The organism is Pseudomonas sp. MM213 (assembly GCF_020423045.1).
GTDB lineage: Bacteria > Pseudomonadota > Gammaproteobacteria > Pseudomonadales > Pseudomonadaceae > Aquipseudomonas > Aquipseudomonas migulae.
In genome coordinates this window covers 4866343-4922851 of sequence record NZ_CP081943.1, presented here as the reverse complement: position 1 = coordinate 4922851, position 56509 = coordinate 4866343, and the positions used below count along the sequence as shown (strand labels likewise).

Sequence of the window (56509 nt, the reverse complement as noted above, 5' to 3'; positions counted from 1 at the left end):
TCATGTACCTGATGGACACCACCGGCAAGACCCTCGCGGCGTCCAACTGGGACAAACACGACAGCTTCGTCGGCCGGAATTTTTCGTTTCGCCCCTACTTCAGCGAAGCCATGGCCGGGCGTCTCGGGCGGTTTTTCGGGCTGGGCACCACCTCGGCCAAACGCGGTTACTTCTTTGCGGCGGCCGTGCGCGACGGTGAAAAAATCCTCGGCGTGCTGGTGGTCAAGGTCGACCTGGACCACACCGAAAGCCTTTGGGGTAAAACCCCGGAACAACTGCTGGTCACCGACCACAACGGCGTAGTTATCCTCACCTCGCGGGCAGAATGGCGATTCCGCGCGACCCGGCCACTGGGCGAGGGCGAGCGCGAGGCAATCACTGCGATTCAACCCTATCCGACCCGCGACCCGAAACCGTTGAATCTCAATCCTGACGCCTGGCTGACCCAGACCCGGCAAATCGACGAAACCGGCTGGAGCGTCAGCATTCTTGCGCCGCGCACTTTGATCGATCGCCCGGTGCGCACGGTGGTCGCCATCGGCGGCGCGACGCTGTTGGTGTTAATGCTGCTGCTCGGCCTGATGATGCAACGGCGCCGTCACTACCTCGAACGGATCGCCTTCGAAGCCAAGGCCCGGCGCGAACTGGAAGGCCGGGTCGCTGAACGAACCAGCGACCTCGAAGGCCTCAACCGCCGACTGAAACAGGAAGTGCTGGAGCGCGAGCACGCCCAGCAGGAACTGGTACGCGCCCAGGATGACCTGGTGCAAGCCGGCAAGCTGTCGGCGCTCGGGACCATGTCGGCAAGCATCAGCCATGAACTGAATCAACCGCTGGCCGCCATCCGCAGCTACGCGGAAAACGCTGAAGTGCTGCTCGATCATCAGCGCACCGACGATGCGCGCGGCAACCTCAAACTGATCAGCGAACTGACCGGCCGCATGGCTTCGATCATCGCGCACCTGCGCGCCTTTGCCCGGCGTGATCGTCACGCGCCGGAAAGCGTCGCGTTGCAACCGGCGCTCGACGACGCGCTGGCGCTGCTGGCCAAGCGTCGGCGGAGCATGGAAGTCGAGCTGATCCGCGATTTGCCCGCCGCCACGCTGTGGGTCGAGGCCGGGGAAACCCGTCTGCGCCAGGTGCTCGGCAACCTGCTGGCCAACGCACTGGACGCGCTGACGGAAAAAGGCCCGCCGCGTAAACTCTGGTTGAGTGCCCAATCCACCGCCGACGGCGTCAATCTGTACATTCGCGACAACGGCCCCGGCTTTTGCATGGAAGCCCTTGGCCGCGCCAGCGAGCCCTTCTACACCACCAAGACCCGCACGCAGGGGCTCGGTCTGGGGCTGGCGATTTGCGAGACCCTGATGCGCGCCTTCGGCGGTGAACTGTCGTTCGCCAACCACAAGGAAGGCGGCGCCCTGATTACCCTGAAACTGCGCGCAGGCGCACCTGGCGTGAGCCTGCAACCGTCCGAGGACCGAAGTGCATGACCATCGACAACCGCATCCAGGTCGTGCTGATCGACGATGATCCCCATCTGCGCCAGGCCCTGAGCCAGACGCTGGATCTGGCCGGCCTGAAAATCCTGCCGCTTGCCGAAGCCAAGGGCCTGGCCGGGCAACTGGAGCGCGACTGGCCGGGCGTGGTGGTCAGCGATATCCGCATGCCCGGCATGGACGGTCTGGAACTGCTGACTGAACTGCACGCCCAGGACCCGGAACTGCCGGTGCTGCTGATCACCGGTCACGGCGACGTGCCGCTGGCAGTGCAAGCCATGCGTGCCGGGGCTTATGACTTTCTGGAAAAACCCTTCGCCAGCGACGCCTTGCTCGACAGCGTGCGCCGCGCGCTGGCCCTGCGCCGACTGGTGCTGGACAACCGCAGCTTGCGTCTGGCCCTCAGCGACCGCAATGAACTGAGCACAAGACTGGTCGGGCAATCGGCACCAATGCTGCGTCTACGCGAGCAGATCGGCGCACTGGCGGCGACCAAGGCCGATGTGCTGATCCTCGGCGAAACCGGCGCCGGCAAAGAAGTCGTGGCGCGGGCGCTGCACGATTTGTCGAACCGGCGTAACGGCCCGTTCGTGGCGATCAACGCCGGGGCTCTGGCCGAATCCGTGGTGGAAAGCGAGTTGTTCGGTCACGAGCCGGGCGCGTTTACCGGTGCGCAGAAGCGCCGTATCGGCAAGTTCGAATTTGCCAGCGGCGGTACGGTTTTCCTCGATGAAATCGAAAGCATGAGCCTGGACGTGCAGGTGAAATTGCTGCGTTTGCTGCAAGAACGTGTGGTCGAGCGTCTGGGCGGTAATCAGTTGATCCCGCTGGACATCCGCATCATCGCCGCGACCAAGGAAGACCTGCGCCAGGCCGCCGATCAGGGCCGCTTCCGCGCCGACTTGTATTACCGCCTGAACGTCGCCCCGCTGCGCATTCCGCCGCTGCGCGAACGTGGTGAAGATGCGTTGATGCTGTTCCAGCACTTCGCCGATGAAGCCAGTGCTCGCCATGGCTTGCCGCCCCACGAACTGCAACCTGGGCAACGAGCGCTGCTGCTGCGTCACACCTGGCCGGGCAACGTGCGGGAACTGCAAAACGCCGCCGAACGTTTCGCCCTGGGCCTCGAACTGGCGCTGGACAACAACGCGCCGGATGGCACGGTGGGCACAACGGTTGAACCGGTCAGCGGCGGCTTGAGCGAGCAGGTGGAAAACTTCGAGAAAACGCTGATTGCCGCCGAACTGGCGCGCTCTCACAGCTCGGTGCGCAGCCTCGCCGAAGCCCTCGGCATTCCGCGCAAAACCTTGCACGACAAACTGCGCAAGCACGGCCTCAACTTCGCCGACAGCGGCGCCAGTAGCCACACCGACGAACTCGATTGAATCCGTCATCACTTCAAACAAGGGGCCCTGCATGAGCCGCGACAGTCGTCACCTGGAATCAGTCCTCCACCGCGACATTCCCCTGACGCAAGCCATGGGCATCAAAGTGCTCGACTGGCACGACCAGCAACTGCGCCTGCACTTGCCGCTGGAAGCCAACGTCAATCACAAGAGCACCATGTTCGGCGGCAGTCTGTACTGCGGCGCGGTACTGGCGGGTTGGGGCTGGCTGCATTTGCGTTTGCGCGAAGAAGGCATTGAAGACGGGCACATCGTGATTCACGAAGGGCAAATCAGCTATCCGCTGCCGGTGACCATGGACGCGACCGCGATTTGCCAGGCGCCGAGTGCGGCGGTGTGGAAGAAGTTTCTGGCGATGTATCAGCGTTATGGAAGAGCGCGGTTGACGCTGCATTCGCGGATTGTGAATGCAGGAAGTGAAGAGGATGCGGTAACCTTTACCGGGCAGTACGTCCTGCACCGGTAAGCCTCTGTAGGAGCCAGCTTGCTGTCGATCCAGACAACGCGGTGTATCAGAGACACCGCATCGCTGGCCAGCCAACGCTAAAGTTTTTCGTATGTAACAACCACATCCGAGATGCCATCTAAAGCACGTTGGTTATTCACTTTATACTCCCCGCTCCTACAGAAAACCGAATCAGAGCCACCCAGTTCAATCGTCACTCTGTAGCCGTAAGCTTCTTGTCGCATCGAACAATGAGTTTGATTGCTAAATGCCTGTCCGGTGGCCCGCGGCTGATGAGTGACTGACGTAACACCTAATAATTCTTGTTGGCCTGCTACTTCGATTAAAGGCCAAACGTTGATATCAAAATTTTCCGTCGAGGTGATCACCAAATCCTCATCACCATGATTGATTTGCCCGTTGACCTTCAACAATATCATACCTTCTGGAGGGGACTTGATCGTTACTGTCCCGGCAGAAACACTCCCCATACAAAATGAAAGCCCGACGAACAAAGCAACATATTTAATATTCATTCTAAAAGTTTCCCACTGCATCAATTACAAGACTGCCACATATAACTCAACAGAAAGAAATACATGCTGACAACCAAACGAAAAGTATCGTTTTTTCTTGCGCCAACCAATGCAAGTTGACAATTGAATACTAGCACCCCGCCAAAAATCTAAAACTTTTAAAACATTGCAACATATGAAAAAGCAGTAGCACTACAGCCCTGTTTACAGCCAACTGATTACTTTGAGCTCAACAATAATAACTGTTCCCGCCAAGACGCGTTGGCTGGCAACGCAATGAAATAGTTATTCCGTAAAGATTCCCGCGCGGGGTAGGTAAACGGCACGCCGCTCAACTCCAGCACTTCACCGCCCGCCCCTTCCAGCACACCCTGGGCCGCCGCCGTATCCCACTGCGAAGTCGGCGCCAGACGCGGGTAACAATCCGCCGCCCCTTCCGCCAACAAACAAAACTTCAGCGAACTGCCGATGTTGGCCAGTTGCAGCTCACCCAGGCTGTCGCTCAACCCGGCGAGCAAGCGCTCTTGCTCAGGGCTCGAATGCCGACGGCTGGCGACGACCGTGAAGGCCTCGCCCGGGGCGGGCACGGTGCGAACCTGAATCGGCAGCGGCTCGGCGTCCTTATCACCACGCCATGCGCCCAGACCGGCACCACCGACGTAGAAACGCCCATTGGTCGGCATCGACACAACGCCAAACACCACTCGCCCCTGCTCGATCAACGCAATGTTGACGGTGAACTCTTCGCTGCCGGAGATGAATTCCTTGGTGCCGTCCAACGGATCGACCAGCCACCAGCGCTGCCAGCCGGCACGCACGCTCTGCGGAATGTTGGCGTCTTCTTCAGACAACACCGGGATGCTCGGGTCCAGCGCGGTCAGCCCGGCCAGAATCAGATGATGAGCGGCCAGGTCGGCAGCGGTGACCGGTGAATCGTCGGCCTTGGCGGTCACGGTCGTACCGGTGCGCCAGAACGGCAGGATCGCGTCGCCAGCCTTCAATGCCAGTTCAATCACCGGCGCCATCAATGGATGAGGGAAAATCATGGCAGGAACACTCCGCGCTGGGTCAGCAAATCTCGGGTCAGGTACAGCGCCGCCAAGGCACGGCCCTCGGTGAATTTCGGGTTCTGGGCCAGGGCCGACAGCTCTCGCAGGTTGATCTTGTCCACGCGCATCGGTTCAGGCTCGTCGCCTTCAAGCCGCTCTTCGTACAGATCGGTGGCCAGCACCACCTGAATTTTCTGGCTCATGTAACCCGGCGACAAGGACAGCTCGGTGAGGTGTTCCAGTTGCCGCGCGCCATACCCGGCTTCTTCCTTGAGCTCACGCTCGGCCGCCGCCAGCACGTCTTCACCCGGCTCGATCAAGCCTTTGGGCAGCGACATCTCGTATTCATCGGTGCCGCCGCAATATTCCTCGACCAGCACCGCGTGGTCCGCATCGAGCATCGCCACGATCATCACCGCGCCATACCCGGCGCCTTTGCCGACCAGCCGCTCATAGGTGCGCTCCACGCCATTGGAAAAGCGCAACTTCAGCTCTTCGACGCAGAACAAGCGGCTGGTGGCGACGATCTCGCGGGCGAGGATGGTGGGTTTCTGGCGCATGAAAAGCTCCTTGGCGTGAACGCGTTACTATACCCGGCCTATCCTGATTGTTGACCTCGGATATCTCTTTTACCGCTGGAGAAGTTTTTTATGTCCCTGCTGCCCTGGCGAGACATCGACACCGTTCTGCTCGATATGGACGGCACGCTGCTGGACCTGCACTTCGACAACCATTTCTGGCTGGAACACTTGCCCCAACGTTACGCCGAATTGCACGGTGTGAGCCGGGCCATGGCCGAGATGGAATTGCAGCCGCTGTTTGAACGCCATGCCGGTCAGTTGCAGTGGTATTGCCTGGATTTCTGGAGCGCCGAACTGAAGCTGCCGGTGCGCGAGCTGAAACTTGAAACCGCACACCTGATCGCGTTGCGCCCGGACGCGGATACGTTTCTGGAGGCGATCAAGCAGGCCGGCAAGCGGGTGGTGATGATCACCAATGCACATCGGGATTCGCTGTCACTGAAACTGGAACGAATTGAACTGGCGCCGTATTTCGAGCGGTTGATCAGCTCGCATGATTACGGTTTTCCCAAAGAGAATCCGCAGTTCTGGCAGGCATTGCAGGCGGATATCGGGTTTGATCCGGCGCGCAGCCTGTTTATCGACGATACGTTGTCGATCCTGCGCAGTGCGCGGGATTTTGGGGTTGCGCATTTGTTGGCGGTGAAGGAGCCGGACAGCCGCAAGGGGCCGAAGGACACGGCGGAGTTTGCGGCGGTGGTTGATTATCGGGAGTTGATTGCGGGGCTTTAGACCGAGTCGCGCCTTTCGCGGGCAAGCCTCGCTCCTACAGGTTATCGCATCGTTCACGAACGACACCTAACCTGTAGGAGCGAGGCTTGCCCGCGAAGGCCATAACGCGGTCTTGAGCCTTACTCAGGAATCCGCAACGACTGCCCCGGATAAATCTTGTCTGGATGGGACAACAGCGGCTTGTTGGCCTCGAAAATCTTGTTGTATTTATTAGCATCGCCATACACGCGCAATGAAATCGCGCTGAGGGTGTCGCCCTTCACGACCGTGACAAATTTCGCGGCGACGACCGCAGGCCCGGTCACCGCAATCTGATCATCCACGCTACCGACGCCGGCGATATTGCCCACCGCCAGCAGGATTTTTTCTTTCTCTTCCTGGGTCGCCACCTCACCGGTCACCGTGACTTTGTCGCCATCGACCGTCGCCTGCACATTCGGATTGCCCAGGCCGACCTTGCTGATGTGTTCCTTCAACTGCTCGCTGGCATTGGCGTTACCCGGCGTCAGCAAATCGATAAGCTTTTCGCCTGCTTCCTTCACAAAGCTAAAAATACTCATGGTGCACTCTCCTTGGTTTTTGGTTCCAGACGCAAAAGCCTAGACCAAGGTTGCAACACCCGGCTCCTACCCGACCAATGACGCCGCTTGCCCCCAGGCGCTAGAATCCCGGCCTACCCGCGCCCTGGAGCGAAGATGGACATCAAGCAGCTGAAATTCCTCATCGCCCTCGACGAAACCCGGCATTTCGGTCAGGCCGCTGCACGTTGTCACGTCACTCAGCCGACCCTGTCCATGCGCTTGCGCAGCCTTGAAGAAGAACTCGAGTTACCGTTGGTCAACCGTGGCCAGCGCTTCGAAGGCTTCACCGCGCCGGGCGAACGGGTGCTGGCGTGGGCGCGCACGGTGCTCGCGGCCTACGACGGCTTGCAGGCCGAAGCCGCCGCCTGTCGCGGTAACCTGGTCGGTACGCTGCGTCTGGGCGTGGTGCCGTTGTCGAGTTTCGACCCGCTGCCGCTGCTGCAACGCTTGCACGGCGAACACCCGAACCTGCGCTTCGAACTCTCGGCGCTGAGCTCCGAGCAGATCCTCGAACAACTGGCGAACAATCGCCTGGATCTTGGCGTGTCGTACCTGGAGCGTCTGGACGCCGAACGTTTCGATTCCCTGGCGTTCAGCGAAACGCGCATGGGCCTGCTCTACGACCAGCGCTTCTTCACGTTCGGCGAGGCGCCGCTGAGCTGGGAGTCGCTGATCGAATTGCCGCTGGGCATGCTCACCAGCGGCATGCATTTCCGCCAGTCCATCGACCACAATTTCCACAGCCGCGGCCTTACTCCGCAGCCGTTGTTGCAAACCGATGCCGTGCATCAACTGTTACAAGCTGTTCATGGCGGGTTGTGTTGCGCCGTGATGCCGCTCGAAGGCGGCCTGGAAAACCTGACTGACCATCTGCGCCTGCAACCGATCGAAAACGCCCAGACCCTCGGCCGGCTGGGGCTGATCATGCGGCGCAGCGCACCGCGCTCGGCGTTGGCGGAGGCCTGTTTCGCGATCTATCAACAATCAATGACAAGCTCTTGATCGACGCCATCTATCGGCAGATCAGTAATAGCGATTAGACGCGACAACTTGTCGCGCATAGGCTTAAAGCTGACTAAACCGTCGGTGATGCCCCCATGAACGCCAAGCGTCCTGTTTGCGCGGCGCCAGCCCTCGAAACGCCCGCGCCCGCCGCCAGCCAAACGTACAGTTACAGCGATTTTCAATACACCGAATCGGCCAGCACCGCGCTCGCCGAGGAAGTTGCGTTGGCGATTGCCTATAACGGTATCAGTCAGGCAGTGATGCTGGTGACGCCGACGGACCTGGAAGACTTCATCGTCGGTTTCAGCCTCGGCAGCGGCATCATCGAAGACGCCTCCGACATTTATGACCTGCAACTGAGCGGTTCAGGGTCGGCGCAGTACGCGCAAGTGACCATCGCCAACCGCGCCTTCTGGAACCTCAAGCAGCAACGTCGGCAACTGGCCGGCACCAGCGGTTGCGGGCTCTGCGGCGTGGAAGCGGTCGAGCAGGCTCTGCCAGACCTCAAAGTGTTGCCCGGTGCGCCATTGCCGCCCGCCGAATGGCTCGACGGGTTGCGCCAGCGTATCGGCGCGTTCCAGCCACTCGGCCAGCATTGCGGTGCGGTGCATGCGGCGGTGTTCATGAACGCCAAGGGTGAATTGCTGCTGGGCCGCGAGGACATTGGCCGGCACAACGCGCTCGACAAGCTGATTGGCGGGCTGATCCGACAAAAGATCCCGACCACTGGAGGCCTGGCGATTGTCACCAGTCGTTGCAGCCTCGAATTGATCCAGAAAGTACTGCGCGCAGGCATCCAGACCCTGGTCAGCCTGTCGTCGCCCACGGGCCTTGCCGTGCAATGGGCCCGTCGTCACAACCTGAACCTTATCCATCTGCCACAGAAGAATGCGCCGCGGGTCTACAGCCCGGCTTTGGAGAATCAAGCGTGAGTCAACACCGTCAAGCCGACCAGAAACCTGTCCCCCGCTATAAGCCCTACAAGGGCCCAGCCGGTGGTTGGGGCGCACTGATCAGCGTCGCCCAGGCCTGGTTGACCAGCGACAACGCGCTGAAAAACCTGCGCATCATGCTCAAGACCAACCAGAACGGCGGCTTCGACTGCCCGGGTTGCGCCTGGGGCGATTCGCCGGAAAAGGGCATGGTGATGTTCTGCGAGAACGGCGCCAAAGCGGTGAACTGGGAAGCGACCAAACGGGCCGTCAACCCGGCATTCTTCGCCAAACACAGCGTCACCTCGCTGCTGGAACAAAGCGATTACTGGCTTGAATATCAGGGGCGCCTGACCGAGCCGATGCGCTACAACGCCGAAACCGATCGCTACCAACCGATCAGCTGGGATGACGCCTTCACCCTGATCGCCAAACATCTGCGCGGTTTGTCGAGCCCGGACCAAGCCGAGTTCTACACCTCGGGACGTGCCAGCAACGAAGCGGCGTTTCTCTATCAGTTGTTCGTGCGCGCCTATGGCACCAATAATTTCCCCGACTGTTCGAACATGTGCCACGAGGCCAGCGGTGTCGCGTTGGCGCAGAGCGTTGGCGTCGGTAAAGGCACCGTGACCTTCGACGACTTCGAACACGCCGACGCGATTTTCGTCTGGGGCCAGAACCCCGGCACCAACCACCCACGGATGCTCGAGCCGCTGCGTGAAGCCGTGAAGCGTGGCGCGCAAGTGGTGTGCATCAATCCGCTCAAAGAACGCGGCCTGGAACGTTTCCAGCACCCGCAACACCCGATCGAAATGCTCACCAACGGCGACAAACCGACCAACACCGCCTATTTCCGTCCGGCCTTGGGCGGCGACATGGCGGTTCTGCGCGGCATGGCGAAATTCCTGCTGCAATGGGAGCGCGACGCGCAGAAAGCCGGTGAGCCTGCCGTGTTCGACCACGACTTCCTCAATGAACACAGTGTCAACGTGCTGGAGTACCTGGGCACTGTCGACGATACGCCGTGGGAGCAAATCGTCGAGCAGTCCGGCCTGACGCTGGTGGAAATCGAGCAAGCGGCGCGCATGTATGCCAAAGGCAAGAACGTGATCATGTGCTGGGCGATGGGTATCACCCAACATCGCCATTCGGTCGCGACCATCCAGGAAATCGCCAACCTGATGCTACTGCGCGGCAACATTGGCCGGCCCGGCGCCGGCCTGTGCCCGGTGCGTGGCCACAGTAACGTGCAGGGCGACCGTACGATGGGCATCAACGAGCGTCCGCCGGTGGCGTTCCTCGACTCCCTGGAACGTCGCTTCCAGTTCAAGGTGCCGCGCGAAAACGGTCATAACGTGGTCGAGGCGATTCATGCCATGGCCGAAGGTCGTGCAAAAGTCTTCATCGCTCTGGGCGGTAACTTCGCCCAGGCCACTCCGGACAGCACGCGTACCTTCCAGGCTCTGAGCAACTGCGACCTGACCGTACAGATCAGCACCAAGCTCAACCGCAGCCATTTGGCTCACGGCAAGGAAGCACTGATCCTGCCGTGCCTGGGCCGCACCGACATCGATATCCAGACCGAAGGCCCGCAAGCGGTGACCGTGGAAGATTCGTTCAGCATGGTCCACGCCTCCAACGGCCAGTTGCAGGCGCTGTCGAACCAGATGCGCTCCGAGCCTGCGATCATCGCCGGTATCGCCGCCGCGACTCTGGGCAGCAAGCCGGTGGACTGGAACTGGCTGGTGGCCGATTACTCGCGCATCCGTGACCTGATTGCCGATACGATTCCGGGCTTCAAGGACTTCAACGAGAAGATCAAGAATCCGGGCGGCTTCTACCTCGGCAACAGTGCCGGTTCCCGTCGCTGGAACACCGCGTCGGGCCGGGCGAATTTCCGTGCGAACGTCCTGCCCAAGGACCTGGTGCACGAGCGCACGCGCTCCACAGGCGTGTTGCCGGACCTGATCATGCAGTCGATGCGTTCCCACGATCAGTACAACACCACCATTTATGGCCTCGACGACCGTTATCGCGGCGTGAAAGGTCAACGTGATGTGTTGTTTGTGAACGAGGCGGATATTATTCGCCTGGGGTTCAAACCGGGACAGAAGGCCGACATCGTTTCGATCTGGGACGATGGTCGTGAGCGTCGGGTGAAAGGCTTCACACTGCTGGCGTTTGATATTCCTGCGGGGCAGGCTGCAGCGTATTACCCGGAAGTGAATCCGCTGGTGCCGCTGGAGAGCACTGGGGATGGCAGCCATACGCCGACGTCGAAGTTTGTGGCGATCCGGTTGGAAGCGGCGAGTGAGATCGGGTTGATTTTGGCGAAGTCTGCTTAACTCGGCAGCAGGTCTGGCCTCTTCGCGGGCAAGCCTCGCTCCTACAGATCAGTAGTGATCTCACGGTCACGGCAAAACCTGTAGGAGCGAGGCTTGCCCGCGAAGGCATCCGACACGACTACACCTGTATCCGCACCACCCGATTACTTTCCAATCGCCCACAAAAAAGGCCGTTTTTTCACAAAAACGGCCATTCCGAAGTAACTAAAGACCGGCGAAAAACACTTAAGTTCCAGCTAAAAAACAGTAACTTATAGAAATGTGCTGAAGTCGTGTTACTCGTCGGATTTCGATTGTCAGCCTTACGACACAGCCTCAGGATCGCGCCGTCATCCCCTTGAGGTTCCTCAAATGAAGTTCTCCTCGATTCTCTTGTTGTCCCTTGGCCTGGTCAGTGGCTTCGCTTCTGCCGGAGGCACCACCGAAGCAGGTGTGGGCGGCGCATTGGGCGGGGTTTTGGGCTCGGTCGTCGGTCAATCGCTAGGCGGCAACACAGGTTCAACCATTGGCGCGGCCCTGGGCGGCGCGGGTGGTAGCGCAGTCGGCGCAGACAAACGCAGCCGTGGCGAAGCGGCCATTGGCGGTGCGTTGGGCGCAGCAGGCGGTAACGTGGTCGGCCGCAGCATGGGCGGCACCACCGGCAGCCTGATCGGCTCCGCAGCAGGCGGCGGCGCCGGTGGCGCGCTGGGTAACTACATGGGCAACAAAAGCGATGATGATGACGATGATCGTCGTTCCTATCGCGGTCATGGTGATCGTCGCTATTACCGGGATGACCATCCGGGTCGCGGCCATGCTTATGGCCACCGCAAGCACAAACATCGCTATCACGACTGAGGCTTGAATCGCCTCGTTTACCGGTAGATCAAAAAAATCGCAGCCCAAGGGCTGCGATTTTTTTTGCCCCTCAAACCACCAATCGCTCCAGCGCACCGCGCAACCCGGCAGGAATCGCCACGGGCTGATTCGACACCCGGTCCACAAACACATGCACGAAACGCCCCGCGGCGCAGGCTTCGTCTTCACCGGCCTTGAACACCGCCAATTCGTATTGCACCGAGCTGTTGCCCAACTTACCCACGCGCAAACCGATCTCGATCCGGTCGGGGAAAGCGATTGAAGCAAAATAATCGCAAGCCGAACTCACCACAAAACCCACGACTTCGCCGTCATGAATATCCAGGCCGCCGACTTCGATCAGGTAGGTGTTCACCGCCGTGTCGAAGAAGCTGTAGTAGGTGACGTTGTTGACGTGACCGTAGGCATCGTTGTCGTGCCAGCGCGTGGTGATGGGCTGGAAGTGCGGGTAGTCGGTGCGTTGGGGCATCAGCGTCGGTTCCTGAAGTTGGATGGCCAGTAGACCGTGTCGCTATCATCGCTGGCAAGCCAGCTCCTACAGGATAGCGAGGACCTTGTAGGAGCTGGCTTGCCAGCGATGGCGCCACCACGGTCAATACACCACTTACCGATCAGCAAACCCCTTGCCCACCACCGCCAACTCCCCAATCAACCGCGCCGGCTGCCAGTGGTCACCCTGTTTGGTTTCCAGCTGCAGTAGCCGCTGATGAATATCCACCAACCCCTGCTGATCCGCCCAGGCCATCGGCCCGCCCTTGTCCGCCGGAAAACCATAACCGTTGAGGTACACCAGATCGATGTCATGCGCCGACGCCGCAATCCCTTCCTGAAGAATCTTCGCGCCCTCGTTGACCAGTGCCAGCAAGCAACGCTCCAGAATCTCCTCAGGCCCGATCTCGCGACGCTGGAAACCCAATCCTTCGCTGACCTTCAGCACCAGCGCATCCACCTGCACATCGTGCTCAGCCTGGCGACTGCCCGCTTCGTAGTGGTAATAGCCGTTGCCACTCTTCTGCCCGAAACGGCCCAGTTCGCACAGACGGTTATCCACTTGAACCTGCGGCGCATCCTGCCCCTTGCCGGCCAGCTCCCGAGCCCGCCATTCGAGGTCGATACCAACCACGTCGTACATGCGGAACGGCCCCATGGCGAAACCGAACCCCTGCAACGCCGCATCCACCTGATAGGGGTAAGCGCCTTCAAGCAGCATCTTGCGTGCTTCCAGCACGTAGGTTTTGAGCATGCGGTTGCCAATGAAACCCTCGCAGTTGCCCGATACCACACTGACCTTGCCCATGCGCTTGCCCAGGTCCAGCGCGGCTTCCAGCACCGCCGGTGAAGTCTGTGCGCCACGAACGATTTCCAGCAGTTTCATGATGTGCGCCGGGCTGAAGAAGTGCAGGCCCAGGACTTGTTTCGGGCGGCGGGTGGCGGCAGCAATGGCGTCGATATCCAGCGCCGACGTGTTGCTGGCCAATATGGCTTCGGGCTTGAGCAGGCCATCCAGCTCGCGGAAGATTCTCTGCTTGAGCTCGAGGTTTTCGTAAACCGCCTCGATCACCAGATCGACCTCGCGGATCGCTGCGTAATCGGCAGCCGCCGTGACCCGTGCAATGCGCGCATCCGTTTCAGCCTGATCAATCCGTCCCTGCCGCACGTTGTGCGCGTAGGTCTCAGCCACGGTGGCCAGTGCCTGCTCAAGCATCTGCGGATTGTTATCGACCCACTGCACCGGCACCCCGGCATTGGCCAGGCACATGACAATGCCACGGCCCATGGTGCCCGCACCGATGACCGCAGCGCGCTGAATGTTGAACGGTGTCTGGCTCATAGTTGTTCTCTTATTGGCGATCCAAAGACAGACCCCACCATAGTCAGCCACCCGGCTTTTTTGAAATTTATTCCTGTGATGGGGGACATTCAGCGGATGGATGCACGTCCGCCAGACACTGACATCCCTGTAGGAGCAAGGCTTGCCCGCGAAGGCGTCCTCAAGGTCACCGCAATGGCTGATGGCCTCATCGCCAGCAAGCCGGCTCCTACACAGGTACGGTTCAGCCTGAGAGGTGTTGCTCGACCCAAGTCCGTACTTCGCCATACGGATACTCTTCCAGCGCCGCAAACCCCGGAATCGACCGAGCCTTGAGCTTGGTGAACAGCGGCACACTGATCCCGCACAGAAACCGTGTCACCCGCTCAGCGGGAGGAACGCTGCCGGTGTGCTGCTCGTGCCTGAGGATAAAACCACCACACAGCGCCTCGAAGTTTTTATCCACAAGCGCCGGCAACTCCGGCGGTGCGGGCAGCCGCGCCACATGCCCGTGACACACCGAACAATGCCCGCACTGCTGCGGCGAGTTTTCGTCACCGAAGTATTCGGCCAGGCGATTACCCAGGCAGTGGTCAGTGGCGAACAGATCGAGCATGGCGTGAATCCGCGCAATCTCGGTGCGTTCGTGCCGGGTGAAACAATCATGCAGTTCGGCACTCAGCGCCTGAATGTCGAACTCCGTTTGCAGCAGGCTGTAGACCTCGGTCATCTGCTTGCTTTCCAGCTCGACCCAACCCTTTTCCTGGAAGTAATCCAACGCCTTGACCACCCGATTGCGCTCGGCTTGATGCTGCTCGTACAGCGCATCGAAATTCACCGTCGCCCAGGTCCGCGCACGGCTGGAGGTCTGGATGATGGCCGCGACGAAATCCCTGCGCTCACCCTCGAAGCGGGCCAGCAAGTCCTCCGGCTCCAGCAAATACTTGAAGCGATATTCAGCGTAATAGGCGTAACGCGGGGCGATGATCCCGCGCAGCTCCAATTGCACCAGCAAGGTCTTGAGCGGCAACTGGCGAATGTTGCTCTGATCGGCCAACGGCCCTAGCAGAAACTCCCAATGCCCCTCGGGCACGGCGGCTTGCAATTCGTCGAGCACATGACGGATGCCTTCCAGCTCCGGCGTGTCGCCGTAGACGAAATTTTCCAGCACGTTGAGGCTGTCGCGGTTGGCCAGTACCAGGCAGTCCGATGGCTGCCCGTCACGCCCGGCGCGACCGATTTCCTGGCTGTAGTTTTCGATGGATTTGGGCAGGTCGAAATGCACCACGTTGCGGATGTCGCTCTTGTCGATGCCCATGCCGAAGGCGATGGTGGCGACGATGCAATTGGACTGGCCGCCCATGAATCGTTTCTGAATGGCTTCGCGTTGTTCGTGGGGTAAACCGGCGTGATAGGCCTCGGCCTGAATACCGTTGCGATTCAAGTGTTCGGCGATGTGTTCAGCGGTTTTCTGCAGCGTGACGTAGACGATGCTTGGCTGGTCCGGACGCTCGCTCATCCATTCGACCAAGCGTCGCCGTTTGTCCTGACCACGCACCGGTTCCACCAACAAGTTGAGGTTCGGCCGGTAGAAACCGGTGGTCACCACGTCTTCCGACGCAATGGCGAATTTCGCCTCCATGTCGGCGATCACTTTCGGGGTCGCGGTGGCGGTCAGCAACAGCGCTTGAGGAATGTTGAACTGACGCTGGTAATCCGGGAGTTTGAGGTAGTCGGGGCGGAAGTTATGGCCCCACTCCGAGATGCAATGCGCCTCGTCCACCACCAGCAGCGAGATGGGCACTTGCTGCAAGAAATTGCGGAAGCGCTCGTTCTTCAGGCGCTCCACGGAAATCATCAGAATCTTCAATTCGCCGGACTTGGCGCGAGCCATCACGTCACCAGCGTCATCGCGGCTTTGAGCCGAATCGATACTGCCTGCCGAAATGCCATGGCGCTGCAGAAACGCCAATTGATCCTGCATCAACGCGAGCAGCGGCGAGACCACCAGCGTCAGGTGCGGCAGCAACACCGCCGACATCTGGTAACACAGGGACTTGCCTGAACCCGTGGGGAAAATCGCCGCCGCCGAGCGCCCGGCCATCACCGCGCTGACCACCGCCTCCTGGCCGGGTCGAAACTGTGGATAACCGAAAACCTGTTCCAGGGTGTTGTGCATAAGCTGTCACTCCGTTGACCGCTGCGAAGCCCAAAGCCTAGCCGGTGATCGCAGCGAGTCGAGAAAAGGTCGGGGGCAAAAACGATACGGGATGATACAGCGGATGGCGCGGGGGGATGGCGGGGGTTGAGGAATATGGCGACCGGTAGATCGCCATCGCTGGCAAGCCAGCTCCTACAGTTGAGCTTCGGCGGACAGCGATTTTATAGGCGCACCTGCCCCTTGTAGGAGCTGGCTTGCCAGCGATGAGGCCTGCAGCCTCACCAAAAAATCATGATTGATCCCGTCAGGGCACCAACACCGCCACCCGCAGCTGCTCATTCAACATCTGCTCATGAAACACCTGGCTCTTGCTCGCCCACACCGCATGGGCCGGGCTGATTTCGCCGGTGAACGCCGCCGCCAACTGACGCAAATCAGCGACGCTTCGTACACGCGGGCAGAACGGTTCGCCGTCGCAGTTCTGACTGGCGTTGCGGTAGGTGGACAGCAACCTATCCCACAACCCGTCACGCACTTGTCGCACAGACTTGAGCTTCACTGCCTGCACGCCCAGACGCTGTTTCAGCCCCTGCTCGTCCAGCGATTCGCTGGCCAGCAACGCCTTGCCGAACATCAACACCTCCGCACGGGACGCGGTGTCCATGTTCGCCTGCGTGGTGAGGGCGTCCGGCCAACCGGTGCGGGCCATGTTGGCCAACATCATCGAACTGCCAGCGTCGGCCGCGCCCGTCAAACGACAAACACCCGCCCACAACAACAAAACCGAGGCCATACGTAGCCACTGCATACCTAATTCCCTTTAAGTGCCTAACCAGGCATTTTCGAAATGCCCTACAGATTCTGGCGCGCACCATACAGAGGTTTACTGCGTCGCGCCTGATAAACACGTAGGAAATTTCACCAGTAGGGGTTTCGATCAAAAAAACCTCGGGAAACGCGTAGGGCTAATGCCCGAAGACCAGTAAATCCCCTACACATTCTGTCGATTGCGGCTGTATTGCCGCAGCCCGCCGTCCCCTTCATAGTTTTCGGCGCGGCTGAAACAGTGTGTCGGCCTGCCCGACTTCCCAAAGGACTGCCCCCGATGCAAGACCGCTACCGCCCCCTCAAAAGCAGCTACAGCGACACCCCGGTCCTGGTCATCGACACCGAGGCCGACCCACACGAAATCCTCGACGCCGCCCGCCAACGCATCCACGCCGCCAGCGACCTGCTCGAAACCCTGTATTGCCTGTGCTTCAAACAGGCAGACGCAAGCGACATCCCCAACATCGTCAACGCCCTCTACCTGCTGACCCAGGACGGCAACGAACTCCTCGAAATCGCCCGCCAACGCCTCCCGAAACTCACTGCCGGCTAATGCCCACCACAATCCCCTGTAGGAGCGAGGCTTGCCCGCGAAGAACGATAACGCGGTGTACCTGACTAAAAACTTCAGCTGGAGATAAGTCCGTAGGCAACGCCCTATCAAAGCTTCATCCTGGTCCTACAACACAAGACACCTTGTCGCCTATCGTCAACCGGCAGCTCATATCTATAGTCGGACCGTCGCTGCCAATTCAGCGACTCAGGTTTGGTCACCTGAATTTGAGAGAAAACTTATGCATGCCCTTGTATGCTGCCGACTTCTTTTGTGTCGGCACGCTTTATGGCGGCTGTGTTTGGGACGCTTCTGCGTACCCGGGTTTTCTCTCCCTGGTTGACCAACCTGAACACAGTCCGCCACCCATCGTTTGGTCACGATAGTGGCGGGTCTTCAGCTACATAAAAGAGAAAATTCAAATGAATACCTGGAACCCGCTCACCGATCGCTACCGCCCACTCCAAACCAACCTCACCGATTCCCTACCCCTGATCATCGACACAGAAGCCAACCCGCAAGACATCCTCGAAGCCGCCCTCCAGCGCATCCGAGCCTCCAGCGAACTGCTCCGAACCCTGCACTGCCAAAGCTTCGAGCAAGGCGATCTAGAAGACATCCCCCACATCACCCACGCGCTCTACCTCCTGACCCAGGACGGCTGCGACCTGCTAAAAGTCGCCCAGCAACGAATGATGGACTGGAAAGCTCCTGTCTGACACCAAGTACCAACAGGCAAGCGGCGCCCTTGTGGGAGCTGGCTTGCCTGCGATGAACACGACGCATAATTCCGGCCCAGAACAGGCCAGCTAGCAGCACGGAAAATCGTAATGAGCGAATTAACCTTCAAACAAAAACAAGCACACTACGAAAAAGTCCGACGCTCAAACTACTTGGCGAGCCTACGTCTCGCAGGATTCGACACGTCACCAGCAGATCTCGACCAACCGCTTCCGACACGAGAAGAAGCACTCGCCAAATATCGGGAAGACAATCCGTCACAATCTGCTCATGCCCTTCCCACCAAACCTGACGACCAATAAGATCCGCCCAAGCCCAACCGGACGCCCCCGAATGAACCTCGCCTCCAACTTCCCCGACGACCAAACCATGCACCTGCTCATGCACCTGCTCATGCAGCTGCTGCACGAGGAACTCGGCCTGCCCGAACGCAAAACCATCAGCCTCACCACCTCGATCAACTTCGACCTGGGCTGCGACGGTGCCGATGCTCAAAACCTGATGGAAGCACTGGAAGAACAGTTCGCCATCGACCTCATCGATTACGACGCCTATCGCTACTTCCAACCCGAAGGCTACGATGTCTTCCTCAAACGCAGGGCCAAGGGGCGTGGCGACAAAGTCCCGCTTACCATCGGCATGCTCTACCAGGCCATCAAGGCCAGACGCTGGGACACTCAGACGCTGGAAGGCTTCTAACGTCCGCAGCACACACCTATAAGGACATAGCGTGGACGTACTGATGGGTTTACTCGCCGCCTTACTGTGGGGCGGCACGGATTTTCTGGTGGGTTTGAATGCCCGCGCAGTGGGCGTAAAACGCGCCGTGTATTTCGGTCAGGCGCTGGGTTTCAGCATCATGAGCCTGCTGTTGGTCGCCTTCCCCGCGTTCATCCTTAAGTCGATATCGGCGTCACTCACTGTCTGGCTGTTCGGCATTGTCGCCGCGGTGCTGACGGTGTCTGGTGCCCTCGCGTTGTCCAAAGCCTTTGCCCTCGGCAAAGCGTCCATCGTTGCGCCGCTGGTAACTTCTTATGGCGTTGTGACGACGTTGCTGTCCTGGGCCGGAGGTGAGCAGATCAGCCTGATTCAGCTGCTTTGCATTGCTCTGTGCGTGATCGGGGTGATTCTCTCCAGCATTCATTCCGACTCGAAAATCCCACACACCACTCAAGCCAGCAGCTCGATCGCCTACGCACTGTTGGCCGCCCTTTTCTATGGCACCAGTTTCTGGCTGCAAGGCCACTTTGTGCTTCCGGTCCTTGGTCCGGTGACGATGCTTTGGCTCGCTTATCTGGTTGGTCTGATCGTGCTGGTGGTTATCGTCCTGAGGATCGAGGACGGACTGAAAATTCCACCGTTGAAAAACTGCATGACGCTGACCGGCGCTAGCTTGATGAACCTGGGTGGGTTTTCTTCTTTCGCCTGGGGCGCGGTGGCAGGATCGGTTTCGGTGGTCACGGTGATCAGCACACTGTCCGGAGGAATCGCGGCGATTCTGGGGTACGTATTTTTCAAGGAAAGGCTGGCAAAGTTACAGGTGCTTGGCGTGGTTCTGGTGTTGGTGGGCGCGCTCGTTTTGCACCTGAAAACCTGAGCCGCCCCCACAAAAAAGGCACCTTACGGAATCCAATACCTGTAGGAGCCAGCTTGCTGGCGATGGTGGTTAACGATAACGCGTGCTGTCTGGATAAACGCGGCGCACTTGAGTTTATCGCCAGCAAGCTGGCTCCTACAGGTAATGCGTTACCCACAAAAAAGCCGCCCCAAAGGGCGGCTTTTTCATTACATCAAACCAACTCTTACAACTTCGGCCCAGCAGCCTTGATCGCGTCGCTCACTTCGAACTTCTTGAAGTTCTCAACGAACAACCCGGCCAGTGCTTTAGCCGCTTCATCGTAAGCAGCCTTGTCAGCCCAGGTGTTACGTGGGTTCAACAGGCCAGTTTCAACGCCCGGTACGGCCAGTGGCACGTCGAGGTTGATGGTGTCGAGGTGTTCGGTTTCAGCACCGATCAACGCGCCGCTCTGGATCGCTGCGATCACGCCGCGAGTGGTCGGGATGTTGAAGCGTTTGCCGACGCCGTAGCCGCCGCCGGTCCAGCCGGTGTTGACCAGGTAGACCTTGGAGCCGAAGCCGCGGATGCGTTTGATCAGCAGTTCTGCGTATTCGCCGGCCGGACGCGGGAAGAACGGTGCGCCGAAGCAGGTGGAGAAGGTTGACTTGATGCCGCTGCCGGAACCCATTTCGGTCGAGCCCACCAGTGCGGTGTAGCCGGACAGGAAGTGGTAGGCCGCTTGTTCTTCGCTGAGGATCGACACTGGTGGCAGTACGCCGGTCAGGTCGCAGGTCAGGAAGATCACAGCGTTTGGCTCGCCACCGAGGTTTTTCTCGGAACGCTTGGCAACGTGCTCCAGCGGGTACGCGGCGCGGCTGTTCTGGGTCAGGCTGACATCGGCGTAGTCGGCGTGCTTGGCGTCGTCGATCACGACGTTTTCCAGGACTGCGCCGTGCTTGATGGCTTTCCAGATGACCGGCTCGTTCTTCTCGGACAGGTCGATGCACTTGGCATAGCAACCGCCTTCGATGTTGAAGACAACGCCTTCGCCCCAGCCGTGTTCGTCGTCACCGATCAGGTAACGGCTTTCGTCAGCCGACAGGGTGGTTTTACCGGTGCCGGACAGGCCGAAGAACAGGGTCACGTCGCCCGCTTCGCCGATGTTGGCGGCGCAGTGCATCGGCAGTACGTCAGCGGCCGGCAGCAGGAAGTTCTGCACCGAGAACATGGCTTTCTTCATTTCACCGGCGTAACGCATGCCGGCGATCAGCACTTTCTTCTGTGCGAAGTTGATGATCACGCAACCGTCGGAGTTGGTGCCGTCACGCTCTGGCACGCACTCGAAGTTGGCAACGTTGAGCACTTGCCACTCAGCACGACCCGCCGGGTTGTACTGGGCCGGGTTGATGAACAGGCAACGACCGAACAGGTTCTGCCAGGCAGTCTGGGTGGTCATCTTCACGGCCAGGTAGTGATCTTCGGCCGCGCCTACATGCACGTGGGAAACGAAATGATCTTGCGCGTTGTTGAAGGCCTCGACGCGAGCCCACAGGGCATCGAACTTGTCGGCCGGGAACTTGCGGTTGATCGGGCCCCAGGCGATAGCGGCCTGGGTGGTCGGCTCTTCAACGATGAAACGATCGACTGGCGAGCGACCGGTACGGTGACCGGTGCGAACAACCAGCGCGCCGGTATCGGCAAGCTCGCCTTCACCGCGATTCAGGGCTTCTTTAACCAGATCATCAACACTCAGATCGGTGTACACGGCGTTATTGGCTTGCGTCATGAGGTTCCCCGTCGGCCAGTGGCCGAGTGCTCCAAACGTTTTGTAGTAGAAAGTCGTGCACTACTACCGCGAAAAAAGTGGGCCGGATTATGCCAGAAACGCCCAAAAAAAGTAGGGCCCTCCCGTCGTAACGGCGTTATTCCGGCACTTTCCAGTGAATTTACCTGCGCTGAACCGTTTTAGTGACGGGTATCTGACGGCGTGTCGACGCCCGCACCGGCGAATAATTGAACAATATCGGCGGCGTCGAACAGGTAACGTTCATTGCAGAACTGACAGTCGACCTCGATGTTGCCACCGTGTTCGACGACCAGGCTCTGCGCATCTTCCAGACCCAAACTGACCAGAGCATTGGCAGAACGTTCGCGCGAGCAGCTGCAACGGAAGCGCAATTTCTGCACATCGAACAGCCGGACCTGCTCTTCGTGGTAGAGACGATGGAGCACGGTTTCGTTGTCCAGACCGAGCAATTCATCGGCGGTCAGGGTACTGCCCAACGCGGTGATGTGCTGCCAGCTGGCGGCGCGTTCTTCTTCGTCTTTCAGGCGGTCGGCGGGCAGTTGCTGCAGCAACAGGCCGCGGGCGCGACGGCCATCGGCGTACAGCCAGAAACGCGTGCCCACCTGTTGCGACATCACGAAGTAGTTAGTGAAGCACTCCGACAGGGTTTCGCCATCCAGGTCCACGATACCCTGATAACGCTGGCCCACGGTCGGGTCGACGGTCAGCGCCAATACGCCGTTGGGCATCAGGTCGGCGAGGGTGGCGTCGGGGGCGATCTGGTCGGCCTCGTAACGGGCCAGACCACGGATATCACGTTCGCTGGAGCATTCGATCATCAGCAACGGGATCGGGCCGTCGGACCGCGCCTGAAGAATCAGCAGACCATCAAACTTCAAGGTGCCGACCAGCAACGATGCCGCGGCCATCAGTTCGCCAAGCAGTTGCGCGACCGGCTCCGGATACGGGTGTTTGGCAAGGACCTCGGCGTAGCTGCGCTCCAACGAAACCAGCTCGCCGCGGGTGTCGCTGTCATCGAAGATGAAGCGTTGGGTGTAGTCGGTATCCGGTAGATCGGTCATAGGTCTGGGTATCTGAAGTAAATGATAAAAGGTTACAAACGAAAAATTGCGCCTCTGCAGCACCGTTTTGGTGCGCACTGTTCAGCCATGGGAGGCATTTTATGAACAATCCGGTTTTGTTCCAAGCAAGGTGGGACGTCGCCGGTGGCGCTGTGCAATTTTGTGCCGCTGGTGCTGCTGGCCTTCTGGTTATGGCCTACAGGTCAGAGGCTGTGTGTGATTTTCGACGAGTGGCTTTCCATCCACTCGATTCGCCGCTGGCGATTCACCCGATATGGCTGCGCATTCGGGTAATTGCAAGTCTTCGACCGTTCGATGCGGTGGTCTGGGGGATACTGCTGGTCGGATAAGTGTGGTGCGTAGTGCCTGAATCCGGGGATGGCTGGCGAGTGCTGCGCACTCGATCGCGAGCAGGCTCGCTCCCACATTGAAATGCGTATCCCTTGTGGGGGCGGGCTTGCCCGCGAAGGCGTCAGCCCAGACAACGCAGAAGCAACAGCCTCACTCGTCGTTGCTGCTCCCACGAAATTTAAACAGATCCCGCCGCTGCTTCTTGCTTGGTTTGCCGTCGGTGCTCACGCCCAGCGAGCCCGCCTTGCGCATCGCCGCAGCCGCTTCGCGCTTGGCGATGCTGGCCTCGGTTTCGGCGTACAAGGTCTGAGCTTCCGGCGCACCACGGCGCACGATCGATAACGCCTGGACCACCACCGTACGCTCCTCGAACCCTGCGCGAATCTGAAACTCGTCGCCGATCCGCGGCTCTTTGCCCGGCTTGCAACGCTCACCCCGGCAATGCACCTTGCCACTTTCAATCGCCGCTTTCGCCAAGGCACGTGTTTTATAAAAACGCGCGGCCCACAACCACTTATCGAGACGGACCTTGTCGTCCTCTTCGCTTTTTTGTGCCATGGAATTTCCTCATTCTGAAATATTGGTGAACTGTACTACCGTTTCTGTCGTGCCAGGATTTCCACCGACCCGTACTACAATGCGCACGCCACACCTCGCTTGCAGGGGTGGAATTCCGGGCTGTAGATATCTGTCGCCTTTTAACCATTATTCTGCGTGAATACCGCGAATCCGGCCGCGTGCGGCCCCAGCGGTATCCACCGGTTGAGTACCTTTGAAGACATTTGACCATTTGACCGTTGTCGGTCTGCGCGAGTGGGTGGCGCTCCCGGGTTTGGGAGTTGCGGGCCTGCGGGCAAAAATCGACACCGGTGCCAGCACCTCCAGCCTGCATGCCACTGACATCGAGCCGTTCGAGCGCGACGGCGAACAGTGGGTGCGCTTCACCGCGCACCTGGGCACGGTAGTGCAGTTGCGACACCGACGCTGTGAAGCACCGCTGGTGACGATGAAATCCATCAAGAGCTCCAACGGCCAGGCGCAGAAGCGTTACGTGGTCAGCACCACCCTGGCCCTCGGTGATCGGGTCTGGCCCGTCGAGTTCACCCTCGCCTGCCGCAAGTCCATGCGTTATCGCCTGCTTCTCGGTTCCAAAGCCCTGATCGACGGCCAACTGGTGGTCAATCCGGGCATTAAGTATGTACAAGACAAGCCGGTGTTCCCGGTATCTACCTCCTCCACAGGTGTTGCATGAAGATCGCTGTGCTGTCGCGGAACCCGCGTCTGTATTCCACTCGTCGTCTGGTCGAAGCCGGTACCGAGCGTGGCCATGAAATGGTGGTGATCGACACCCTGCGCGCCTACATGAACATTGCCAGCCACAAACCGCAGATCCACTACCGCGGCAAGCCGCTGGAAGGTTTCGACGCGGTGATCCCCCGGATCGGTGCGTCGGTAACGTTCTATGGCTGCGCGGTACTGCGTCAATTTGAAATGATGGGGGTGTTCCCGCTTAACGAATCGGTGGCCATTGCCCGCTCGCGAGACAAACTGCGTTCGCTGCAATTGCTCTCGCGCCGTGGGATCGGTTTGCCGGTCACCGGGTTTGCCCACTCTCCGGATGACATTCCCGACCTGATCGACATGGTCAACGGCGCGCCGCTGGTGATCAAGGTGCTGGAAGGCACCCAGGGCATCGGCGTGGTGCTGTGCGAAACCGCAACGGCGGCGGAATCAGTGATCGAGGCGTTCATGGGCCTCAAGCAGAACATCATGGTTCAGGAATACATCAAGGAAGCCGGCGGTGCGGACATCCGCTGCTTCGTGGTCGGTGACAAGGTGATTGCGGCGATGAAGCGTCAGGCCAAGCCTGGGGAGTTTCGTTCCAACCTGCATCGCGGTGGCAGCGCCAGCCTGATCAAGATCACGCCGGAAGAACGCATGACTGCATTACGCGCTGCGAAGGTGATGGGACTGGCGGTGGCGGGTGTGGATATTCTGCGTTCGAATCACGGGCCGTTGGTGATGGAAGTGAATTCGTCGCCGGGACTGGAAGGGATTGAAACCACCACTGGGAAGAATGTGGCGGGGATCATCATTGAGCATCTTGAGAAGAATGGTGGGCCGAATATGACTCGGACCAAGGGTAAGGGCTGATCCTGAATATATGGCGGCAGTGATGCCGCCTTCGCGGGCAAGCCTCGCTCCTACATGGATTTGTGATCACTGTAGGAGCGAGCGGTGCGACGATTCGACTTGCCCGCGAAAGGGCCATCAGCCCCACTGAAGATCTCAGTTGTTAAACCGCATCCCGAGGCAGCATCAACCCCAACGGCAACCGCACCCGCGCTTCCAGCCCGCCACCAGTACGATTGCGCAGCTCAACATTCCCACCATGCATCGAAGCAATCCGCTTCACGATCGCCAACCCCAACCCGGTTCCTTTGCCACCGCGAGCACGATCCCCACGGGTAAACGGGTTGAAGATCGCCTCCAGCTCCGACGGATCAATCCCCGCCCCACGGTCCATGACGCTCAGCACCACATACGGGGCGCTGACATCCCCGGACACATAAGCCGCCACTTCAACACCGCTGCCAGCGTGATGCAGCGCATTGCCGATCAGGTTGTTCAGCAACCGTTTCATGGACACGCGACGCAGCGGAAACGGCTGAATCGGCTCCAGACGCAAGCGTACTCTCTCTTCATTCTGGTTAAACGGCGCGGCGACCTCGCGAACCAGATCGCTCAAGTCCACCTCTTCCACCGATTCATCACGGCCATCGCGGATGAACGCGAGGAACTGGTCGAGAATCGCGTCCATGTCCTCGATGTCGCGGACCATGTCGTCCGTCAGGTCGCTGTGGTCGCCCATCAATTCCAGTGACAAGCGCAAACGAGTCAGCGGTGTTCGCAGGTCATGGGACACCCCGGCCAGCATCAGCTCACGCTCGCGGCCAGCCTGTTCGACGTCTTCGGCCATCTGGTTGAACGCGCGATACACCTCGGTCATCTCGCTCGGCGTGTCGCTGATCGGCAGGCGCACGCTGCGGCCCTGGCCAAGTTGGCGGGCGGCATAGACCAGGCGCTTCAACGGTTGATTGAGCTGACTGACGAAGATCCACGCCGAGGCGGTGGACAGCAAACCAATGGCAAGGAACCAGCCGAGCACGTTCCAGATTTTCTGGCCACGCAAAGGATGCGGATACAGCGGCACTTTCAGCCAGCCATCGCCCAGGCTCGGCGCCCGGACCCACAGCGCTGGCGGCGAGTGCATGCGTAATCGCACCTCGGTGTCGGCACCGAGTTCGGCCTGCATCTGCCGCTGATAGATCTCGCTGTAAGGCCAGTGTTGCTCGCCTTCCGGCACGCCGGTGCCCACCACCCGGATCAGGGTCGCGGCTTCGGCAATCTTGTCGCGGTTGTTTTCATCGGCCGCCCAATAGGCGCGCAGCGTCAGGGCGACGCCGTGGCTGTATTGACGATCCACCAGCACGTCTTCGTTCATCAACAGATAAACCAGGGTCAGCGCCTTGGAAAACAGGACGACAATCAGCACCAGCCACAGGGTGCGGGAGAAGAAACTCTGGGGGAACCAAACCGGGGTTTTCATGAATAACCGCTAAACACTTGCAGGAGCGAGCGATGCTCGCATATTGCGGATCGCGAGTCTGCGGACAACAACATCCGCACGACCCGCTCCTACAAATCGCCGATCATTTGGTGGCGGCGCCATCCGGAACGAACACGTAGCCCACGCCCCAGACAGTCTGGATGTAACGCGGCTTGGACGGATCAGGCTCGATCATCCGGCGCAGACGGGAAATCTGCACGTCGATGGAACGCTCCAGGGCATCCCACTCGCGGCCACGGGCCAGGTTCATCAGCTTGTCGCGAGTCAGTGGCTGACGCGCGTTCATGACCAATGCCTTGAGCACCGCAAACTCACCGGTGGTGAGCATGTGCACTTCGTCACCGCGTTTCAGTTCGCGAGTGGCCAGGGACAGTTCGTAGTCACCGAAGGTCACGCTTTCGTCTTCGCTGCCCGGCGCACCCGGCACCGGCGCCGACTGACGACGCAGGACCGCTTTGACGCGAGCCATCAGCTCGTCCGGGTTGAACGGCTTGGCCAGGTAATCGTCGGCGCCCAGTTCCAGGCCCTTGATGCGGCTCAGCTCGTCGCCCTTGGCGGTGAGCATGATGATCGGAATCTGATTGTTCGCGCCGCGCAGGCGGCGGCAGGCGGTCAGACCGTCTTCGCCGGGCAGCATCAGGTCGAGGACGACCAGGTTGAACACTTCACGCGCCAGCAGGCGGTCCATTTGTTCGGTGTTCGGTACGGCGCGGGCGCGGTAGCCCTTGCTGACGAAAAAGCGTTCCAGCAGGCTGCTGAGCCCCGGATCGTCGTCAACGATAAGAATTTTTTCGCCTTCAGCAATGTTTGCAGTGCTGCTCATTGGATGCTCCTTTGATCTCGGCGCGCATTATGGCGTAGCTGCCGTTATACGCACCGTGTGCATTGTTAGCAGATTTTTCCTTCACCGCCAGAAATCCGGGCATTGTGCCTACAGCCTGTGATGCCCCCGAATGACAGAACGCTGGTTATAATGCGCGGCCTTTTGTGTCAGGCAACGTCTGATCGTTACCGTCGCGGCGGCTTTTTATTTTCATCGCCACGGCAGTAATTGTTCGATTTCACGGGTCAACGGGATGCCTGTTGATCCAGGTAGCGGCGCAGGCCAGGCCGCTCAACCAGACTCGCCGAGCCTTTATCCCCGCGCCCGCGAGCCTGCTTTCACAATTTGTCAGGTGGTTTTATGGACAGCATCAACAGCCGCATCGCCGAGGAACTCGGCGTACGCCCACAACAGGTCGAAGCGGCCGTCGCGCTACTCGATGAAGGCTCTACCGTTCCCTTCATCGCCCGTTACCGGAAAGAAGTGACCGGCAGCCTCGATGACATCCAGTTGCGTCATCTGGAAGAGCGTCTGCGCTACCTGCGAGAACTCGACGAACGGCGCATCAGCATCCTCGCCAGCATCGAAGAGCAAGGCAAGCTGACCCCGCAACTCGAACGCGACATCAAACTCGCCGACACCAAGACCCGCCTCGAAGACTTGTACCTGCCGTACAAGCAAAAGCGCCGCACCAAGGGCCAGATCGCCCTGGAAGCCGGCCTCGGCGAGCTGGCCGACGGCCTGTTCAACGATCCCTCGCTGGCCCCGGACACCGAAGCCGCACGCTTCATCAACGCCGAAAAAGGCGTGGCCGATGTGAAGGCGGCCCTCGAAGGCGCCAAGTACATCCTCATGGAGCGCTTCGCCGAAGACGCCGGCCTGCTGGACAAACTGCGCAACTACTTGAAGCAAGAAGCCACTCTCAGTGCCCGCGTGATCGCCGGCAAGGAAGAGGAAGGCGCCAAGTTCCGCGACTATTTCGAACACGACGAACCGCTGAAAAGCATGCCGTCGCACCGCGCGCTGGCGATTTTCCGTGGCCGCAACGAAGGCATTCTCAGCTCCGCGCTGAAAGTCGGCGACGAACTGCCGGGCACCATGCACCCGTGCGAAGGCATGATCGGTCAGCAGTTCGGCATCCAGAACCAGAACCGCGCCGCCGACAAATGGCTGGGCGAAGTGGTGCGCTGGACCTGGAAGGTCAAGCTCTACACCCACCTCGAAACCGATCTGCTGGGCGAGCTGCGCGATGGCGCGGAAACCGAAGCGATCAACGTGTTCGCGCACAACCTGCATGACCTGCTGCTGTCGGCTCCGGCCGGCCCGCGTGCCACCCTGGGCCTCGACCCGGGCCTGCGCACCGGTTGCAAGGTCGCCGTGGTCGACGCCACCGGCAAGCTGCTGGATCACGCCACGGTTTACCCGCACGTGCCGCACAACAAGTGGGACCAGACCCTGGCGATTCTCGCCGCCCTGTGCGCCAAGCACTCGGTGGACCTGATCGCCATCGGCAACGGCACCGCCAGCCGCGAAACCGACAAGCTGGCTGCTGAGCTGATCAAAAAATACCCAGCCATGAAGATGACCAAAGTCATGGTCTCCGAGGCCGGTGCATCGGTTTACTCGGCGTCGGAACTGGCTTCGAAGGAATTCCCGGACCTCGACGTATCGATCCGTGGCGCGGTGTCCATCGCCCGTCGCTTGCAGGATCCGCTGGCCGAACTGGTTAAAATCGATCCGAAATCCATCGGTGTCGGCCAGTACCAGCACGACGTGTCGCAGCTGAAACTGGCGCGCGGCCTGGACGCTGTGGTCGAGGACTGCGTGAACGCCGTCGGCGTGGACGTGAACACTGCGTCCGTGGCGCTGCTGGCCCGTATCTCCGGCCTCAACGCGACCCTGGCGCAGAACATCGTCAGCCACCGTGACGAGCACGGCGCGTTCAAAACCCGCGCAGCGTTGAAGAAAGTCGCGCGTCTAGGCGAAAAAACCTTCGAACAGGCGGCCGGTTTCCTACGCGTGATGAACGGCGACAACCCGCTGGATTCGTCTGCGGTTCACCCGGAAGCCTATCCGCTGGTGCAACGCATCGCCGCTGAAACCGACCGTGACATTCGCTCGCTGATCGGCGACGCGAGCTTCCTCAAGCGTCTTGATCCGAAGAAGTACACCGACGAAACCTTCGGTCTGCCGACGGTCACCGACATCCTGCAAGAGCTGGAAAAACCTGGCCGCGACCCGCGTCCGGAGTTCAAGACCGCCGAGTTCCAGGAAGGCGTCGAAGACCTCAAGGACCTGCAACTGGGCATGATCCTCGAAGGCGTCGTGACCAACGTGACCAACTTCGGTGCGTTCGTCGATATCGGCGTGCATCAGGACGGTTTGGTGCACATCTCTGCGCTTTCGGAGAAGTTCATCAAGGACCCGCGTGAAGCGGTGAAGGCCGGTGACGTAGTGAAAGTGAAGGTCATGGAAGTCGATATCCCGCGCAAACGCGTCGGCCTGTCGATGCGCATGAGCGACACCCCGGGCGAGAAAATCGACGGTGCCCGTGGTGCGCGTCCGGGGTCGGCACCGCGCCAGTCCCAAAACACTGCACCGCGCAAGGAAACCACGGCGGCGGCCCCGTCCAACAACGCCATGGCTTCGCTGTTCGCCAACGCCAAGCAGTTGAAGAAACGCTGATGGAAATCCCGGCCGGGCTGACCGAAAGCGCGTTTTTCAAGCTGCTGGGCTGTCGCTTGCACAGCCTGGAAACCGGGGTGGCGCAAGTCGCCCTGGCGCTTGAACCCGAACTGCGCAATCGCGGCGGCAAGCTGCACGGCGGGGCCTTGTTCAGCCTGGTGGACATTGCCATGGGGCTGGCCTGTTCCAGCACCCACGGCTTTGACCAGCAGAGCGCGACCATCGAGTGCAAGATCAACTACATCCGCGCCGTTTCCGACGGTGAGGTGATGTGCACGGCGCGGGTGATCCACCCGGGCCGCCGCACTCTGGTGGTCGAAGCCGACGTGATGCAGGGCGACAAACTCGTCGCAAAAGCACAAGGCACGTTCGCTGTCCTGTAGCTAGCCGTCATCGATTTGAGGTAATTTCGGCGCTATGAAAGCGGCGCCGGGATTTTCTGTGGGAGCGGGCTTGCTCGCGAAAGCGGTGTGTCAGGCAACTCAAATGCTGACTGACACATCCTCTTCGCGGGCAAGCCCGCTCCCACAGGGTCCGCGGCGACTGATCCTTGACCGACTGGCATGTGGTCTGTGCTGCTCAAAAACCAGGCGAAAACGCCAGTTTCAACTTCACCCTTGTAGACCGTCCTGCCCACCCCCATATTGGGGCGACTGACGCGTGAAGGAATCCAACTTGAGCGAACTTCTCAACCGCCGCCTGGCTCTGCTCGGCGAGCGCGCTAACCTCTCTCTGCTCGAACAGTGCCTTCACGGCATCGAACGTGAATGCCTGCGCGTGACCGGCGAAGGTCGCCTGGCGCAAACGCCGCACCCGGAAGAATTGGGTTCCGCGCTGACCAACGAACAAATCACCACCGACTATTCCGAGTCGCTGCTGGAGTTCATCACGCCCGCCCTGCCCGACCCGGCCGAGACCCTGGCGAGCCTGGACAGGATTCACCGTTTTGCCTACAGCAAGCTCGGCAACGAGTACCTGTGGAGTCCGTCGATGCCGTGCCCGTTGCCGGCCGAGGAAGATATCCCGATCGCCTATTACGGCACCTCCAACATCGGCAAGCTCAAGTATGTCTACCGCAAGGGCCTGGCCCTGCGCTACGGCAAGACCATGCAGTGCATCGCCGGGATTCACTACAACTTCTCCCTGCCGGAGAAGCTCTGGCCGCTGCTCAAGCAGGCGGAAGGCTTTGTCGGCACTGACCGCGACTATCAGTCGTCGGCCTACATCGCGCTGATCCGTAATTTCCGCCGCTACAGCTGGCTGCTGATGTACCTGTTCGGTGCTTCGCCAGCGCTGGACGCCGGTTTCCTGCGCGGTCGCACGCATCAGTTGGAACAGCTGGACCCGGACACCTTGTACCTGCCGTACGCCACCAGCCTGCGCATGAGCGATCTGGGTTACCAGAGCAACGCCCAGGCCGGCCTGACGCCGTGCTACAACGACCTGGCGAGCTACACCGACAGCCTGCGCAAAGCGGTGGCCACACCGTATGCGCCGTATGTCGAAATCGGCACGCATCAGGACGGTGAGTGGGTTCAGCTCAACACCAACATCCTGCAGATCGAAAACGAGTACTACTCCAACATCCGCCCGAAACGCGTGACCTACACCGGCGAACGGCCGATCCAGGCGCTGGTGGCCCGTGGAATTCAGTACGTCGAAGTGCGTTGCCTGGACATCAACCCGTTCCTGCCGATGGGTATCGACCTCACCGAGTCGCGGTTCCTCGATGCGTTCCTGCTGTATTGCGCGCTGAACGACAGCCCGCTGTTGACCAGTAATTCGTGCGGCAACGCGACATCGAACTTCCTCAGCGTGGTCAAGGAAGGTCGCCGTCCGGGCCTGCAACTGCAACGTGACGGTCAACCGGTTGACCTGAAAGAATGGGCGGGCGAGTTGCTGGAGAAGATTGCGCCACTGGCGGCGTTGCTGGATCAGAGCCATGGCGGCGATGCGCACAGCAAGGCATTGGACGCGCAACTGGCCAAGGTCAAGGACTCCTCCCTGACGCCATCGGCCCAGGTGCTGGCGGCAATGGCCGAACACAAGGAAAGCTTCAGCCAGTTCTCCCTGCGCCAGAGCCAGGCCCATGCGGAATATTTCCGCAGCGAGCCGTTGAGCAGCGAAGACCAGGCAACGTTTGAAGAGCGCGCGCGTTCGTCGCTGGCGGAGCAAGTGGAGCTGGAGCAGAACGAAGTCGGCGATTTCGATGTGTTTGTCGGCTCGTATCAGGCGAGCATTCTGGCGATCAGTAACTAACCTCTGAAGGTCCTTCGAATCTTTTCGCGGGCAAGCCTCGCTCCTACAGTTTTGTGTCGGTCACCCAGTTGTGACTCGACCCCCAACCTGTAGGAGCGAGGCTTGCCCGCGAAGGCTGCGCCGCGGTCTTGCTTAGAATTTTCCGCTCATAAGCTCATTCGAAAAAGTTATTTATTTTCGGATTCTTATATCATTTAGTCTCTTTTTCACGCCGACTCTCGGTCCGCCTGAAAAGGAGCTTCCCAATGAAACTGCATTTCCCTCTTCGCCTCCTGGCGGCCGCGTCTTTGGCTGCGGCGAGTTTCTTTGCCCAGGCGGCTGACGTGACTGTCGCCTACCAGACCACCGTGGACCCGGCGAAAGTCGCCCAGGCCGACGGCGCCTACGAAAAAGCCACCAACGCCAAGATCGACTGGCGCAAATTCGACAACGGTGCCGACATCATCGCCGCCATCGCTTCCGGCGACGTGCAGATCGGCTACCTCGGTTCTAGCCCCCTGACGGCTGCAATCACCCGCAAAGTCCCGGTTGAAACCTTCCTCATCGCCACCCAGATCGGTGCCGCTGAAGCCTTGGTTGCCCGCGACGGCTCCGGGATCAAGACTCCTCAGGACCTGATCGGCAAGAAAATCGCCGTGCCGTTCGTTTCCACCGGCCACTACAGCCTGCTCGCCGCGTTGAAGCACTGGAACATCGACCCTTCGAAAGTCACCGTGCTCAACCTCGCCCCGCCAGCCATCATCGCCGCATGGAAACGCGGTGACATCGACGCCACCTACGTGTGGGACCCAGCGCTCGGCGTGGCCAAGGAAAACGGCAAAGTGCTGATCACCTCCGGCGAACTGGCCAAGTTCGGCGCACCAACGTTCGATGCCTGGATCGTGCGTAAAGACTTCGCCGAGAAGCACCCGGAAATCGTCACCGCGTTCGCCAAAGTCACCCTCGACGCCTACGCCGATTACCGCAAAGACCCTAAAGCCTGGCTCGCCAATCAATCCAACGTCGACAAGCTGGTGAAGCTGTCCGGTGCCAAGGCCAGCGACATTCCGCTGCTGCTGCAAGGCAACGTCTACCCGCTGGCGGCTGATCAGGTGATCACCCTCGGCGCGCCGACCACCAAAGCCATCACCGACACCGCCGTGTTCCTGAAAGAACAAGGCAAGGTCGAAGCCGTGCTGCCGGACTACGCGCCGTACGTCAGCGCCAAGTTCATCACCAACTGATCGGGAGTTAATTGCGATGGCCTTGCTACAGCTGGAGCGCATCAGCGCACAGTACCCCGGCAGCCCGGAACCGGTATTGGCGGATATTTCCTTGAGCCTTGGGCCCCAGCAATTGCTGGTGGCCCTCGGCCCGTCCGGCAGTGGCAAGACTTCGCTGTTGAACCTGATTGCCGGTTTCGTCGAGCCCAGCGCCGGGCGCATCACCCTCGATGGCGTGCCGGTCAAAGGCCCGAGCGCCGAACGCGGCGTGGTGTTTCAGGACGACGCGCTGCTGCCTTGGCAAGACGTGTTGGCCAACGTCGGTTTCGGTCTGGAACTGGCCGGTGTCTCCCGGGACAAACGTGAAATCCGCGCTCGGGAAATGCTCGCACTGGTGGACCTTTCCGGTTTCGAAAATCGGCGGATCTGGCAGCTGTCCGGTGGCCAGAAGCAGCGTGTCGGCCTGGCCCGTGCGCTCGCCGCCGACCCTCGCGTGTTGTTGATGGACGAACCTTTCGGCGCCCTCGACGCCTTCACCCGCGAACAGATGCAGGAGCTGCTGCTGCAAGTCTGGCAGCGCACCGCCAAACCCGTATTCCTGATTACCCACGACATTGAAGAAGCGGTATTTCTCGCCACGGACCTGATTCTGCTGGCGCCAAATCCCGGGCAAATCGTCGAGCGCCTGAGCCTCGATTTCGGTCAGCGTTACGCCGCCGGCGAGTCCGCACGGGCGATCAAATCCGACCCGCGCTTTATCGAAACCCGCGAACACGTACTCGCCAAAGTGTTCTCCCAACGCAGCGCCGCCACGCGGCAGGAGCGCGCATGAGCAGCTATGAAATTCCGGCCGTGACGGTGAAACCGGGTTCGACGGTGATTCCTGTTCGGCGCCGCCTCAGTACTCGCTGGATCAGCGTGCTGACCCTGGTCGCGTTGGTTGCCCTGTGGTGGGCCGTTACCGCCACAGGAATGATCGAACCGCTGTTCCTGCCGCCACCGTCCGCCGTGCTGCAAAAAGGCTGGCTGCTGGTGACCACCGGCTACATGGATTCGACGTTGTGGCAGCACTTGGGCGCGAGCCTCAGCCGCATCGGTCTGGGTCTTGGTTTTGCCGTGCTGACCGCCGTGCCGGTCGGCATCGCCATCGGTCACAACCGCATTGCGCGCGGCATTCTCGATCCGCTGATCGAGTTCTACCGCCCGATTCCACCGCTGGCCTATCTGCCGCTGATTGTCATCTGGTGCGGCATTGGTGAATTGTCAAAAGTCCTGCTGATTTACCTGGCGATTTTCGCCCCGATCGCCATCGCCACCGCGACTGGCGTGCGCACCGTCGACCCGGCCAAATTGCGCGCAGCACAGTCTTTGGGCGCGACCCGGGCGCAGTTGATTCGCCATGTGATTTTGCCGAGTGCGTTGCCGGACATTTTGACCGGCGTGCGCATCGGTCTGGGCGTGGGCTGGTCAACGCTGGTCGCCGCCGAACTGATCGCCGCCACCAGCGGCCTGGGCTTCATGGTGCAGTCGGCCGCACAGTTCCTGGTCACCGATGTGGTGGTGCTGGGGATTCTGGTGATTGCGCTGATCGCCTTCGCCATGGAGATGGGCTTGCGTGCGCTGCAACGCAAACTGGTGCCGTGGCACGGCCAGGCTCACTAACGACTTGTCATTGACCATGCCGACAGATCGGCACCCCGGATTGAAGAGAACCACCATGAGCAACCTGACAATCGTCCCCCTCAGCTCCGCCCTCGGCGCGCACATCAGCGGCATCGACATCAGCCAGCCATTGAACCTGGAACAGCGCGATGCCATCGAGCAGGCACTGCTCAAGCATCAGGTTTTGTTCTTTCGCGACCAGCCGATCACGCCGCAGCAACAGGCGCGTTTCGCCGCCAACTTCGGCGACCTGCACATTCACCCGATCTACCCGAATGTGCCGGAACAGCCAGAAGTACTGATCCTCGACACCGCCGTCACCGACGTGCGCGACAACGCGATCTGGCACACCGACGTGACCTTCCTGCCGACCCCGGCGATGGGCGCGGTGCTCAGCGCAAAACTGTTGCCGGAGTTTGGCGGCGACACGTTGTGGGCCAGCGGCATTGCGGCTTATGAGGCGCTGTCCGCGCCGATGAAAAGTCTGCTGGAAGGGCTGACGGCGACGCACGATTTCACCCGTTCGTTTCCGTTGGAGCGCTATGGCAACACGCCTGAAGCATTGGCTCAGTGGGAAGAGGCTCGCCGCAAGAATCCACCGCTGTCGCACCCGGTCATTCGCACGCATCCGGTGAGCGGGCGCCGTTCGTTGTTCGTCAGTGAAGGGTTTACGTCGAAGATCAATGAACTGTCGGAGACGGAGAGCGAGACGATTCTGAAGTTTCTGTTCGCCCATTCCACACGGCCGGAATTCACCATTCGCTGGCGCTGGCAGCAGGACGACATCGCATTCTGGGACAACCGCGTGACGCAGCATTACGCGGTGGATGACTACCGGCCGGCGCGGCGGGTGATGCAGCGGGCGACAGTGTTGGGGGATGTGCCGTTTTTCAGGTAAATCCTGATTTTTCCATTGACTGTACTGGCCCCATCGCGAGCAGGCTCGCTCCCACATTTGGAATGCGGTTCCCCTGTGGGAGCGAGACCGGCTTGCCGGCGATAGCGGTCTAAAAGGCGCCAGAGATTCTGGCGCCAAACCCTTACTCAGCCGTCGAAGGTTTCTCCCAAAGATTAATCCCGCCTTCCTGGGCAAACCGGTCTATCTCCGCCAACTCTTGCGCACTGAAGCTCAGATTCTTCAACGCCCCGACGTTCTCGATAATCTGCTCCGGCCGGCTCGCACCGATCAGCGCCGAAGTCACCCGAGGGTCGCGCAGCGTCCACGCCAACGCCAGTTGCGCCAGGCTCTGGCCGCGACGCTTGGCAATCTCATTGAGCCCACGCACATGGGCAATGTTGGCCTCCGACAGATGCGAGGACTGCAACGAACCGCCGCCCGGACGATTGACCCGCGCATCCTTCGGAATGCCGTTGAGGTATTTGTCGGTCAACAGGCCCTGCGCCAACGGCGTGAACGCAATCACGCCGGTGCCCAGCTCGTCGGTGACATCCAGCAGATCCTTTTCCACCCAGCGATTGAGCAGGTTGTAGGCCGGCTGGTGAATCAGCAACGGCACTTTCCACTCTTGCAACAGCGCCGCCATCTCACGGGTTTTCACCCCGGAATACGACGAGATACCGATGTACAACGCCTTGCCCTGCTGCACCGCCATAGCCAGTGCGCTGGCGGTTTCTTCCAGCGGCGTGTCCGGGTCGAAACGGTGGGAGTAGAAAATATCCACGTATTCCAGGCCCAGACGCTGCAGGCTCTGATCAAGGCTGGCCAGCACGTATTTGCGCGAGCCACCGCCCTGCCCATAAGGACCGGGCCACATGTCCCAACCCGCCTTGCTCGAGATGATCAGCTCGTCGCGATACTGCTTGAAATCTTCACGCAGCAAACGCCCGAAGTTGGTCTCGGCGCTACCATACGGCGGACCATAGTTATTGGCGAGGTCGAAGTGGTTGATCCCCAGATCGAACGCCGTGCGCAGCAACGAACGCTGGGTGTCGATCGGCGTGCTGTCGCCGAAGTTATGCCACAGCCCCAGGGACAACGCCGGCAACACCAGACCGCTGCGACCGACGCGGCGGTAAGGGATGGAGTCGTAGCGGTTTTCGGCAGCGGTGTAGGTCATCGAATCCTCTCTTGTCTGTCTTGAAGTTGGTATCGACTGCTTCGCAAGTTGCCCAGCATACGCCCAGACAAACGTCGATAGACCTCGGACTTGAGGAAATGCTGAAACGTTTCACATATTTTCGATTCGAGGGGCTAACGCGCCCCCGCAAACACCTCCCCCAACCAATCCACAAACACCCGAACCCGTGGCGACATGTGTCGGTTGTGCGGATACAACACTGAAACCGGCATCGGTGGCGGCGGCGTGTCGATCAGGACTTCCTGCACCAGGCCCTGGGCGATCTGCGTTTCCATTCGGTAATGCGGGCACTGGATCAAGCCCAGGCCGGCGATGGCCGAGGCGGCGTAGATTTCTGCGCCGAACACCGAGATCGCGCCCTCGATGGCGACTTCCTGCAATTCGCCATCGACCATGAATTCGAACGGGAACAACTTCGCCGTGGTGCGCGAGACGTAGTTCACAGCGCGATGGTGTTTCAGGTCTTCGAGGGTTTTCGGTTCGCCGTATTTGCGCAGGTAGGCGGGGCTGGCGCAGGTGATCTGGCGCAGGTTGGCAACGCGTTTGCCGATCAATGCCGAATCACCCAGCGTGCCGGCCCGCAGCACACAGTCGACGCCTTCAGCGATCAGGTCGACAAAGCGGTCGGCCTCGCTGATGGACAGTTCGATATCCGGATAGCGCTCCATGAATTGCGGCAAGGCGGGGATGACAAAACTCTTGGCCAGCGTGCCATGCAAATCCACCCGCAATCGCCCCTTCGGCGCGACGCTGCGAAAAGCCAGTTCAGCTTCTTCCAGTTCCGCCAGCAATTGCACACAGCGCAAGTAGTACGCCTCGCCGTCCAGCGTAGGACGCACCTTACGCGTGCTGCGCTCCAGTAAACGCGTACCGAGCCAGGCTTCGAACTGGTTCAGCGTGTGGGTCAGGGTTGCCCGTGGCAGGTTCAGGTCTTCGGCGGCCAGGGTGAAGCTGCTGCGCTCGTAGATCCGCACGAACACCTTCATCGCTTTGACTTGATCCATGGCGTTCGAGACCTTTGATTGTTGGCGTTTATTGAACAGTCAAGGCAACTCTCGTGCATTTATCAGCCTGAGTAAACATGTGAGTCTGGCTTCACCCCAAACAGACACCCTCAAAGGATTCACCGCCATGACTACTCAAACTTCGAAAGTTGCCATCGTGACCGGCGCCTCCCGCGGCATCGGCGCCGTGATCGCCAAACAACTGGCCAGCGAAGGTTTCGCCGTCGCCATCAACTACGCCAGCAGCGCCACTGAAGCCTCAAAGCTGGTCGTTGAACTGCGTCAGGCCGGCCATCAAGCCATAGCGATCAAGGCTGACGTGGCCAATGCCGACGATGTACGCCGGATGTTCGACGAAACCGAAACACAACTGGGCAAAGTCGATGTGCTGATCAACAACGCCGGCATCCTCAAAGTGATGCCGCTGGCGCAGCACACGGACGAACTGTTCGACCAGAACTTCAACATTCACGCCCGCGGCACTTTCAATACGTTGCGTGAAGCGGCGACCCGTTTGAACAGCGGTGGCCGGATCGTCAATTTCTCCAGCAGCACCGTCGGCATGAACCTGCCGGGTTACGCCGTGTACATCGCCAGCAAAGCCGCGGTGGAGTCCCTGACTCAGGTGTTCGCCAAGGAAATGCGCGGTCGCAACATCACCGTCAACGCCGTTGCGCCTGGCCCGGTGGCGACCGATTTGTTCCTTCACGGCAAGAGCGAAGAGCAAATCCAGAACTTTGCCAAGATGCCGCCGCTGGAACGCTTGGGGCAGCCGGAAGACATCTCGCGCGTTGTGTCCTTTCTCGTCGGCCCTGATTCGGCGTGGGTCAATGGACAGATTCTGCGGGTGAATGGCGGGTTGGTTTAAGCTGCTATGTAGGCAGGATTGACGCCTTCGCGGGCAAGTCGAATCGTCGCACCGCTCGCTCCTACAGGAGCGACACAAAACTGTAGGAGCGAGGCTTGCCCGCGAAGGCGGTCTTAAAGACGCACTACACCTGAAGGGAGGAACGCATCATGCACACCACGATCATCATCACCTTCGGCCTGGTCCTACTGGCGCTGATGCTGTTCATCGGCGAGAACATCGGCTTCAGCCGCCAGACGCTGACCTACAGCTTCATCGTGTTGTGGCTGGCCCTGACGATGATCAACGGCGCCATCGGCGTGGTCACCGCCGGCCAGTCCGTGACCACGGAGCTGGTGGTCGGCAGCATCGTGTTCAGCATCCCGGTGGCGGCGCTGGTGTTGTTCATGGTGATGAGCAGCGAGGCCTGAGTTCAACGCACCAGATGCAAAAACTGCAGGTGCCGCTCGTACTGATCGAGGATGTCGTTGATGACCTGATCCTTGGTGTAGCCCACCAGATCGTAGTCCTGACTGCCCTCGCTCAGGTGCACTTCGGCCCGATAATAACGGCGATTGTTGAGTTGCTTGGGCCCCATGCCGCCACGGGCGAATGACGGCGTGAAGTAGCCACGCATCTGCACCTGATAGATGAACGGATGCTGCTCGCCGTGACCGATTTCCAGGCTGACGCTGTCGTTTGCCGGATCGGGTTGAGTGATCACGTTCAAACCCTTCTCGACGAACACCGCCGACACCTCTTCAATCGCCGGGCGCACCGTCGTGTCGAGGAAGCGATAGACCTCATCCCGCGACGGGAAATGCACCGCCTGACTCAAACGCTGACGCCAACCGCCGCGCCGCGATCCGGACACCGGCGCCAGGGAATGCAGCTGCGCGATCTGCTTCTGCGACTCCAGGTAAAACGCCTTGTGCAGCCCCCACATCATCAGCAGCAAGATCATCGAAAACGGCAACGAAGTCAGCACCACCGCTGACTTCAGCGCATCGATGCTGCCCGAAAACAGCAGCGCACTGGTGACCAGCGCGGTCATCGCGCCCCAGAACACCCGCAGCCATTTCGGCCCGTCTTCATCCGGGTTGCCGCCCTTGGCCGAGAGTGTCGACAGCACCACGGTGCCGGAATCGGCCGAGGTGACGAAGAACACGAAGCTGATGAACACCGTGACCGCAATCACGGTTTTGCTCCACGGGTAGGTTTCCAGCAGCAGGTACAGCGTCATCGACGGGTTGTCGATGGCCGACATGCCGAGCGCGCTCATGCCGTGATTGAGCACCTGGTCGATGGCGCTATTGCCGAAAATCGACATCCACGCCAGGGTGAAACCGAGCGGGATCAACAGCACGCCGAAGACGAATTCGCGAATGGTGCGGCCACGGGAAATCCGTGCGATGAACAGACCCACGAACGGCGACCACGCGATCCACCACGCCCAGTAGAACACCGTCCAGCCGCCCAGCCAGTCGCTGGGTTTGTCGTAGGCGTAGAGGTCGAAACTTTTCATCGGCAAGGCGCCGAGGTAGTCGCCGAGGTTCTGGATCAGGGTATTGAGCAGGTGCTGCGTAGGGCCGGCGAACAACACGAACAGCAGCAGCGCACAGGCCAGCAGCATGTTGATGTCGGACATCACCCGCACGCCTTTATCGACGCCAGCCACCGCGACGATGATCGCCGCGCCCATCATCAGCGTGATCAGGCCGACCTGAATCCACTGGGTGTGAGCGATGCCGAACAGGTAATCCAGGCCCGAGTTGAGGTGCAACACGCCGAAGCCCATGTCGGCACCGAGGCCGAACACCGTGGCGATGATGCCGAAGCCATCCACCGCATAACCGATCGGGCCGTTGATGCGTTTGCCGATCAGTGGGTACAGCGCCGAACGCAAGGCCAACGGCAGGTTATGGCGGTATGCGAAGTAGGCCAGCGCCATGCCGACGAAGGCAAACACGCCCCAGCCGTGCAGGCCCCAATGCAGAAACAGAATCTGCATCGCCTGGCGCGCCGCGTCCGCTGTCCCGGCCTCGCCTTGCGGCGGTTGCAACAGATGGGTCAATGGTTCGGACACGCAAAAGAAGAACAGCGTGATGCTGATCCCGGCGGCGAACAGCATGCCGGCCCACGACAGGTAACTGAATTCGGGCTCGTCGTGGTCGGCACCGAGCTTGATCTTGCCGTAGCCGGACAAGGCGGTGACCACCACGAAGACCAGATACAGCGTCATCGCGAGCATGTAATACCAGCCGACCGTATTGGCCGCCCAGTTTTGCGCTTGCAGCAACCAGGCGCCGGCTTGTTCAGGCATGGCGATAACGACGATGCCGAACAGAAAAATAAAGGTCGCCGCGAAGTAAAACACCGGCGGATTCATGCGGATCTGGCCGCTGGCGGGGGTGGACGATGCACTCATGAAAGGTGCACCTCGAGGGGGTGAAACCGGGCAATCAATAACGGACTCGGCAAGGGCAAGCCTCCTGTTGTGAGCGGGCAGCAAACCGACGGTTTAACTTGAATGAGCGTTCAAGTTAAACATGGATAGGGGGCTAAGGACTAATCGCAGGGCTCGGCGGTCGTGTTCGTACGCTAGCTCAAGGATGGGTATGACGTGGGGTTTGGGGGATTTGTTCAGTGGGGAATTGGGTGGATGCCATTGTCTCGGATCGGCTTGAAACCATTCGCGGGCAAGCCTCGCTCCTACAGGTTTTGTGTCGTTCATAGATCTATTGTTCGACACAAAACCTGTAGGAGCGTGGCTTGCCCGCGAAGGCGTCAGAAAGGCCGCTAAAGCCTTCGGGCCTTACTTCTGCGTCCCATCATCATGCTGCAAATTCGCCTGCGTCAGGTTGGCCCCTGCCGGCACACTGCGGGTCAGCCAAACGTTGCCGCCAATGGTCGAGCCCTTGCCGATGGTGATCCGCCCCAGGATGGTCGCGCCGGCATAAATCACCACATCGTCTTCAACAATCGGATGCCGCGGATGGCCCTTTTGCAGCTGACCATCTTCATCCGCCGGGAAGCGTTTGGCACCCAGGGTCACGGCCTGATAAATCCGCACACGCTCGCCGATAATCGCGGTCTCGCCGATCACCACGCCGGTCCCGTGATCGATGAAGAAACTGCGGCCGATCTGCGCGCCCGGGTGAATGTCGATACCCGTCGCCGAGTGCGCGATTTCTGCACTGATCCGCGCCAGCAGCGGCAGCCCGGCACGGTACAAATGGTGCGCGAGGCGATGGTGAATCACCGCCAGAATCCCCGGATAGCACAGCAGCACTTCATCGACGCTGCGGGCCGCCGGGTCACCGTGATAGGCCGCCAGCACATCGGTGTCCAACAGGCTGCGCAGGCCCGGCAGGGCGAGTGCGAAGTCCTGGATGATCTGGATTGTTTTGGCTTCGACTTCAGTGTCGGCCGAGGCACTGTGGCGGGCGGCGTAACGCAGTTCGAGCCGTGCCTGCCCCAGCAATGCATTCAACGCGACATCAAGCGTGTGACCGACGTAGAAATCTTCACTCTCTTCACGCAGGTCCACCGGCCCCAGACGCATCGGGAACAACGCCCCGCACAACGCTTCAAGAATCTCCGCCATGGCCGCTCGGGAAGGCAACTCGCGGCCACCCTGCTCGCCGCTGGCGCGGCCGTTTTGTGCACGCCACTCGTCACGCGCCGTGCGCAGTTGGCTGACGATGGTCTGCAATTGCCAATGGCTGGAACGCTCGCTCACGGTAAAAACTCCACACGGGCGGCCGGACTGTCTGGCCGCACTGACGGCGATTACTTTACGGCAAGGTCTGGAAACCGAATTAAGAACTGATTGTGCTGTGCTCAGCACTTTTGGCTATAAGTAATCTTGCCGGTTGCCCATGCATTTGGGCGTGCCTATAGTCCTGACATCTCTCACCGCCAGTACGGACCCATGATCAAACAACAGCTCGCCCGTTTTGACCGCCTCGATCTGCTCGGCCACCCGACCCCTCTGGAAAAACTCGAACGCCTGTCAGCCTGGCTGGGCCGCGACGTGTACGTCAAACGCGATGACCTGACGCCGCTGGCGATGGGCGGCAACAAGCTGCGCAAACTCGAATACCTGGGAGCCGATGCGCTGGCCCAGGGCGCGGACACGCTGATCACTGCCGGCGCGCTGCAATCCAACCACGTGCGCCAGACCGCCGCCCTCGCCGCCAAACTGGGCCTGGGATGCGTAGCGTTGCTGGAAAATCCTTTGGGCACCGAAGACGCCAACTATGTCGGCAACGGCAATCGGCTGCTGCTTGACCTGTTCGATGCCAAGGTCGAGCTGGTGGACAACCTCGACAACGCTGACGAGCAACTGGAAGCATTGGCCGCACGCCTGCGCAGCAACGGCAAAAAACCGTATCTGGTGCCGATTGGAGGCTCCAATGCGCTGGGCGCCCTGGGTTATGTGCGCGCCGGGCTGGAATTGGCCGAACAGATCAAGGACACCGGCCTGACCTTCGCCGCCGTCGTGCTGGCCTCGGGCAGCGCCGGGACCCACAGCGGCCTGGCGCTCGCGTTGAGCGAAGCACTGCCGGATTTGCCAGTGATTGGCGTGACGGTTTCACGCAGCGAAGAAGATCAGCGGCCGAAGGTTCAAGGCCTCGCCGAACGCACCGCAGCGCTGTTGGGCGTCAGCCTGCCAGCGAGTTTCAAGGTTGAGTTGTGGGACGAATATTTCGGCCCGCGCTATGGCGAGCCGAATGCCGGGACGTTGTCGGCGGTAAAACTGGTTGCGAGCCAGGAAGGCCTGTTGCTGGACCCGGTGTATACCGGCAAGGCGATGGCGGGGTTGCTGGACGGGATTGGGCGTCAGCGTTTTGATGAAGGACCGATCATTTTCCTGCACACCGGTGGGGCACCGGCGTTGTTTGCCTACGATTCGGCTTTTTAAGAGCGCTTTGCGCTCTATCGCCAGCAAGCCGGCTCCTACAGGTTTTGTGTCGTTAAGAAATTTATAGTCCGACACAACCCCTGTAGGAGCCGGCTTGCTGGCGATAGCGGTCTAACCGACACATATTCCTTTAAGGAATAACAAACGCAATATTTATTATTTTCCTATCTATAAGCACCATCATATAGTCACGCCGCAGGCGAATTTGCAGCGAGACGCATACGCTGCTTTAGGGCAGGATATCGCAGTCGTCCAAATCCCGATTTTGCCAACATTCCTAAAAGCGTCTTCATAAGAAATCACAGGGGCTTGTCATGAATTTTTCCGCACTACGTCGAAATCTGCTGGTGGGTTCGCTGGGCCTGGCGCTGAGCGCCGGTCTGCTGGGGCAAGCGGTTGCCGGTGAGCAACTGCAAAAAATCAAGGACGCTGGCGTGATCAACGTCGGCCTGGAAGGCACTTACCCACCGTTCAGCTTCGTTGACGCCGACGGCAAACTGACCGGCTTCGAAGTCGAGTTCTCCGAAGCCCTGGCCAAAGAGCTGGGCGTGAAGGTCAAACTGCAACCGACCAAATGGGACGGCATCCTCGCGGCGCTGGAATCCAAGCGTCTGGACGCAGTGGTCAACCAGGTGACCATCTCCGAAGAGCGCAAGAAGAAGTATGACTTCTCCGAGCCGTACACCATTTCCGGGATTCAGGCGCTGGTGCTGACCAAAAAGGCTGCCGAGCTGAACATCAAGTCTGCCGCCGACCTGGCTGGCAAGAAAGTCGGCGTAGGCCTGGGCACCAACTACGAGCAGTGGGTTAAAGCCAACGTGCCGACCGCTGATGTGCGCACCTACGAAGATGATCCGAGCAAGTTCGCAGACCTGCGTAACGGCCGCACCGACGCCATCCTGATCGACCGCCTCGCTGCACTGGAATACGCCAAGAAGGCCAAGGACACTTCCGCCGCCGGCGAAGCGTTCTCCCGTCAGGAAGCCGGCATTGCCCTGCGCAAAGGCGAGCCTGAGTTGCTGGCAGCAGTGAACAAGGCCATCGACAAGCTGCGTGCCGACGGTACGCTGAAAAAGCTTTCGGAAAAATACTTCAGCGCTGACGTCACCAAATAATGGGAGAAGCTTTCCAACTTGCGCTGGACTCCGCGCCCTTCCTGCTGAAGGGCGCGTACTACACGGTAATCCTCAGCCTGGGCGGGATGTTCTTCGGCCTGGTGATGGGCTTCGGCCTGGCGTTGATGCGCCTGTCGCGCTTCAAACTGGTGAGCTGGCTGGCCCGCATCTACGTGTCGTTCTTTCGCGGCACGCCGTTGCTGGTGCAACTGTTCGTGATCTATTACGGCTTGCCGCAATTGGGCATCGAACTTGATCCGCTGCCGGCGGCCCTGATCGGCTTCTCGCTGAACATGGCCGCTTACGCCTGCGAAATCCTGCGTGCCGCGATCAGCTCCATCGAGCGTGGCCAGTGGGAAGCCGCCGCGAGTATCGGCATGACCCGCGCGCAGACATTGCGCCGGGCCATCCTGCCGCAAGCGATGCGCACGGCATTGCCGCCGCTGGGCAACAGCTTCATCTCGCTGGTCAAGGACACGGCGCTGGCCGCCACCATTCAGGTGCCGGAACTGTTCCGTCAGGCGCAGCTGATTACCGCCCGGACTTTCGAAATTTTCACCATGTATCTTGCCGCCGCGCTGATCTACTGGGTTCTGGCCACGGTGCTCTCGCACCTGCAGAACAAGTTGGAAGAGCGGGTCAATCGGCACGACCAGGAGTCCTGACCCCATGATTGTCGTGGAAAAACTGACAAAGCAGTTCAAGGGTCAAGTAGTGCTTAACGGCATTGATCTGGAAGTGAAGGAAGGCGAGGTGGTGGCAATCATCGGGCCGAGCGGCTCGGGGAAAACCACGTTCCTGCGTTGCCTGAATTTTCTCGAAGAACCCTCCAGCGGCCGGATCAAGGTCGGTGACATCGAGATCGATGGCAGCCGCCCGTTGAACCAGCAGCAGAGCCTGGTGCGGCGCTTGCGTCAGCACGTCGGCTTCGTGTTCCAGAACTTCAACCTGTTCCCGCATCGCACCGCCCTGGAAAACGTCATCGAAGGCCCGATCATCGTCAAGAAGATCGCGCACGCCGAAGCCGTTGCCCTGGGTAAAAAGCTGCTGGCCAGGGTTGGCCTGGCAGGCAAGGAAGACGCGTACCCGCGACGCCTTTCCGGTGGACAACAACAGCGTGTGGCGATTGCCCGTGCGCTGGCGATGGAACCGGAAGTGATTCTGTTCGACGAACCCACCTCGGCACTCGATCCGGAGCTGGTGGGGGAAGTGCTGGCGACCATCCGCAGCCTCGCCGAGGAGAAGCGCACCATGGTCATCGTGACCCACGAAATGGGCTTTGCCCGCGACGTGGCCAACCGAGTGGTGTTTTTCGACAAGGGTGTGATTGTCGAGCAAGGCGAAGCCAAAGAATTGTTTGCCCATCCGAAAGAAGAACGGACAAAACAGTTTCTCAGCAAGTTCCTGAACAACGCTCAACACTGAGCAGCCATAACAGCGACATAAACTTCCACGGATGGAAGTTACATCGAAACTTCATACCCCCCTGCAACTGCCACTAAAACCACTCTTACAATTTAACCCTCTTTCAATAATCGTGTGCGGTACATATATATGTCCTGCGACAGATTATCCTCGCCTAAAATCCACAAAACACTTGCGCATTGCCACACGAACAACCGGCGCCCCCCACCTCCAAAAACCGCTGATTCGGTGGGTTTGTTCGACAAGTCGATGGGGCTTCCGGACCTGAAAGCGTAGGAGCTTTCTGAATAACGAAAGATTCGTTACTTAACTAACCAACTCTATTGACACTTATTCCAGCGCACTCTTATCTAGTCTCCGGCAAACGAACTCATCACGTTCAATCATTGTTCATACGCAAGTAATGAGCCGTTTGTGGCTCGGCCAATCAGTTCTTTCAGAAACGGACTTCGCTGCAAGACTTCAAGGAGAAACCCATGAAACATATTTCGAAAAAACCCGAACTTGCGGCACCGACCGTGGAGCAATCCCACCGGAGCGGCATCAACATCACCTCGGCTTCTCACCTGCTGATCGCCGTCGCGCCTTATCCCGGCATGGACGAAGGCGACTTGATCGAACTGTTCTGGGACAACTGCTACGTGGCCTCCAGGGTGCTGAACACCCTGGACGTCGGCAAATCCGTCAGCCTGCGCGTGCCGCAAAGCTTCATCGCCAACGGCTCCTCTCGCATTCACTACCGACTGATGCAGGTCGGCCATGGGCCAGCGCTGTCACCGACGACCCGCGTACAGGTCAAACTCGACTGCCCGGGAGGCCAGCCCTCCGCCCTGTACGGCGATGAAATCCAGAGCCTGGCGCCGGTGAGCATTCCCGAAACCATCCGCCGTCAGGGCGTCAACCCGAACCAGATCAAGCGCGGCGTTCCCTTGACCATCGAGCCGTACCTGAACATGGCCATCGACGATGAAATCACCCTGCGCTGGGGCGATGTGCGCATGGACCTGCCACGGCTCAAGGCCGGCGATGTGGGCCAGCCGATTCAGGTCTGGGTGCCGCCGGCGATCATTCTCGAAGCCGGCGAAGACCTGCGGCTGGAAGTGACCTACTGCATCCTAGACCGCGTGGGTAACAACTCTCGCTGGGCGCCGGCGCGTACGTTGAAGATTGGGTGTGCCAATCCGTATCTCAAAATCCCGCAGAGGGAAGTGCTCATGGCCGCAGAATCCCGAAAAAATTGAGATCCATGGCATCCCCTGTAGGAGCGAAGCTTGCTCGCGAAAAACGATAACGCGTCATGTCAGAACTGACGCCTTCGCGAGCAAGCTTCGCTCCTACAAAAGCCGATCGCTGACTGTTTCTGTTGCTACAAGAACAAAGTGTTGCCCTGCGTACAGTTGCTCACGACACACTTCTATCCATATTCCTAAAAGTTAGTTTATTTAATTTTTATACACGCTTAGGGTATATAAACCGGACCACCGGACATTCTTGTTTTTACTTCGCCGCATCCATCGCGGCGTTCCATGAGATGTGAGGTAGGTATGGTCCGGAACACAATCACCCCAGTGCAGATCGCCAGGGCATTGCGTGCAGCAGCCAAGGAGCGGCACTGATGTCCAGTCTGGCAGATGCAATCGTCCAGAGTGATCTGGACATCGCCCCGTTGTTGTTGCCCGCGCAGGTTTTGCGCAACGACGCACAAGCGATCAAGGCCGCCCATGAGCTGGCGCAGGTCGCCCGCCAACAAGCGGCTAAACGCGACCGTCAGCGCAAGCTGCCGTGGTCGGAAATCGAACAGTTCACCCGCAGCGGCCTGGGCAGCATTGCCATCCCTCGCGAATACGGCGGCCCGCAGGTTTCGTTCGTCACCCTGGCCGATGTTTTTGCGATCATTTCCGCAGCCGACCCGGCACTGGGACAGATCCCGCAGAACCAGTTCGGCATTCTCAACCTGGTGCTCGGCAGCGCTACCGAAGCGCAGAAAAAACAGCTGTTCAAGAGCGTGCTCGAAGGTTGGCGCATCGGCAATGCCGGGCCGGAGCGCGGCACTAAAAACACCCTGGAACTCAAGGCACGGATCACCGCCGACGGCGACGGATTTGTCATCAGCGGGCAGAAGTTCTACTCCACCGGCGCCCTCTTCGCCCACTGGGTGGCAGTCAAGGCGCTGAATGACGACGGCAAGCAAGTGTTGGCCTTCGTCCGTCGCGGCACACCGGGCTTGCGGATCGTTGATGACTGGTCCGGTTTCGGCCAGCGCACTACCGCCAGCGGCACCATTTTGCTCAACAACGTGCGGGTCGACGCCGAGCAGGTGGTGGACAACTGGAAGATCAACGACAAGCCGAACATCCAGGGCGCCGTCTCGCAGCTGATTCAAGCGGCCATCGACGCCGGCATCGCTCGCGGCGCCATCGACGACGCCATCGAATTCGTGAAAACCCGCGCTCGCCCATGGATCGACGCCAAGGTCGAACGCGCCAGCGATGATCTTTATGTGATCGCCGACATCGGCAAACTGAAAATCGAACTGCACGCCGCTGAAGCGCTGCTGCGCAAAGCCGGGCAGGTACTCGATCAGGTCAACGCCGCGCCGCTCACCGCCGAGTCCGCCGCCCGAGCCTCGATTGCCGTGGCCGAAGCCAAGGTGCTGACCACCGAGATCTCGCTGCAGGCCAGCGAAAAGCTCTTCGAACTGGCCGGGAGCCGCGCCACCCTCGCCGAATTCAACCTCGACCGCCACTGGCGCAACGCCCGCGTGCACACGCTGCACGATCCGGTGCGCTGGAAGTATCACGCCGTCGGCGCCTATCACCTCAACGGCACGCTCCCCGCTCGCCACTCCTGGATTTAACGACCAGACACCTGGAGAAACACATGACAATTTCTCACCACGTCGCGGTCATAACCAGCGATGAGCAAGCCCTGATCGTCGCCAGTGACCTGGCCGAAGATTTCAAACGCGACAGCGCCCTGCGCGACCGTGAACGCCGTTTGCCGCACCCGGAACTGGAAGTGTTTTCCCGCTCGGGTCTGTGGGGCATCAGCGTGCCAAAAGAGTACGGCGGCGCCGGGGTTTCCAACGTCACGCTGGCCAAGGTGATCACCTTGATCGCCCAGGCTGACGGCTCCCTCGGGCAAATTCCGCAGAACCATTTTTACGCCCTCGAAGTGCTGCGCGTGAACGGCAGCGCCGAGCAGAAAAAACGTCTCTATGCAGAAGTGCTGGCCGGCCAACGTTTTGGCAATGCACTCGCCGAACTCGGCACCAAAACCGCCCACGACCGCGTCACCAGTCTGACCCGCGACGGGGACGGCTATCGCATCAACGGCCGTAAGTTCTACGCAACAGGCGCGATCTACGCGCAGCGCATCCCGACCTCGGTGGTGGATGAAAACGGCGTGCAGCAACTCGCATTCGTACCACGCGACAGCAAAGGCCTGACAGTCATCGACGACTGGAGTGGTTTCGGCCAGCGCACCACCGGCAGCGGTTCGGTGGTGTTCGAAGACGTCTTTGTGGCCGCCGAAGACGTGATCCCGTTTCAAAGCGCCTTCGAACGCCCGACCCCGGTAGGCCCGTTGGCGCAGATTCTTCACGCCGCCATCGACACCGGCATCGCCCGCGCTGCCTATGAAGACGCGCTGCATTTCGTGCGGACCAAAACCCGGCCATGGATCGACGCCACGCATGAAAAAGCCATCGACGACCCGCTGACCATCAAGAGCTTCGGCCACCTGAGCATTCGTCTGCACGCCGCCGAAGCCCTGCTGGAACGCTCCGGCGAATTCCTCGACAAGGCTCAGGCCCAGACCAACGCCGAGACGGTTGCCGCCGCGTCGATTGCCGTCGCCGAAGCCCGCGCCATCAGCACCGAAATCTCCCTTGCCGCCGGTAGCACGCTGTTTGAACTGGCCGGCAGCCAGGCGACCCTGATCGAACACGGACTGGATCGCCACTGGCGCAACGCTCGGGTACACACGCTGCACGACCCGGTGCGCTGGAAGTATCACGCCGTGGGCAACTACTACCTCAACGATGAAAACCCTCCGTTGCGAGGGACCATCTGATGGCCGGTGAGAAAAAGAAGATCCTGCTCAACGCGTTCAACATGAACTGCATCGGGCACATCAACCATGGCTTGTGGACGCACCCACGGGACACCTCGACTCAATACAAGACCATCGAGTACTGGACCGAACTGGCGCAGTTGCTGGAGCGCGGTTTGTTCGACGGCTTGTTCATCGCCGACATCGTCGGCGTGTACGACGTCTACCAGAACTCGGTGGACGTACCGCTGAAAGAATCGATCCAGTTGCCGGTCAACGACCCGCTGCTGCTGGTCTCGGCGATGGCGGCGGTGACGAAAAACCTCGGTTTCGGCCTGACCGCCAACCTGACGTACGAACCGCCGTATCTGTTCGCCCGACGCATGTCGACCCTCGATCATCTGAGTCGCGGCCGGGTCGGCTGGAACATCGTCACCGGCTACCTCGACAGCGCCGCCAAGGCCATGGGCCTGAGCGAACAAGTCGAGCACGACCGTCGTTACGACCAGGCCGACGAATACCTCGAAGTGCTCTACAAACTCTGGGAAGGCAGCTGGGAAAACGGTGCGGTGCTCAACGATCCGCAGCAACGGATCTACGCGCAGCCCGACAAAGTGCACAAGGTCGAACACAAGGGCGAGTTCTATCAAGTCGAGGGTTATCACCTCTGCGAACCTTCGCCGCAACGCACACCGGTGCTGTTCCAGGCTGGCAGTTCGGATCGCGGTTTGCTGTTCGCCGGGCGCCACGCCGAGTGTGTGTTCATCAGCGGCCAGAACAAACCGTCGACCAAGGTTCAGGTGGACAAGGTGCGCGCCAGCGCCGTTGAAGCCGGGCGCAATCCTGAGGACATCAAGGTGTTCATGGGGCTGAACGTGATCGTCGGCGCCACCGAAGAGCTGGCCTGGGCCAAGCACGCCGAATACCTGAGCTACGCCAGTGCCGAGGCCGGCGTGGCGCATTTCTCGGCATCGACCGGGATCGATTTTTCCGAGTACGCCATCGACGAACCGATCCAGTACGTGAAGAGCAACGCGATTCAATCGGCAACCAAAAACCTGCAAAACAACGACTGGACCCGGCGCAAATTGCTTGAGCAACACGCGCTCGGTGGCCGCTACATCACGGTGGTCGGTTCACCTGAGCAAGTGGCCGATGAGCTGGAATCCTGGATCGCCGAAACCGGGCTGGATGGCTTCAACCTGACACGAATTGTCACGCCGGAAAGCTATGTGGATTTCATCGAACTGGTGATTCCCGAGTTGCAGCGGCGTGGGTCGTACAAGACCGCTTATGACGACGGCAGCCTGCGGGAGAAGCTGTTTCACGCAGAGGCGCATTTACCTGAGCAACACACCGGTTCCGCGTTCCGCCGTTAAAAGCTTCGCGAGCAAGCTTCGCTCCTACAGGGGCACTGCAATCCCCTGTAGGAGCGAGGCTTGCCCGCGAAGAGGCCCGTCCAAACACCCCAAATTTATGCACTGACTGGAAAAAACATCATGACCAAGAACTACTTCTCTCACCCAGTCAAAGCACTGGCCCTGGCCCTCGGCCTCTTCAGCTCAATCACCTTCGCCGCCGACGCGCCGCTGAAAGTCGGCACCACCGCCGCCTTCGCCATCCCGCTGGAAGCCGCCGTCGAAGAAGCCAATAAACAAGGCCTGAAAGTCGAACTCGTCGAGTTCACTGACTGGATCGCGCCCAACGTCAGCCTCGCCGCCGGCGACATCGACGTGAACTACTTCCAGCACGTGCCGTTCCTGGAAAACGCCAAGGCCGCCGCCGGTTTTGACCTGGTGCCGTTCGCACCAGGCATCATCAACAACGTCGGCCTCTACTCGAAGAAATACAAAAGCTTCGACGAACTGCCGGAAGGCGCCAGCGTCGCCATCGCCAACGACCCGATCAACAGCGGTCGCGGCCTGCAACTGCTGGCCAAGGCCGGCCTGATCACGCTCAAGCCGGGTGTCGGCTACAAGGCCACCGAAGAAGACATCATCGCCAACCCGAAGAAAATCAAAATCCTGCAAGTCGAAGCGGTGCAACTGGTGCGCGCCTATGACGACGCCGATCTGGTGCAGGGCTACCCGGCCTACATCCGCCTGGCGAAGACCTTCGATGCCGGTTCCGCGTTGCTGTTCGACGGCCTCGATCACAAGGAATACGTGATCCAGTTCGTGATCCAGCCAAAAAACAAAGCCGACCCGCGCCTGATCAAATTCGTCGACATCTACCAGCATTCGCCAGCCGTTCGCGCAGCGTTGGATAAGGCCCACGGCAAACTCTATCAAGCCGGTTGGGAAAGCTGAGAATGACGGCCGCGATCCAACGGCGACTGGATATTCCAGAGCCTCAAAAAGCCGAACAGACCGAACTGCACCCCGACCTGAACCGTGCTCACGTGCGCTTCATCGGCCTGGGCAAAACCTACAACGGCCAGCAAGGTCCGGTGGCGGCGCTGCACGGCATCGACCTGGCAATCCAGCGCGGTGAAGTGTTCGGCATCATCGGCCGCAGCGGCGCCGGCAAGTCGTCGCTGATCCGCACCATCAACCGCCTCGAACAACCGAGCACGGGGCGTGTGCTGATCGATCAAGTGGACATCGGCGAGTTCGATGAAGACCGCCTGGTGGCGCTGCGTCGGCGCATCGGCATGATCTTCCAGCACTTCAACCTTATGTCGGCCAAGACGGTTTGGCAGAACGTCGAATTGCCGCTGAAAGTCGCCGGCGTGCCCAAGGAAAAACGCGAGCAGAAAGTTCGTGAACTGTTGGAACTGGTCGGCCTGCAAGAGAAGCACAAGGCCTACCCGGCGCAGCTTTCCGGCGGACAGAAACAGCGCGTCGGCATCGCCCGCGCGCTGGTGCACGACCCGGAGATTCTGTTGTGCGACGAAGCCACTTCGGCGCTGGACCCGGAGACCACGCAATCGATTCTCGGCCTGCTGCGCGAGATCAATCAGCGCCTGGGCCTGACCATCGTGCTGATTACTCACGAGATGGCGGTGATCCGCGACATCTGCGACCGCGTCGTGGTGTTGGAGCATGGCCGCATCGTCGAGCAAGGCCCCGTGTGGGAAGTCTTCGGCAACCCGCAGCATGAGGTCAGCAAGACCTTACTGGCGCCGTTGCAACACGCATTGCCGCAGGAGCTGCAAAGTCGTCTCCAGGCGCAGCCACAGTCGTCCGACGCCGCCGTGGTCCTGCGTTTGCAATTCACCGGCAGCGCCACCGACGAACCGGATCTGGCCGCGTTGTTTGCAGCCCTCGGCGGTCGCGTGCGTTTGCTGCAAGGTGGCGTGGAACGGATTCAGGGCCATGCGCTGGGGCAATTGCTGCTGGCGGTGACCGGCTCACCGCTCGGCGCAGAGGAACTGCGTCAACGCGCCGGCAACTGGGCACAACAGGTGGAGGTGCTGGGTTATGTGGTTTGATCGGTTGCTGCAAGGTTTCATCGACACGTTTTTGATGGTTGGCGTGTCGTCGTTGATCGCGCTGCTGGCGGGGATTCCGCTGGCGGTGATCCTGGTCACCAGCTCCAAGGGCGGGATCTACGAAGCACCGGCGCTGAACCGCGCCTTGGGTGCGTTCGTGAACCTGTTTCGCTCGATTCCTTTTTTGATTTTGATGGTGGCGTTGATTCCGTTTACCCGGCTCATCGTCGGCACCACTTACGGAGTCTGGGCGGCCGTGGTGCCGCTGACGATTGCGGCCACGCCGTTCTTTGCGCGTATCGCCGAAGTCAGTTTGCGTGAGGTGGATTACGGTTTGATCGAAGCAGCGCAGGCGATGGGGTGCCGGCGTTGGCACATCGTTTGGCATGTGCTGTTGCCTGAAGCGTTGCCGGGGATTGTCGGTGGTTTCACGATCACCTTGGTGACCATGATCAACTCGTCGGCCATGGCCGGGGCGATTGGTGCGGGTGGGTTGGGGGACATTGCTTATCGGTATGGGTATCAGCGGTTTGATAGCCAGATCATGTTGACGGTGATTGTGTTGCTGGTGGTGTTGGTGGCGGTGATTCAGTTGGGTGGGGATCGGTTGGCTCGGGGGTTGAACAAACGCTGAAGCAAATGAATGACCTCAACGAGGGGAGCATTTCGCAAACACCTGCCCCCTCCCGTTCAAGCAATAAAGAACTAGCTGTCACTTCGCATATAGCTGACCCAATCGGTGGCCAAGAGATCGGAAAAATGAAGTTTTTTTGGTCTTATTCTGAACGAGTGGACGTGTGACTCGGCTGGTGCCAATGGACGGTTGCACGGGCTCAGCCAATGGTTTGGCAAGTCCCAACATAGATTCTTCATTGTAGATCTGCTGGGCGGTCATCCCTTTAGCCTCCATCTTGAAAATGATGTTCAGGCCTTCACTTTCGCCAAAATTCGCTTTGGCGGCTTCCCAGACACCTTGTTCTTTCAGGTAGGTGATCAAGCCATTGAAATCTCGCTTGTACATGTTCACCAGGCGCTCATACGTTTCGGGCGAGTCAATAGAATTGATTCGAAGTGTTGAATCAAACGACGAGCTCTCGGGAATCGGGGCATAGCTCACTGACTGTTGCTGCGGAGCAATCTCGCGAATCATCGCCTCAACGTCAATTGAGGATTCGGGTTTGTAGTGGCCGGAATGATTGTTGATGACGAGTTTTGAAGGGTCTTGTTTATCAACTTTCAACAGCCCCGCGAACTCTGGAAGGCCCATGCCAGGCTGGATGCCCATGTGCTGATAATGCATGTTGGCAAATAGACGCAGCTTGCCGTCCTGATCACGAAATGCAGCAATGGCATGTCCGAAAGATGATGGGTACCACTCGGAATCCGCCCCCTGGATCACCTCCATTCCTCGGGTATATACCGGACCAGTACTCATGAACGTGTTTTTCTCTTGATCCCACATCAGCTCCTCGAACCATCCGCTATAAATGGTTTTACTGCTTGAGTTGACGATATCGGCGATAAAAATATCGACTGGAATCGATATCGTGCCTTGCCAGTCGTAGAAATTAATCGGGTTGTTCCTCACCATCGCATAGCGATTCAGCCCATCCTTGTCTCCTGCCGGGTCTGGGCACATCCAACGCTGCAACCACGGCGCGTAATACCGGAATCCGTAGTAATAGAGCCCTGTCACATCCCGCTCTTTGCCGGAATAGCGAAACGTTTTGTACTTCGCCACCAACGCATTTTTACCAGCCCAGCATGCGGTGCCGCCGAAGGCGTAATAGTGTTCCTGAGTCAGCACGCCTGCTTCGTGATCCAGCTCCAATGTGCTGGAACCAAGGTGGTCGCAGAGGCTGTAACGCAGTTGATCGGCATGGGTTCCTTCGGGCCAGTGCAAGGACCGAACACTGCAACGTCCCGCTTCGATACTGATGACATGGCGCTCTTCGCCATCGGCCTGGCGGTGGATTTCCAGGTTGGGCAGGTAACGGACTTCAGAACGCCCTGTACGGCCACTGGTCCGGTTGAAATGCACTTTGCGCAGCCGATGGCCAGGGCGGTCGTAGACGTAGCCTTCGTAATCGTCGGGTTCATCGCCGCGCTTGACCAAGGTCACCCGGCTTAACTGGTTGCGGATGTCCCAGGTCATGGTTTGGCCGCGCTGCAACTCCAGTTGATTGCCGCAGGCATCGAAGCCTGACTCGATTTCCGACTCACCGGGCAATGAACCATCGTCCCGCTGCGCCAGGCTGCGGTTGCTGCGGGCGGAGGTGAACATCGAGAAACCCGGCGCGCCACTGTGCTGGCGGGTGATCAGATTGCCCGCCGCGTCGTACTCGAAGCGCTGGGTGTAATTGCGCCGCTGATTGGGGTCCAGCGGTGTGGGCAGTAAATCCGGCAATGCGGGTCCGTGGCTGGGGTTGGCAACTTCCCAGCCGCTGGCTTCGACCAGTTGGGACAGGCTGTCATAGCGATAACGATTGATCGGTTCGATGCGCT

At 59.8% G+C, this 56509-nt stretch carries 52 protein-coding genes and 2 pseudogenes (2 of these 54 running past the window's edge); 36 read left to right on the top strand and 18 right to left on the bottom strand.

Going from position 1 to position 56509, the window contains the following annotated elements; translation table 11 throughout:
- The 3 genes in view from K5R88_RS22535 to K5R88_RS22525 are tightly spaced (at most 31 nt apart) and all read left to right on the top strand, a layout consistent with a single transcriptional unit that may run on beyond the window.
- Positions 1-1493, top strand: partial view of a sensor histidine kinase gene (locus K5R88_RS22535; RefSeq protein WP_192226765.1) — the 3' portion only. It extends 316 nt beyond the left edge of the window; 1493 of the gene's 1809 nt are visible here — the last part of the coding sequence; the start codon falls outside the window, past its left edge; the stop codon is at positions 1491-1493.
- Entirely contained in the window at positions 1490-2884 is a 1395-nt protein-coding gene (locus K5R88_RS22530; RefSeq protein WP_226298384.1) for a sigma-54-dependent transcriptional regulator, read from the top strand. The genes K5R88_RS22535 and K5R88_RS22530 overlap by 4 nt, the downstream gene beginning before the upstream one ends.
- Before the next feature lie 31 nt (positions 2885-2915).
- Positions 2916-3371, top strand: coding sequence for a thioesterase domain-containing protein (locus K5R88_RS22525; RefSeq protein WP_223452850.1), 456 nt, complete (start codon positions 2916-2918; stop codon positions 3369-3371).
- Between the two features lie 77 nt (positions 3372-3448).
- On the opposite strand, the gene K5R88_RS22520 is transcribed toward K5R88_RS22525, so the two are convergent.
- The 3 genes from K5R88_RS22520 to nudE all read right to left on the bottom strand — a co-directional run bounded on the left by K5R88_RS22520 (position 3449) and on the right by nudE (position 5495).
- A complete protein-coding gene (locus K5R88_RS22520) occupies positions 3449-3886 on the bottom strand; it encodes a hypothetical protein (RefSeq protein WP_223452847.1) in 438 nt (145 codons plus the stop codon).
- Positions 3887-4104: 218 nt separating this feature from the next.
- Entirely contained in the window at positions 4105-4932 is an 828-nt protein-coding gene (cysQ, locus tag K5R88_RS22515; protein ID WP_223452846.1) for a 3'(2'),5'-bisphosphate nucleotidase CysQ, read from the bottom strand.
- Positions 4929-5495, bottom strand: a complete 567-nt coding sequence (gene nudE / locus K5R88_RS22510) for an ADP compounds hydrolase NudE (protein ID WP_008040117.1) — start codon at positions 5493-5495, stop codon at positions 4929-4931. Before nudE ends, cysQ begins: the two co-directional genes overlap by 4 nt.
- A gap of 90 nt (positions 5496-5585) precedes the next feature.
- Between nudE and yrfG the strand changes: the two genes are divergently transcribed.
- Positions 5586-6248, top strand: coding sequence for a GMP/IMP nucleotidase (yrfG, locus tag K5R88_RS22505; protein WP_008040118.1), 663 nt, complete (start codon positions 5586-5588; stop codon positions 6246-6248).
- Positions 6249-6367: 119 nt separating this feature from the next.
- On the opposite strand, the gene lysM is transcribed toward yrfG, so the two are convergent.
- Positions 6368-6808 carry a peptidoglycan-binding protein LysM gene (gene lysM / locus K5R88_RS22500; RefSeq protein ID WP_226298383.1) on the bottom strand — a complete coding sequence of 147 codons (441 nt, stop codon included), beginning with the start codon at positions 6806-6808 and terminating at the stop codon, positions 6368-6370.
- Between the two features lie 135 nt (positions 6809-6943).
- On the opposite strand from lysM, the gene K5R88_RS22495 reads away from it, so the two are divergent.
- The 4 genes from K5R88_RS22495 to K5R88_RS22480 all read left to right on the top strand — a co-directional run bounded on the left by K5R88_RS22495 (position 6944) and on the right by K5R88_RS22480 (position 11948).
- Entirely contained in the window at positions 6944-7831 is an 888-nt protein-coding gene (locus K5R88_RS22495; protein ID WP_008025038.1) for a LysR family transcriptional regulator, read from the top strand.
- 95 nt (positions 7832-7926) lie between these two features.
- Positions 7927-8766 (top strand): formate dehydrogenase accessory sulfurtransferase FdhD, encoded by an 840-nt coding sequence (fdhD, locus tag K5R88_RS22490; RefSeq protein ID WP_207285590.1) that lies wholly within the window; start codon positions 7927-7929, stop codon positions 8764-8766.
- Positions 8763-11111 carry an FdhF/YdeP family oxidoreductase gene (locus K5R88_RS22485; RefSeq protein ID WP_223416026.1) on the top strand — a complete coding sequence of 783 codons (2349 nt, stop codon included), beginning with the start codon at positions 8763-8765 and terminating at the stop codon, positions 11109-11111. The genes fdhD and K5R88_RS22485 overlap by 4 nt, the downstream gene beginning before the upstream one ends.
- A 351-nt stretch (positions 11112-11462) precedes the next feature.
- Positions 11463-11948, top strand: a complete 486-nt coding sequence (locus K5R88_RS22480) for a glycine zipper domain-containing protein (RefSeq protein WP_008025043.1) — start codon at positions 11463-11465, stop codon at positions 11946-11948.
- Positions 11949-12018: 70 nt separating this feature from the next.
- Here the strand turns inward: K5R88_RS22480 and K5R88_RS22475 are convergent, their stop codons facing one another.
- The 4 genes from K5R88_RS22475 to K5R88_RS22460 form a co-directional block, all read right to left on the bottom strand.
- Positions 12019-12438, bottom strand: a complete 420-nt coding sequence (locus tag K5R88_RS22475; RefSeq protein ID WP_008040124.1) for an acyl-CoA thioesterase — start codon at positions 12436-12438, stop codon at positions 12019-12021.
- A gap of 135 nt (positions 12439-12573) precedes the next feature.
- Positions 12574-13800 carry a 3-hydroxyacyl-CoA dehydrogenase gene (locus tag K5R88_RS22470; RefSeq protein WP_226298382.1) on the bottom strand — a complete coding sequence of 409 codons (1227 nt, stop codon included), beginning with the start codon at positions 13798-13800 and terminating at the stop codon, positions 12574-12576.
- A gap of 223 nt (positions 13801-14023) precedes the next feature.
- On the bottom strand, positions 14024-15958 hold the full coding sequence (locus K5R88_RS22465) for a RecQ family ATP-dependent DNA helicase (protein WP_226298381.1): 1935 nt from the start codon (positions 15956-15958) through the stop codon (positions 14024-14026).
- A gap of 286 nt (positions 15959-16244) precedes the next feature.
- A complete protein-coding gene (locus K5R88_RS22460) occupies positions 16245-16748 on the bottom strand; it encodes a polysaccharide deacetylase (protein ID WP_223452811.1) in 504 nt (167 codons plus the stop codon).
- Positions 16749-17045: 297 nt separating this feature from the next.
- Between K5R88_RS22460 and K5R88_RS22455 the strand changes: the two genes are divergently transcribed.
- The 5 genes and pseudogenes from K5R88_RS22455 (at position 17046) to K5R88_RS22435 (ending at position 19659) form a co-directional block, all read left to right on the top strand.
- A complete protein-coding gene (locus K5R88_RS22455) occupies positions 17046-17321 on the top strand; it encodes a hypothetical protein (protein WP_207285585.1) in 276 nt (91 codons plus the stop codon).
- A gap of 422 nt (positions 17322-17743) precedes the next feature.
- Positions 17744-18040: a type I-C CRISPR-associated protein Cas8c/Csd1 gene (locus tag K5R88_RS22450; RefSeq protein WP_226298380.1), complete on the top strand. Its 297-nt coding sequence runs from the start codon at positions 17744-17746 to the stop codon at positions 18038-18040.
- Positions 18041-18151: 111 nt separating this feature from the next.
- Positions 18152-18307 (top strand): annotated as a pseudogene (locus K5R88_RS22445) (YhfG family protein); the annotation flags it as partial.
- An 88-nt stretch (positions 18308-18395) separates the two neighbouring features.
- Positions 18396-18761 (top strand): DUF1493 family protein, encoded by a 366-nt coding sequence (locus tag K5R88_RS22440; RefSeq protein WP_226298378.1) that lies wholly within the window; start codon positions 18396-18398, stop codon positions 18759-18761.
- Positions 18762-18804: 43 nt separating this feature from the next.
- The gene (locus tag K5R88_RS22435; protein WP_226300278.1) at positions 18805-19659 is read left to right on the top strand and encodes an EamA family transporter; all 855 of its coding nucleotides are present in this window, start codon (positions 18805-18807) and stop codon (positions 19657-19659) included.
- Positions 19660-19864: 205 nt separating this feature from the next.
- On the opposite strand, the gene K5R88_RS22430 is transcribed toward K5R88_RS22435, so the two are convergent.
- Together K5R88_RS22430 and hslO are read right to left on the bottom strand one after the other, a co-directional pair.
- Positions 19865-21406: a phosphoenolpyruvate carboxykinase gene (locus K5R88_RS22430; RefSeq protein ID WP_008025058.1), complete on the bottom strand. Its 1542-nt coding sequence runs from the start codon at positions 21404-21406 to the stop codon at positions 19865-19867.
- A gap of 179 nt (positions 21407-21585) precedes the next feature.
- A complete protein-coding gene (gene hslO / locus K5R88_RS22425) occupies positions 21586-22488 on the bottom strand; it encodes an Hsp33 family molecular chaperone HslO (protein ID WP_008025061.1) in 903 nt (300 codons plus the stop codon).
- A gap of 101 nt (positions 22489-22589) precedes the next feature.
- Here hslO and K5R88_RS22420 point away from each other — a divergent pair.
- Positions 22590-22829: pseudogene (locus K5R88_RS22420) on the top strand (phosphatase PAP2 family protein); the annotation flags it as partial.
- Between the two features lie 160 nt (positions 22830-22989).
- Here the strand turns inward: K5R88_RS22420 and K5R88_RS22415 are convergent.
- Entirely contained in the window at positions 22990-23397 is a 408-nt protein-coding gene (locus K5R88_RS22415) for an RNA-binding S4 domain-containing protein (RefSeq protein WP_008025063.1), read from the bottom strand.
- 214 nt (positions 23398-23611) lie between these two features.
- Here K5R88_RS22415 and rimB point away from each other — a divergent pair, with 214 nt between their 5' ends.
- Positions 23612-24091, top strand: coding sequence for a retropepsin-like aspartic endopeptidase RimB (rimB, locus tag K5R88_RS22410; RefSeq protein WP_008040149.1), 480 nt, complete (start codon positions 23612-23614; stop codon positions 24089-24091).
- The gene (gene rimK / locus K5R88_RS22405; protein ID WP_007949201.1) at positions 24088-24993 is read left to right on the top strand and encodes a 30S ribosomal protein S6--L-glutamate ligase; all 906 of its coding nucleotides are present in this window, start codon (positions 24088-24090) and stop codon (positions 24991-24993) included. The genes rimB and rimK overlap by 4 nt, the downstream gene beginning before the upstream one ends.
- 142 nt (positions 24994-25135) lie before the next feature.
- Here rimK and K5R88_RS22400 read toward each other — a convergent pair whose 3' ends face one another.
- Entirely contained in the window at positions 25136-26449 is a 1314-nt protein-coding gene (locus tag K5R88_RS22400; RefSeq protein ID WP_226298377.1) for an ATP-binding protein, read from the bottom strand.
- A gap of 103 nt (positions 26450-26552) precedes the next feature.
- On the bottom strand, positions 26553-27293 hold the full coding sequence (gene ompR, locus K5R88_RS22395; RefSeq protein ID WP_008032260.1) for an osmolarity response regulator transcription factor OmpR: 741 nt from the start codon (positions 27291-27293) through the stop codon (positions 26553-26555).
- Positions 27294-27653: 360 nt separating this feature from the next.
- Between ompR and K5R88_RS22390 the strand changes: the two genes are divergently transcribed.
- The 7 genes from K5R88_RS22390 to tauD all read left to right on the top strand — a co-directional run bounded on the left by K5R88_RS22390 (position 27654) and on the right by tauD (position 35999).
- Positions 27654-29978, top strand: a complete 2325-nt coding sequence (locus tag K5R88_RS22390; RefSeq protein ID WP_223413709.1) for a Tex family protein — start codon at positions 27654-27656, stop codon at positions 29976-29978.
- Positions 29978-30361 carry a PaaI family thioesterase gene (locus K5R88_RS22385; protein WP_008019061.1) on the top strand — a complete coding sequence of 128 codons (384 nt, stop codon included), beginning with the start codon at positions 29978-29980 and terminating at the stop codon, positions 30359-30361. The genes K5R88_RS22390 and K5R88_RS22385 overlap by 1 nt, the downstream gene beginning before the upstream one ends.
- Positions 30362-30653: 292 nt before the next feature.
- Positions 30654-32237, top strand: coding sequence for a glutamate--cysteine ligase (gene gshA, locus K5R88_RS22380; RefSeq protein WP_226298376.1), 1584 nt, complete (start codon positions 30654-30656; stop codon positions 32235-32237).
- Positions 32238-32482: 245 nt separating this feature from the next.
- Complete coding sequence (tauA, locus tag K5R88_RS22375) at positions 32483-33460, top strand: taurine ABC transporter substrate-binding protein (RefSeq protein ID WP_008032265.1); 978 nt, start codon at positions 32483-32485, stop codon at positions 33458-33460.
- 16 nt (positions 33461-33476) lie between these two features.
- Positions 33477-34271, top strand: a complete 795-nt coding sequence (gene tauB / locus K5R88_RS22370) for a taurine ABC transporter ATP-binding subunit (RefSeq protein WP_008040159.1) — start codon at positions 33477-33479, stop codon at positions 34269-34271.
- Complete coding sequence (tauC, locus tag K5R88_RS22365; RefSeq protein ID WP_226298375.1) at positions 34268-35101, top strand: taurine ABC transporter permease TauC; 834 nt, start codon at positions 34268-34270, stop codon at positions 35099-35101. The genes tauB and tauC overlap by 4 nt, the downstream gene beginning before the upstream one ends.
- Before the next feature lie 55 nt (positions 35102-35156).
- The gene (gene tauD / locus K5R88_RS22360; RefSeq protein ID WP_223452803.1) at positions 35157-35999 is read left to right on the top strand and encodes a taurine dioxygenase; all 843 of its coding nucleotides are present in this window, start codon (positions 35157-35159) and stop codon (positions 35997-35999) included.
- Positions 36000-36141: 142 nt separating this feature from the next.
- On the opposite strand, the gene mgrA is transcribed toward tauD, so the two are convergent.
- Both mgrA and K5R88_RS22350 read right to left on the bottom strand, forming a co-directional pair.
- The gene (gene mgrA, locus K5R88_RS22355; RefSeq protein WP_226298374.1) at positions 36142-37179 is read right to left on the bottom strand and encodes an L-glyceraldehyde 3-phosphate reductase; all 1038 of its coding nucleotides are present in this window, start codon (positions 37177-37179) and stop codon (positions 36142-36144) included.
- A gap of 134 nt (positions 37180-37313) precedes the next feature.
- A complete protein-coding gene (locus tag K5R88_RS22350) occupies positions 37314-38204 on the bottom strand; it encodes a LysR family transcriptional regulator (protein WP_008032272.1) in 891 nt (296 codons plus the stop codon).
- A 127-nt stretch (positions 38205-38331) separates the two neighbouring features.
- Between K5R88_RS22350 and K5R88_RS22345 the strand changes: the two genes are divergently transcribed.
- Both K5R88_RS22345 and K5R88_RS22340 read left to right on the top strand, forming a co-directional pair.
- On the top strand, positions 38332-39072 hold the full coding sequence (locus tag K5R88_RS22345) for an SDR family oxidoreductase (protein ID WP_226298373.1): 741 nt from the start codon (positions 38332-38334) through the stop codon (positions 39070-39072).
- A 149-nt stretch (positions 39073-39221) separates the two neighbouring features.
- Positions 39222-39482, top strand: a complete 261-nt coding sequence (locus K5R88_RS22340; RefSeq protein ID WP_008032471.1) for a hypothetical protein — start codon at positions 39222-39224, stop codon at positions 39480-39482.
- Positions 39483-39484: 2 nt separating this feature from the next.
- Here the strand turns inward: K5R88_RS22340 and betT are convergent, their stop codons facing one another.
- Both betT and epsC read right to left on the bottom strand, forming a co-directional pair.
- A complete protein-coding gene (gene betT, locus K5R88_RS22335) occupies positions 39485-41440 on the bottom strand; it encodes a choline transporter BetT (protein WP_177318889.1) in 1956 nt (651 codons plus the stop codon).
- A gap of 426 nt (positions 41441-41866) precedes the next feature.
- Positions 41867-42793 carry a serine O-acetyltransferase EpsC gene (gene epsC / locus K5R88_RS22330; protein WP_008032476.1) on the bottom strand — a complete coding sequence of 309 codons (927 nt, stop codon included), beginning with the start codon at positions 42791-42793 and terminating at the stop codon, positions 41867-41869.
- Positions 42794-42985: 192 nt separating this feature from the next.
- On the opposite strand from epsC, the gene K5R88_RS22325 reads away from it, so the two are divergent.
- The 11 genes from K5R88_RS22325 to K5R88_RS22275 all read left to right on the top strand — a co-directional run bounded on the left by K5R88_RS22325 (position 42986) and on the right by K5R88_RS22275 (position 54638).
- Positions 42986-43978: a D-cysteine desulfhydrase gene (locus K5R88_RS22325; protein WP_008032477.1), complete on the top strand. Its 993-nt coding sequence runs from the start codon at positions 42986-42988 to the stop codon at positions 43976-43978.
- A 314-nt stretch (positions 43979-44292) separates the two neighbouring features.
- A complete protein-coding gene (gene tcyJ / locus K5R88_RS22320; protein ID WP_008032479.1) occupies positions 44293-45093 on the top strand; it encodes a cystine ABC transporter substrate-binding protein in 801 nt (266 codons plus the stop codon).
- Positions 45093-45758 carry a cystine ABC transporter permease gene (gene tcyL / locus K5R88_RS22315; protein WP_008032482.1) on the top strand — a complete coding sequence of 222 codons (666 nt, stop codon included), beginning with the start codon at positions 45093-45095 and terminating at the stop codon, positions 45756-45758. The genes tcyJ and tcyL overlap by 1 nt, the downstream gene beginning before the upstream one ends.
- Positions 45759-45762: 4 nt before the next feature.
- Positions 45763-46518, top strand: a complete 756-nt coding sequence (gene tcyN, locus K5R88_RS22310) for an L-cystine ABC transporter ATP-binding protein TcyN (RefSeq protein WP_008032484.1) — start codon at positions 45763-45765, stop codon at positions 46516-46518.
- 476 nt (positions 46519-46994) lie between these two features.
- Positions 46995-47759: a hypothetical protein gene (locus K5R88_RS22305; protein WP_226298372.1), complete on the top strand. Its 765-nt coding sequence runs from the start codon at positions 46995-46997 to the stop codon at positions 47757-47759.
- Positions 47760-48133: 374 nt separating this feature from the next.
- Complete coding sequence (locus K5R88_RS22300; protein ID WP_226298371.1) at positions 48134-49375, top strand: SfnB family sulfur acquisition oxidoreductase; 1242 nt, start codon at positions 48134-48136, stop codon at positions 49373-49375.
- A 23-nt stretch (positions 49376-49398) separates the two neighbouring features.
- Positions 49399-50592: an SfnB family sulfur acquisition oxidoreductase gene (locus K5R88_RS22295; protein WP_226298370.1), complete on the top strand. Its 1194-nt coding sequence runs from the start codon at positions 49399-49401 to the stop codon at positions 50590-50592.
- Positions 50592-51950, top strand: coding sequence for an LLM class flavin-dependent oxidoreductase (locus K5R88_RS22290; protein WP_207285576.1), 1359 nt, complete (start codon positions 50592-50594; stop codon positions 51948-51950). Before K5R88_RS22295 ends, K5R88_RS22290 begins: the two co-directional genes overlap by 1 nt.
- A gap of 120 nt (positions 51951-52070) precedes the next feature.
- The gene (locus tag K5R88_RS22285) at positions 52071-52880 is read left to right on the top strand and encodes a MetQ/NlpA family ABC transporter substrate-binding protein (RefSeq protein ID WP_192226716.1); all 810 of its coding nucleotides are present in this window, start codon (positions 52071-52073) and stop codon (positions 52878-52880) included.
- A 2-nt stretch (positions 52881-52882) separates the two neighbouring features.
- Complete coding sequence (locus K5R88_RS22280; RefSeq protein WP_192417255.1) at positions 52883-54004, top strand: methionine ABC transporter ATP-binding protein; 1122 nt, start codon at positions 52883-52885, stop codon at positions 54002-54004.
- Positions 53994-54638 (top strand): methionine ABC transporter permease, encoded by a 645-nt coding sequence (locus K5R88_RS22275; protein WP_192226712.1) that lies wholly within the window; start codon positions 53994-53996, stop codon positions 54636-54638. Before K5R88_RS22280 ends, K5R88_RS22275 begins: the two co-directional genes overlap by 11 nt.
- A 78-nt stretch (positions 54639-54716) precedes the next feature.
- Here the strand turns inward: K5R88_RS22275 and K5R88_RS22270 are convergent, their stop codons facing one another.
- Positions 54717-56509, bottom strand: the 3' portion of a protein-coding gene (locus K5R88_RS22270; RefSeq protein ID WP_226298369.1) for an RHS repeat domain-containing protein. Its footprint extends 997 nt past the window's final position; the window shows 1793 of its 2790 coding nt (coding positions 998-2790); its start codon lies beyond the right edge, outside the window — the gene reads right to left on this strand; its stop codon occupies positions 54717-54719.

What these genes read in the sequence shown, in the direction of transcription:
- K5R88_RS22530 (WP_226298384.1), top strand. Translation starts at nt 1,490, where the DNA reads ATGACCATCGACAACCGCATCCAGGTCGTGCTGATCGACGATGATCCC.
- K5R88_RS22525 (WP_223452850.1), top strand. Translation starts at nt 2,916, where the DNA reads ATGAGCCGCGACAGTCGTCACCTGGAATCAGTCCTCCACCGCGACATT.
- K5R88_RS22520 (WP_223452847.1), bottom strand. Translation starts at nt 3,886, where the DNA reads ATGAATATTAAATATGTTGCTTTGTTCGTCGGGCTTTCATTTTGTATG.
- cysQ (WP_223452846.1), bottom strand. Translation starts at nt 4,932, where the DNA reads ATGATTTTCCCTCATCCATTGATGGCGCCGGTGATTGAACTGGCATTG.
- nudE (WP_008040117.1), bottom strand. Translation starts at nt 5,495, where the DNA reads ATGCGCCAGAAACCCACCATCCTCGCCCGCGAGATCGTCGCCACCAGC.
- yrfG (WP_008040118.1), top strand. Translation starts at nt 5,586, where the DNA reads ATGTCCCTGCTGCCCTGGCGAGACATCGACACCGTTCTGCTCGATATG.
- lysM (WP_226298383.1), bottom strand. Translation starts at nt 6,808, where the DNA reads ATGAGTATTTTTAGCTTTGTGAAGGAAGCAGGCGAAAAGCTTATCGAT.
- K5R88_RS22495 (WP_008025038.1), top strand. Translation starts at nt 6,944, where the DNA reads ATGGACATCAAGCAGCTGAAATTCCTCATCGCCCTCGACGAAACCCGG.
- fdhD (WP_207285590.1), top strand. Translation starts at nt 7,927, where the DNA reads ATGAACGCCAAGCGTCCTGTTTGCGCGGCGCCAGCCCTCGAAACGCCC.
- K5R88_RS22480 (WP_008025043.1), top strand. Translation starts at nt 11,463, where the DNA reads ATGAAGTTCTCCTCGATTCTCTTGTTGTCCCTTGGCCTGGTCAGTGGC.
- K5R88_RS22475 (WP_008040124.1), bottom strand. Translation starts at nt 12,438, where the DNA reads ATGCCCCAACGCACCGACTACCCGCACTTCCAGCCCATCACCACGCGC.
- K5R88_RS22470 (WP_226298382.1), bottom strand. Translation starts at nt 13,800, where the DNA reads ATGAGCCAGACACCGTTCAACATTCAGCGCGCTGCGGTCATCGGTGCG.
- K5R88_RS22465 (WP_226298381.1), bottom strand. Translation starts at nt 15,958, where the DNA reads ATGCACAACACCCTGGAACAGGTTTTCGGTTATCCACAGTTTCGACCC.
- K5R88_RS22460 (WP_223452811.1), bottom strand. Translation starts at nt 16,748, where the DNA reads ATGCAGTGGCTACGTATGGCCTCGGTTTTGTTGTTGTGGGCGGGTGTT.
- K5R88_RS22455 (WP_207285585.1), top strand. Translation starts at nt 17,046, where the DNA reads ATGCAAGACCGCTACCGCCCCCTCAAAAGCAGCTACAGCGACACCCCG.
- K5R88_RS22450 (WP_226298380.1), top strand. Translation starts at nt 17,744, where the DNA reads ATGAATACCTGGAACCCGCTCACCGATCGCTACCGCCCACTCCAAACC.
- K5R88_RS22440 (WP_226298378.1), top strand. Translation starts at nt 18,396, where the DNA reads ATGAACCTCGCCTCCAACTTCCCCGACGACCAAACCATGCACCTGCTC.
- K5R88_RS22435 (WP_226300278.1), top strand. Translation starts at nt 18,805, where the DNA reads ATGGGTTTACTCGCCGCCTTACTGTGGGGCGGCACGGATTTTCTGGTG.
- K5R88_RS22430 (WP_008025058.1), bottom strand. Translation starts at nt 21,406, where the DNA reads ATGACGCAAGCCAATAACGCCGTGTACACCGATCTGAGTGTTGATGAT.
- hslO (WP_008025061.1), bottom strand. Translation starts at nt 22,488, where the DNA reads ATGACCGATCTACCGGATACCGACTACACCCAACGCTTCATCTTCGAT.
- K5R88_RS22415 (WP_008025063.1), bottom strand. Translation starts at nt 23,397, where the DNA reads ATGGCACAAAAAAGCGAAGAGGACGACAAGGTCCGTCTCGATAAGTGG.
- rimK (WP_007949201.1), top strand. Translation starts at nt 24,088, where the DNA reads ATGAAGATCGCTGTGCTGTCGCGGAACCCGCGTCTGTATTCCACTCGT.
- K5R88_RS22400 (WP_226298377.1), bottom strand. Translation starts at nt 26,449, where the DNA reads ATGAAAACCCCGGTTTGGTTCCCCCAGAGTTTCTTCTCCCGCACCCTG.
- ompR (WP_008032260.1), bottom strand. Translation starts at nt 27,293, where the DNA reads ATGAGCAGCACTGCAAACATTGCTGAAGGCGAAAAAATTCTTATCGTT.
- K5R88_RS22390 (WP_223413709.1), top strand. Translation starts at nt 27,654, where the DNA reads ATGGACAGCATCAACAGCCGCATCGCCGAGGAACTCGGCGTACGCCCA.
- K5R88_RS22385 (WP_008019061.1), top strand. Translation starts at nt 29,978, where the DNA reads ATGGAAATCCCGGCCGGGCTGACCGAAAGCGCGTTTTTCAAGCTGCTG.
- tauA (WP_008032265.1), top strand. Translation starts at nt 32,483, where the DNA reads ATGAAACTGCATTTCCCTCTTCGCCTCCTGGCGGCCGCGTCTTTGGCT.
- tauB (WP_008040159.1), top strand. Translation starts at nt 33,477, where the DNA reads ATGGCCTTGCTACAGCTGGAGCGCATCAGCGCACAGTACCCCGGCAGC.
- tauC (WP_226298375.1), top strand. Translation starts at nt 34,268, where the DNA reads ATGAGCAGCTATGAAATTCCGGCCGTGACGGTGAAACCGGGTTCGACG.
- tauD (WP_223452803.1), top strand. Translation starts at nt 35,157, where the DNA reads ATGAGCAACCTGACAATCGTCCCCCTCAGCTCCGCCCTCGGCGCGCAC.
- mgrA (WP_226298374.1), bottom strand. Translation starts at nt 37,179, where the DNA reads ATGACCTACACCGCTGCCGAAAACCGCTACGACTCCATCCCTTACCGC.
- K5R88_RS22350 (WP_008032272.1), bottom strand. Translation starts at nt 38,204, where the DNA reads ATGGATCAAGTCAAAGCGATGAAGGTGTTCGTGCGGATCTACGAGCGC.
- K5R88_RS22345 (WP_226298373.1), top strand. Translation starts at nt 38,332, where the DNA reads ATGACTACTCAAACTTCGAAAGTTGCCATCGTGACCGGCGCCTCCCGC.
- K5R88_RS22340 (WP_008032471.1), top strand. Translation starts at nt 39,222, where the DNA reads ATGCACACCACGATCATCATCACCTTCGGCCTGGTCCTACTGGCGCTG.
- betT (WP_177318889.1), bottom strand. Translation starts at nt 41,440, where the DNA reads ATGAATCCGCCGGTGTTTTACTTCGCGGCGACCTTTATTTTTCTGTTC.
- K5R88_RS22325 (WP_008032477.1), top strand. Translation starts at nt 42,986, where the DNA reads ATGATCAAACAACAGCTCGCCCGTTTTGACCGCCTCGATCTGCTCGGC.
- tcyJ (WP_008032479.1), top strand. Translation starts at nt 44,293, where the DNA reads ATGAATTTTTCCGCACTACGTCGAAATCTGCTGGTGGGTTCGCTGGGC.
- tcyL (WP_008032482.1), top strand. Translation starts at nt 45,093, where the DNA reads ATGGGAGAAGCTTTCCAACTTGCGCTGGACTCCGCGCCCTTCCTGCTG.
- tcyN (WP_008032484.1), top strand. Translation starts at nt 45,763, where the DNA reads ATGATTGTCGTGGAAAAACTGACAAAGCAGTTCAAGGGTCAAGTAGTG.
- K5R88_RS22305 (WP_226298372.1), top strand. Translation starts at nt 46,995, where the DNA reads ATGAAACATATTTCGAAAAAACCCGAACTTGCGGCACCGACCGTGGAG.
- K5R88_RS22300 (WP_226298371.1), top strand. Translation starts at nt 48,134, where the DNA reads ATGTCCAGTCTGGCAGATGCAATCGTCCAGAGTGATCTGGACATCGCC.
- K5R88_RS22295 (WP_226298370.1), top strand. Translation starts at nt 49,399, where the DNA reads ATGACAATTTCTCACCACGTCGCGGTCATAACCAGCGATGAGCAAGCC.
- K5R88_RS22290 (WP_207285576.1), top strand. Translation starts at nt 50,592, where the DNA reads ATGGCCGGTGAGAAAAAGAAGATCCTGCTCAACGCGTTCAACATGAAC.
- K5R88_RS22285 (WP_192226716.1), top strand. Translation starts at nt 52,071, where the DNA reads ATGACCAAGAACTACTTCTCTCACCCAGTCAAAGCACTGGCCCTGGCC.
- K5R88_RS22280 (WP_192417255.1), top strand. Translation starts at nt 52,883, where the DNA reads ATGACGGCCGCGATCCAACGGCGACTGGATATTCCAGAGCCTCAAAAA.
- K5R88_RS22275 (WP_192226712.1), top strand. Translation starts at nt 53,994, where the DNA reads ATGTGGTTTGATCGGTTGCTGCAAGGTTTCATCGACACGTTTTTGATG.